The organism is Nocardia gamkensis NBRC 108242 (assembly GCF_001612985.1).
Classification (GTDB): domain Bacteria; phylum Actinomycetota; class Actinomycetes; order Mycobacteriales; family Mycobacteriaceae; genus Nocardia; species Nocardia gamkensis.
The window spans coordinates 230687-287279 of sequence record NZ_BDBM01000006.1; the positions used below are offsets into that span (position 1 = coordinate 230687).

The 56593-nt window shown below is 68.4% G+C and carries 52 protein-coding genes (2 of these 52 cut by a window edge); 27 read left to right on the plus strand and 25 right to left on the minus strand.

From position 1 onward, the window contains the following. Positions 1-266, minus strand: the 5' end (the start) of a protein-coding gene (locus tag NG1_RS07295) for a glucose 1-dehydrogenase (protein ID WP_062969245.1). The gene continues 493 nt to the left of window position 1, outside the view; only the first 266 of its 759 coding nucleotides appear in the window; it begins with the start codon at positions 264-266; its stop codon lies off the left edge, out of view. A gap of 35 nt (positions 267-301) precedes the next feature. Then, complete coding sequence (locus tag NG1_RS07300) at positions 302-1429, minus strand: LLM class flavin-dependent oxidoreductase (RefSeq protein WP_062969247.1); 1128 nt, start codon at positions 1427-1429, stop codon at positions 302-304. Between the two features lie 217 nt (positions 1430-1646). Between NG1_RS07300 and NG1_RS07305 the strand changes: the two genes are divergently transcribed. From NG1_RS07305 to NG1_RS07320, 4 genes are read left to right on the plus strand one after another with little or no spacing between them, the layout of a single operon-like run. After that, positions 1647-2402: a glucose 1-dehydrogenase gene (locus tag NG1_RS07305; RefSeq protein WP_062969248.1), complete on the plus strand. Its 756-nt coding sequence runs from the start codon at positions 1647-1649 to the stop codon at positions 2400-2402. Positions 2403-2415: 13 nt separating this feature from the next. Further along, positions 2416-4119, plus strand: coding sequence for a 3-oxosteroid 1-dehydrogenase (gene kstD, locus NG1_RS07310; protein WP_062969250.1), 1704 nt, complete (start codon positions 2416-2418; stop codon positions 4117-4119). Further along, positions 4119-4850, plus strand: coding sequence for a glucose 1-dehydrogenase (locus NG1_RS07315; RefSeq protein WP_062969252.1), 732 nt, complete (start codon positions 4119-4121; stop codon positions 4848-4850). The genes kstD and NG1_RS07315 overlap by 1 nt, the downstream gene beginning before the upstream one ends. 58 nt (positions 4851-4908) lie before the next feature. Continuing rightward, positions 4909-5727: an SDR family NAD(P)-dependent oxidoreductase gene (locus NG1_RS07320; RefSeq protein ID WP_062969259.1), complete on the plus strand. Its 819-nt coding sequence runs from the start codon at positions 4909-4911 to the stop codon at positions 5725-5727. A gap of 67 nt (positions 5728-5794) precedes the next feature. On the opposite strand, the gene NG1_RS37365 is transcribed toward NG1_RS07320, so the two are convergent. Beyond that, positions 5795-5947 (minus strand): hypothetical protein, encoded by a 153-nt coding sequence (locus tag NG1_RS37365; RefSeq protein ID WP_245659816.1) that lies wholly within the window; start codon positions 5945-5947, stop codon positions 5795-5797. Between the two features lie 81 nt (positions 5948-6028). Beyond that, entirely contained in the window at positions 6029-6232 is a 204-nt protein-coding gene (locus NG1_RS07330; RefSeq protein WP_062969262.1) for a hypothetical protein, read from the minus strand. Between the two features lie 469 nt (positions 6233-6701). Between NG1_RS07330 and NG1_RS07335 the strand changes: the two genes are divergently transcribed. The 3 genes from NG1_RS07335 to NG1_RS07340 are packed head-to-tail and all read left to right on the plus strand — an operon-like array spanning position 6702 to position 9095. After that, on the plus strand, positions 6702-8063 hold the full coding sequence (locus NG1_RS07335; RefSeq protein ID WP_062969264.1) for an NsdA family TPR-like regulatory protein: 1362 nt from the start codon (positions 6702-6704) through the stop codon (positions 8061-8063). Next, positions 8047-8664 carry a 2'-5' RNA ligase family protein gene (locus NG1_RS36425; RefSeq protein WP_157113893.1) on the plus strand — a complete coding sequence of 206 codons (618 nt, stop codon included), beginning with the start codon at positions 8047-8049 and terminating at the stop codon, positions 8662-8664. The genes NG1_RS07335 and NG1_RS36425 overlap by 17 nt, the downstream gene beginning before the upstream one ends. A gap of 35 nt (positions 8665-8699) precedes the next feature. Continuing rightward, positions 8700-9095, plus strand: coding sequence for a hypothetical protein (locus tag NG1_RS07340; RefSeq protein ID WP_245659817.1), 396 nt, complete (start codon positions 8700-8702; stop codon positions 9093-9095). Positions 9096-9146: 51 nt separating this feature from the next. Here NG1_RS07340 and NG1_RS07345 read toward each other — a convergent pair whose 3' ends face one another. After that, complete coding sequence (locus NG1_RS07345) at positions 9147-10742, minus strand: FadD3 family acyl-CoA ligase (protein ID WP_062969344.1); 1596 nt, start codon at positions 10740-10742, stop codon at positions 9147-9149. Between the two features lie 278 nt (positions 10743-11020). On the opposite strand from NG1_RS07345, the gene NG1_RS37720 reads away from it, so the two are divergent. Together NG1_RS37720 and NG1_RS07355 are read left to right on the plus strand one after the other, a co-directional pair. Next, positions 11021-13183, plus strand: a complete 2163-nt coding sequence (locus tag NG1_RS37720) for a pyruvate, phosphate dikinase (protein WP_062969268.1) — start codon at positions 11021-11023, stop codon at positions 13181-13183. Continuing rightward, complete coding sequence (locus NG1_RS07355; RefSeq protein ID WP_062969270.1) at positions 13173-13958, plus strand: tyrosine-protein phosphatase; 786 nt, start codon at positions 13173-13175, stop codon at positions 13956-13958. The genes NG1_RS37720 and NG1_RS07355 overlap by 11 nt, the downstream gene beginning before the upstream one ends. Before the next feature lie 448 nt (positions 13959-14406). Here the strand turns inward: NG1_RS07355 and NG1_RS07365 are convergent, their stop codons facing one another. Together NG1_RS07365 and NG1_RS07370 are read right to left on the minus strand one after the other, a co-directional pair. After that, a complete protein-coding gene (locus NG1_RS07365; protein WP_063910272.1) occupies positions 14407-15312 on the minus strand; it encodes a tyrosine-protein phosphatase in 906 nt (301 codons plus the stop codon). A 79-nt stretch (positions 15313-15391) separates the two neighbouring features. Continuing rightward, positions 15392-17794, minus strand: coding sequence for a PEP-utilizing enzyme (locus NG1_RS07370; RefSeq protein ID WP_168434162.1), 2403 nt, complete (start codon positions 17792-17794; stop codon positions 15392-15394). Between the two features lie 163 nt (positions 17795-17957). Between NG1_RS07370 and NG1_RS07375 the strand changes: the two genes are divergently transcribed. From NG1_RS07375 to NG1_RS07385, 3 genes are all read left to right on the plus strand, one after another. Beyond that, the gene (locus NG1_RS07375; RefSeq protein WP_062969274.1) at positions 17958-19439 is read left to right on the plus strand and encodes an FAD-dependent oxidoreductase; all 1482 of its coding nucleotides are present in this window, start codon (positions 17958-17960) and stop codon (positions 19437-19439) included. A 97-nt stretch (positions 19440-19536) separates the two neighbouring features. After that, positions 19537-20700: a 3-hydroxy-9,10-secoandrosta-1,3,5(10)-triene-9,17-dione monooxygenase oxygenase subunit gene (gene hsaA / locus NG1_RS07380; protein WP_062969275.1), complete on the plus strand. Its 1164-nt coding sequence runs from the start codon at positions 19537-19539 to the stop codon at positions 20698-20700. After that, positions 20700-21554: an alpha/beta fold hydrolase gene (locus NG1_RS07385; RefSeq protein WP_062969276.1), complete on the plus strand. Its 855-nt coding sequence runs from the start codon at positions 20700-20702 to the stop codon at positions 21552-21554. Before hsaA ends, NG1_RS07385 begins: the two co-directional genes overlap by 1 nt. Positions 21555-21573: 19 nt before the next feature. Here NG1_RS07385 and NG1_RS38755 read toward each other — a convergent pair whose 3' ends face one another. The 4 genes from NG1_RS38755 to NG1_RS07405 form a co-directional block, all read right to left on the minus strand. Further along, positions 21574-23853, minus strand: a complete 2280-nt coding sequence (locus tag NG1_RS38755) for a LuxR C-terminal-related transcriptional regulator (protein ID WP_062969277.1) — start codon at positions 23851-23853, stop codon at positions 21574-21576. A gap of 118 nt (positions 23854-23971) precedes the next feature. Further along, entirely contained in the window at positions 23972-25204 is a 1233-nt protein-coding gene (locus NG1_RS07395) for a bifunctional 3,4-dihydroxy-2-butanone-4-phosphate synthase/GTP cyclohydrolase II (protein ID WP_174315416.1), read from the minus strand. Positions 25205-25265: 61 nt separating this feature from the next. Continuing rightward, positions 25266-25841 (minus strand): PadR family transcriptional regulator, encoded by a 576-nt coding sequence (locus NG1_RS07400; RefSeq protein WP_062969279.1) that lies wholly within the window; start codon positions 25839-25841, stop codon positions 25266-25268. 37 nt (positions 25842-25878) lie between these two features. Beyond that, positions 25879-26721 carry an IclR family transcriptional regulator gene (locus NG1_RS07405; protein ID WP_062969280.1) on the minus strand — a complete coding sequence of 281 codons (843 nt, stop codon included), beginning with the start codon at positions 26719-26721 and terminating at the stop codon, positions 25879-25881. Between the two features lie 224 nt (positions 26722-26945). On the opposite strand from NG1_RS07405, the gene NG1_RS07410 reads away from it, so the two are divergent. From NG1_RS07410 to NG1_RS34940, 6 genes are all read left to right on the plus strand, one after another. Further along, positions 26946-27452, plus strand: coding sequence for a flavin reductase family protein (locus tag NG1_RS07410; protein WP_157113895.1), 507 nt, complete (start codon positions 26946-26948; stop codon positions 27450-27452). Between the two features lie 92 nt (positions 27453-27544). Next, positions 27545-28687 carry a 3-ketosteroid-9-alpha-monooxygenase, oxygenase component gene (locus NG1_RS07415; RefSeq protein ID WP_062969346.1) on the plus strand — a complete coding sequence of 381 codons (1143 nt, stop codon included), beginning with the start codon at positions 27545-27547 and terminating at the stop codon, positions 28685-28687. A 10-nt stretch (positions 28688-28697) separates the two neighbouring features. Next, entirely contained in the window at positions 28698-28925 is a 228-nt protein-coding gene (locus NG1_RS07420) for a hypothetical protein (RefSeq protein WP_062969281.1), read from the plus strand. Continuing rightward, complete coding sequence (locus tag NG1_RS07425; RefSeq protein WP_084498750.1) at positions 28922-29974, plus strand: ferredoxin--NADP reductase; 1053 nt, start codon at positions 28922-28924, stop codon at positions 29972-29974. The genes NG1_RS07420 and NG1_RS07425 overlap by 4 nt, the downstream gene beginning before the upstream one ends. A 16-nt stretch (positions 29975-29990) precedes the next feature. Continuing rightward, a complete protein-coding gene (locus tag NG1_RS07430) occupies positions 29991-30878 on the plus strand; it encodes a VOC family protein (protein ID WP_062969282.1) in 888 nt (295 codons plus the stop codon). A gap of 61 nt (positions 30879-30939) precedes the next feature. After that, positions 30940-31086, plus strand: a complete 147-nt coding sequence (locus NG1_RS34940; protein ID WP_063910274.1) for a DUF1059 domain-containing protein — start codon at positions 30940-30942, stop codon at positions 31084-31086. 27 nt (positions 31087-31113) lie between these two features. Here the strand turns inward: NG1_RS34940 and NG1_RS07435 are convergent, their stop codons facing one another. Next, complete coding sequence (locus NG1_RS07435) at positions 31114-31713, minus strand: TetR/AcrR family transcriptional regulator (protein ID WP_062969283.1); 600 nt, start codon at positions 31711-31713, stop codon at positions 31114-31116. Positions 31714-31778: 65 nt separating this feature from the next. Between NG1_RS07435 and NG1_RS07440 the strand changes: the two genes are divergently transcribed. Then, positions 31779-33077, plus strand: coding sequence for a YhgE/Pip domain-containing protein (locus NG1_RS07440; RefSeq protein ID WP_062969284.1), 1299 nt, complete (start codon positions 31779-31781; stop codon positions 33075-33077). A 14-nt stretch (positions 33078-33091) separates the two neighbouring features. Here the strand turns inward: NG1_RS07440 and NG1_RS07445 are convergent, their stop codons facing one another. Then, a complete protein-coding gene (locus tag NG1_RS07445; RefSeq protein ID WP_062969285.1) occupies positions 33092-35323 on the minus strand; it encodes a glycoside hydrolase family 3 C-terminal domain-containing protein in 2232 nt (743 codons plus the stop codon). A 241-nt stretch (positions 35324-35564) separates the two neighbouring features. Here NG1_RS07445 and NG1_RS07450 point away from each other — a divergent pair, with 241 nt between their 5' ends. After that, positions 35565-38471 carry a UPF0182 family protein gene (locus tag NG1_RS07450; protein WP_062969286.1) on the plus strand — a complete coding sequence of 969 codons (2907 nt, stop codon included), beginning with the start codon at positions 35565-35567 and terminating at the stop codon, positions 38469-38471. 19 nt (positions 38472-38490) lie between these two features. On the opposite strand, the gene NG1_RS07455 is transcribed toward NG1_RS07450, so the two are convergent. The 5 genes from NG1_RS07455 to NG1_RS07475 all read right to left on the minus strand — a co-directional run bounded on the left by NG1_RS07455 (position 38491) and on the right by NG1_RS07475 (position 42615). Continuing rightward, a complete protein-coding gene (locus NG1_RS07455) occupies positions 38491-39099 on the minus strand; it encodes a DUF2165 domain-containing protein (protein WP_084498751.1) in 609 nt (202 codons plus the stop codon). A 302-nt stretch (positions 39100-39401) separates the two neighbouring features. Beyond that, positions 39402-39917, minus strand: coding sequence for a peptide-methionine (S)-S-oxide reductase MsrA (msrA, locus tag NG1_RS07460; protein WP_040871578.1), 516 nt, complete (start codon positions 39915-39917; stop codon positions 39402-39404). Then, complete coding sequence (gene msrB, locus NG1_RS07465) at positions 39914-40369, minus strand: peptide-methionine (R)-S-oxide reductase MsrB (RefSeq protein WP_062969288.1); 456 nt, start codon at positions 40367-40369, stop codon at positions 39914-39916. The genes msrA and msrB overlap by 4 nt, the downstream gene beginning before the upstream one ends. A gap of 147 nt (positions 40370-40516) precedes the next feature. Next, on the minus strand, positions 40517-41677 hold the full coding sequence (locus NG1_RS07470; RefSeq protein WP_062969289.1) for a hypothetical protein: 1161 nt from the start codon (positions 41675-41677) through the stop codon (positions 40517-40519). 11 nt (positions 41678-41688) lie between these two features. Further along, positions 41689-42615: a metal-dependent hydrolase gene (locus NG1_RS07475; RefSeq protein WP_062969290.1), complete on the minus strand. Its 927-nt coding sequence runs from the start codon at positions 42613-42615 to the stop codon at positions 41689-41691. Between the two features lie 240 nt (positions 42616-42855). On the opposite strand from NG1_RS07475, the gene NG1_RS07480 reads away from it, so the two are divergent. Then, entirely contained in the window at positions 42856-43476 is a 621-nt protein-coding gene (locus NG1_RS07480) for a TetR/AcrR family transcriptional regulator (RefSeq protein WP_062969291.1), read from the plus strand. 73 nt (positions 43477-43549) lie between these two features. Here NG1_RS07480 and NG1_RS07485 read toward each other — a convergent pair whose 3' ends face one another. Beyond that, on the minus strand, positions 43550-43906 hold the full coding sequence (locus NG1_RS07485; protein ID WP_062969292.1) for a nitroreductase/quinone reductase family protein: 357 nt from the start codon (positions 43904-43906) through the stop codon (positions 43550-43552). Between the two features lie 286 nt (positions 43907-44192). Here NG1_RS07485 and NG1_RS07490 point away from each other — a divergent pair, with 286 nt between their 5' ends. Next, positions 44193-45416 (plus strand): cytochrome P450 family protein, encoded by a 1224-nt coding sequence (locus NG1_RS07490; RefSeq protein WP_062969293.1) that lies wholly within the window; start codon positions 44193-44195, stop codon positions 45414-45416. 3 nt (positions 45417-45419) lie between these two features. Here NG1_RS07490 and NG1_RS07495 read toward each other — a convergent pair whose 3' ends face one another. After that, the gene (locus NG1_RS07495) at positions 45420-46076 is read right to left on the minus strand and encodes a maleylpyruvate isomerase N-terminal domain-containing protein (protein ID WP_062969294.1); all 657 of its coding nucleotides are present in this window, start codon (positions 46074-46076) and stop codon (positions 45420-45422) included. 260 nt (positions 46077-46336) lie between these two features. Here NG1_RS07495 and NG1_RS07500 point away from each other — a divergent pair, with 260 nt between their 5' ends. The 4 genes from NG1_RS07500 to NG1_RS07515 all read left to right on the plus strand — a co-directional run bounded on the left by NG1_RS07500 (position 46337) and on the right by NG1_RS07515 (position 51131). Next, positions 46337-48148 carry a CocE/NonD family hydrolase gene (locus NG1_RS07500; protein WP_062969295.1) on the plus strand — a complete coding sequence of 604 codons (1812 nt, stop codon included), beginning with the start codon at positions 46337-46339 and terminating at the stop codon, positions 48146-48148. Positions 48149-48326: 178 nt separating this feature from the next. Beyond that, complete coding sequence (locus NG1_RS07505; RefSeq protein WP_062969296.1) at positions 48327-49010, plus strand: TetR/AcrR family transcriptional regulator; 684 nt, start codon at positions 48327-48329, stop codon at positions 49008-49010. 162 nt (positions 49011-49172) lie between these two features. Then, positions 49173-50471, plus strand: coding sequence for an FAD-binding domain-containing protein (locus NG1_RS07510; RefSeq protein WP_062969297.1), 1299 nt, complete (start codon positions 49173-49175; stop codon positions 50469-50471). Between the two features lie 96 nt (positions 50472-50567). Further along, positions 50568-51131: a hemerythrin domain-containing protein gene (locus tag NG1_RS07515; RefSeq protein WP_062969298.1), complete on the plus strand. Its 564-nt coding sequence runs from the start codon at positions 50568-50570 to the stop codon at positions 51129-51131. 88 nt (positions 51132-51219) lie between these two features. Here NG1_RS07515 and NG1_RS07520 read toward each other — a convergent pair whose 3' ends face one another. The 3 genes from NG1_RS07520 to NG1_RS07530 all read right to left on the minus strand — a co-directional run bounded on the left by NG1_RS07520 (position 51220) and on the right by NG1_RS07530 (position 55034). Continuing rightward, the gene (locus tag NG1_RS07520; RefSeq protein WP_062969299.1) at positions 51220-52110 is read right to left on the minus strand and encodes a manganese catalase family protein; all 891 of its coding nucleotides are present in this window, start codon (positions 52108-52110) and stop codon (positions 51220-51222) included. 189 nt (positions 52111-52299) lie between these two features. Beyond that, positions 52300-53361, minus strand: a complete 1062-nt coding sequence (locus tag NG1_RS07525; RefSeq protein WP_062969300.1) for an NAD-dependent epimerase/dehydratase family protein — start codon at positions 53359-53361, stop codon at positions 52300-52302. Then, positions 53358-55034: a glycoside hydrolase family 13 protein gene (locus NG1_RS07530; protein WP_062969301.1), complete on the minus strand. Its 1677-nt coding sequence runs from the start codon at positions 55032-55034 to the stop codon at positions 53358-53360. Before NG1_RS07530 ends, NG1_RS07525 begins: the two co-directional genes overlap by 4 nt. A gap of 134 nt (positions 55035-55168) precedes the next feature. Between NG1_RS07530 and NG1_RS07535 the strand changes: the two genes are divergently transcribed. After that, a complete protein-coding gene (locus NG1_RS07535; RefSeq protein WP_062969302.1) occupies positions 55169-55996 on the plus strand; it encodes an SDR family oxidoreductase in 828 nt (275 codons plus the stop codon). Between the two features lie 12 nt (positions 55997-56008). Here NG1_RS07535 and NG1_RS38760 read toward each other — a convergent pair whose 3' ends face one another. Then, positions 56009-56140, minus strand: a complete 132-nt coding sequence (locus tag NG1_RS38760) for a hypothetical protein (protein ID WP_281218120.1) — start codon at positions 56138-56140, stop codon at positions 56009-56011. A 14-nt stretch (positions 56141-56154) separates the two neighbouring features. Then, positions 56155-56593: the 3' end of a family 1 glycosylhydrolase gene (locus NG1_RS07540; RefSeq protein WP_062969303.1), read on the minus strand. 911 nt of this gene lie beyond the right edge of the window; 439 of the gene's 1350 nt are visible here — the last part of the coding sequence; its start codon lies beyond the right edge, outside the window — the gene reads right to left on this strand; it ends in the stop codon at positions 56155-56157.

Here is a 56593-nt window from a genome sequence, read left to right on the forward strand (position 1 = left end):
GCGGCGTTGTTCACCAGGACATCCAGCTTGCCGAACGCCGAGACCGCCTCGGCCGCGGCGGCTTCCCAGTCCTCGCCGCTGCCGACGTCGTGCCGCACGAAACGTGCGGCGGCGCCGAGCGATTCGGCCAGCCGGGTGCCTTCTTCCTCCAGAACGTCGGTGATCACCACGCGGGCGCCGCGCTGCACGAACAGCCGCGCCTCGGCGGCGCCCTGTCCCCGGGCCGCGCCGGTGATCAGGGCGACCTTTCCACTCAGGTCAACCATGTCGAACTCCTCGTTGTCGTCGGCGATCGCCGAGATCAGCTGTTGCGGAAGTGGGGGATGACCTTCTCGCCCCAGTGCCGGATGGTTTCCAGGCAGGCCTCCTGCGGCACCGTGCCCATCTGGATCAAGCAGAGGATCTCGTCCGCGCCCGCGGCCTGCAGACGCTCGACGTAGGCGATGGCGTCCTCGGGGCTGCCGTATGCGTGGTCGGCGTTGAAGACCGAGGTGGCGCCGGTCTGCACCGGAATCTTGGCCTCGTGCAGGTAGGCGACGTGGTCGTCGGCGGCCTGCTTGATCGCGGCGAGTTCGTCGGCGTTCGGGTCGACGGCCTCGTCGGGCGCCGGGCCCGCGCCGTAGTAGTGCTTGATGGATTGCGCGAAGAAGCGCTGCCCGCGGGCGCCGATCCGCTGGGCCTTCTCCCGGTCGTCGAGAACGATGGTCGGGCACAGCGCCGCGAAATGATCGTTCACCACGGTCGACACGAAACGCTCACCCGTGCGCGCGGCGATCGCCTCGTCGTAGGTGCGCCGCAGTTCCGCGATCTCCTCCACGCCCGCGAAACCCAGCACCAGCGCGCCGATTCCGTAGTCGGCGGCCATCTTCAGCGTGTCCTTCTTGGTGCAGGCCATGAACAGCGGCGGATGGGGCAACTGCTCCGGCCGGGGCAGCAGTGAATGCGGCGAGACCCGCAACAGCTCGCCGTTGTACTCGAATTCGGCTTCCGGATCCTGCCACGCCTTGCCGATCATCCGCAGCGACTCCTCGACCTCCTGGTAGGTGCGCTCGGGGTCGACACCGCACATGGAGGTCTCCACCGGCGTCGCGCCGCGGCCCGCGCCGAGGTTGAGCCGTCCGCCGGACAGCACGTCGAGCATCGCGGCGCGTTCGGCCGCGCGCACCGGGTGGTTGAAGTTGAACGGCATGCACACCACCCCGTGCCCGATCCGGATCCGCTCGGTCTTGGCGGCCACCCAGGTCAGGAAGACCTCCGGGGCGCTCATGTGCGCGTACCACTTCAGCCCGTGGTGTTCGACCGCCCACACGGTGTCGAACCCCATCTCGTCGGCGAGCACCGCCTGCTCGACACAGTCGCGCAGCACCTGGTGCTCGTGCTCGCGCGACGGATCGGCCATCTGGGCTTCGAAGATCATCGAGAACTTCATCCGGTCTCCTTATCGAGCGCCCGATCGGGCGTTTTCGGGTTTCGTCGGGGTGTCTGGTCCCGGTGCGGGACAGCCGGCAGCGGTATGCCTAATCGAAATATGTCCGCCGGAACTTCTCAGGTCAGGCCCTAGTCCCGGTGGCCGGGACGCTGCGGTGCCGCGCCTCGATGGGCGACCTAGCGTCGGTGAGCAAGCGACGGTGAGAGGACGGAATTCGGTGGGACAACTCGACGGCAAGGTGGCGCTGGTCACCGGCGGGGCACGGGGGATGGGCGCCGAGCACGTGCGGCGGTTCGTGGCCGAGGGCGCGCGGGTGGTGTTCGGTGACCTGCTCGACCACGAGGGAACGGCGCTGGCCGCGGAACTGGGTTCGGCGGTGCGATACGTGCACCACGACGTGACCAGTGAAGCGGATTGGTCCGCGGCGGTGTCCGAGGCGGTCACCCACTACGGGCGGCTCGACGCGGTGGTCAACAACGCGGGCATCCTGCGGTTCGTCCCGATCGCCGAGATGGCCTTGGCGGACTTCACCACGGTCATGAACGTCAACGTGACCGGCACCTGGCTCGGCATCAAGACCGCCGCGCCCGCGCTCGCCGAAGCCGGAGGCGGATCGGTCGTGAACGTCTCCTCGGTGGAAGGGTTCGTCGGCGCGGCCGGTCTGTCCGCCTACAGCGCGAGCAAGTTCGCCATCCGCGGCATCACCAAGTCGGCCGCTCGCGAGCTGGGGCACCTGGGTATCCGGGTCAACTCGCTGCACCCCGGTGGCATCGCCACCCCCATGACCGCGGCGGTGTCCGGCGCCTCCGGCGTCGACGGCGACGGCTTCTTCGCGAGCCTGCCGATCCCGCGCTGGGGGCAGCCCGTCGAGGTCTCCCACGTGGCGGCGTTCCTGGCCTCGGACGCGGCCAGTTACTGCACCGGAGGCGAATTCGTCGTCGACGGCGGCATGCTGACCGGTTGCGGTTACTGACGGAAGCGACGCGATGACTCAGGAATTCGAATTCGATGTGGTGGTCGTCGGCTCCGGCGCCGCGGGCATGACGGCCGCTCTGACAGCCGCCTACCGCGGACTGTCGGTGACGCTGATCGAGAAGAGCAGATCCTTCGGCGGGTCCACGGCACGGTCGGGCGGTGGTATCTGGATCCCGAACAACCCGGTGTTGCGGCGCGAAGGCGTGCCCGACAGCCCGGAACTGGCCCGCACCTATCTGAAAGCGGTGGTGGGTGATCGGGTTCCGGAGGCCAAACAGCGGGCCTTCCTCGAACGCGGCCCCGAGATGATGCGTTACCTCGGCGCTCGCAGCCGATACTGGGAGTTCGTCTACGACCGCGGCTATTCCGACTATCACCCGGAGTTCCCCGGTGGTCTGGCCCAGGGGCGCAGCATCGAACCCGCGCCGCTGGACGGACGCTTGCTCGGCGGCGATCTGCACAAGATCAATCAGCCGACCATGTCGGGCCCCAAGGGAATCGCGTTCACCGTCAGCGACTTCCACGATCTGAACATGATCGCCCGTACCTGGGCCGGGAAGCGCACCGCGATCAGGGTCGGTATGCAGGCGGTGGGGAACAAGCTACGCGGACGGCTGCCGCTGAGCCTGGGCAAGGCGCTCGCGGCCCGGCTGTGGCTGTCGCTGCGTGACGCCGGGGTGCCGGTGTGGCTGAACACGCCGCTGACCGACCTGATCACGGAGGCGGACGCGGTGGTCGGTGTGCGCGCCGAGCACGACGGCACGCCGGTGGTGATCAAGGCGCGCCGCGGTGTGGTGCTGGCGGCGGGCGGTTTCGAGCACAACCTGCGGATGCGCGAGCAGTACATGAGCGGTCCACAGTCCACCGAGTGGACGGTGGGCGCCACCGAGAACGTGGGTGAAGGCATCGTCGCTGGTCAGAAGGCCGGTGGCGCGGTGGATCTGATGGGCGACGCCTGGTGGGGCCCGTCCGTGCGCAATCCCGACGGGCCGCCGTTCTTCTGCCTGGCCGAGCGCTCCCAGCCCGGCGGCATCATGGTCAACCACGCGGGCGAACGGTTCGTCAACGAATCGGCCCCGTACGTGAACGTGGTGCACAAGATGTACGAGCAGGAAGCGTCGGGCGTCGGGCACATTCCGGCGTATTTCATCATGGATCAGCGCTTCCGCGACCGGTACCTGTTCCTGGGGAACTTCCCCAAACGTCCGCTCCCGCAGAAGTACGCGGATGCAGGGATCATCGACCAGGCCGAGACCTTGGCCGAACTGGCGGCGAAGATCGGTGTGCCGCCCGCGGCGCTGACCGCGACGGTGGAGCGTTTCAACCGCTTCGCCCGCGCCGGTCGCGACGAGGACTTCCGGCGCGGCGATTCCGCCTACGACCGCTACTACGGCGACCCGACCGTGCGGCCGAATCCGTGTCTGGCCCCGATCGAGCAGGGCCCCTTCTACGCCGTGGAGATGGTGCCGGGCGATCTGGGCACCAAGGGCGGTCTGGTCACCGACGAGCACGCTCGCGTCCTCGATTCCGACGACCGGCCGATCCCCGGCCTGTACGCGGCGGGGAACAACTCCGCCTCGGTGATGGGCAACGACTACGCGGGTGCGGGCGCGACCATCGGTCCCGCCATGGTGTTCGGCTACATCGCGGCCGGTCACCTCGCCGACAACCAGTCCGGCGCGACCGCGCGGCACGCAGTGGAAGGAGAGCGTTGATGGGACGGATCGACGGTAAGAACGTCATTGTCACCGGCGGCGCACGGGGGATGGGCGCGGCCTTCACGCGGCGGCTGGTCGCCGAGGGCGCCCACGTGGTGATCACCGATGTGCTGGTGGACGAAGGCGTGACGCTGGCCGCCGAGCTGGGCGACGCCGCGACCTTCCTGCCGCTGGATGTCACCGACGAGTCGGCGTGGAACGACGTGATCGCCTACACCGAGCAGGTTTTCGGGCCGGTCTCCGGTCTGGTCAACAACGCGGGCATCGTGCACGTCGATCCGATCGAGAAGTTGTCGGAAGCCGACTTCCGCAAGGTGATCGACGTCAACCAGGTCGGGGTGTTCCTCGGCATGAAGGCGGTGCTGGGGTCGATGCGCCGGGCAGGCGGCGGCTCCATCGTGAACATCTCCTCGATCGGCGGCATCATCGCCTTCTCCAACATCCTCGGTTACACCGCGTCCAAATGGGCCGTGCGCGGTATGACCAAGACCGCCGCGCAGGAGTTCGCCGCCGACGACATCCGGGTCAACTCGGTGCATCCCGGTGTGGTGGCCACGGAGATGACCGCCGATTCCACGCGCTCGCAGGGCATGTCGGGCAATCAGCCGATGCGCAGGGCCGGGCGGCCGGAGGAACTGGCGAACCTGGTGCTGTTCCTGATCAGTGACGAGTCGAGCTTCAGCACCGGCTCGGAATTCGTCGCCGACGGCGGCTACACGTCCCTGTGACGACGTCCGGCAGGGCAACCCGGCGGATCGACCGCCGAGCGAGACAAGGAATTCAACCGTGAAGAACTTCGAGGGCGCAACCGCCGTGATCACCGGCGCGGGCGCGGGCATCGGCCGGGCACTGGCGATCGAACTCGCCCGCCGCGGCGCCCACCTGGCACTGTCGGGCCGCAACGTGGAGAACGTCGCCGAGACCGCCGCGCTGTGCGGCAAGGAGGGCGCGCAAGCCCGCGCCTACAAGCTGGATGTGGCCGACCGGGATGCGGTCTATCGCCACGCCGACGAGGTGGCCGAGGACTTCGGCCGGATCAATCTTGTCGTCAACAACGCCGGAGTCTCGCTCACCGCGAACGTGGAAGAACTCGGCTGGGCGGACTTCGAATGGATCGTCGGCATCAACTTCTGGGGCGTCGCCCACGGCACCAAGGCGTTCCTGCCCCACGTCATCGCCTCCGGTGACGGGCACATCGCGAACGTGTCGAGCATGTTCGGCCTGGCCGCGTGTCCCAGCCAGGGTGCCTACAGCGCAACGAAATTCGCCATCCGCGCCTTCACCGACGCGCTGCGGCAGGAGATGAACATCGCCGGTCACGCGGTGGGCGTCAGCAGCGTGCACCCCGGCATGATCAAGACCGAGATCGCCTGGAAAGCGCGCGCGGGCGGTGATCGCGATCGCGACGCCCTGGCCGCCAACTTCGACCGCCTGGCCAAGACGACCCCCGAGCACGCCGCCCGGGTCATCGTCAACGGCATCCGCAAGAACAAGGCGAAGATCTTGATCGGCACGGACGCCCACGTGATCGACTGGCTGCCCAGGATTTTCGGCGCGGGCTACCAGAAGATCCTCACCGCTCAGATGAAGAACGAAGTCGCCTGACAGTGCGTCCATCGCCGCGAAATGGTGTCGGGCGGTGAGTGATGGCGCCACACTGCGACGCCATCACTCAACCGTCCTCCTCGATCAGTAGCAGATATGCCGACTCCAGGTGCACGATGCACTCGTCCGGGTGGTGGAGGCGGTGGATGTGCCGAAGCTCGCGAGCGCGCTCGCGAGTCAGATCCAGCAGGTGCACCCGACACATGAATTCGGCGAGCATGCCGTCTGCTCGGACATAAGTTCTGTGATGCGGAGGATCTGGCGATGTCAAGGACACTCCTGCTTGGACGCGGAACAGAGGTCAGTCCCACAGTTCGGCGCACGGGAGTGTCGGTAGGTCGATACTCACGTCGTCGTCGACCGTGACAACGAGCTCTGGAAAGCTCCGTGCCAGTGCGTCCGCGACGCTCTGCGCTTGTTCGGCACCGGCCTGGTAGTCGAGGATCAGAGCACCGACCTCGATGTGGATATGGCGAATTCGCCGGGACGCGCGAAGGGGTGGCATGGCGGATCACTGCGGTTTGTCGACGGAAGGGACAACGCGCCCGTCTGCGGTCAGCGCTCGCAGCCCGGCGGCCTCGCGTCGACATTTCTCCGCTCGACAAGCTACGTGAAACTGCATGTCCGTGTGCGCCTGGTCGATCGTGAAGGGCTGTGCAGGTGTCGGATGAGCGCCGGGCGTAGTCATGATGGCGAGTTGGTGGATCGCGAGAGCCGCGTAGGGCATCGGGTGAGCGCTTTCTCTGCGGAACAACATGGATCGGGCGAGGGCGCCCGGCACCAAGGGCTTTCGCCACCTACCCCGGCTCACCGGGGCCGGTGCACCGTTCACGAGGTACGGCGTCTGCTTGGTACCGGGCACCGGAATAACCGTGCCTGCCAGCAGTTGCCGCGCACGACCGCGTAATGGTCGGGTAGCGTTGGCCTAGTGTGCGCGTTTTCCCAGTTCAGGTGGCGAATCGTAAGGTGGGGGAATGGTCAGAGGGCGGGCGTGGACCGGCTTTGAAGCGGTAGCGCTGCAAGAAGCTATGCGGCGATCGGTTCGGGACTTCGCCGCATTGCTAGGACTGGAGACGACAACCGTCAACAACTGGCGGACCGGCCTCGGTTCTGTCAGGCCGCGTTCGGGTACGCAGGCCATCTTGGACACCGCCCTCGCCCTCGAGGCGACACCGGAAGACCGGGCGCGATTCGAGCAGATCGTGGCTGAGGGAGAGGCGGCGTGGCGGAAGCGACACCAATCGCAGGCCTGCCGATCGGCGCGTGAAGTTGCGGTACTTGTAGACGACGCGGAGATCAGCGTTTCGCGTACCGAGGGCGGTGCGGCGAGCGGATCATCCCGCTCTGGTCAAGGTGCCAGTGAGAAGCTGATCGCTGTGCTCGCCCGCGTCCACAGACTGAGCCGGTCGATCGACCCCGAAATTCTCCAGCAGTTGCGAAGCAGCACGCTTCAGAGCATCGCCCGCTATGAGACGATAGATCCACTCGAGCTTGTTCCTGCACTCGAGAAGCAGCGCGTCTGGCTTGCGGAACTGATAGACGAGAGCGGGCAACCAAAGCAGCGGGGTGAACTATTCGAGATTGCGTGCAAAATATCGGGATTGCTCGGCTATACCGCGGTGGGCCGCGGGGATTTCCCCCTTGCGCGTGCCTATTGCCTGGAGACCTTTCACCTCGGTAACTATGCACAGGACAACGATCTCGTGGCATGGGCGCGCGGTATGCAGAGTTTCTGCGAATACTATGCGAGACAATATGATACAGCTCTCCGCTACGCACAAGATGGCCTCACCTATGCGGGAGTAGGTCCGCAAAGCGTGCGGCTCTTGACCAATGGCGTCGCACGGGCGATGGGTAAAATCGGTGATGTCAAGGGTGTGCAGCAGGCGGTAGATCAGGCCTACGAGCGCTTGTCGCATAATAATGCCCCGGCGGGGGCAGGCTCCAGCATATCGCTCGGAAGCTATAGCCCGGCGCAGGTCGCCGGGAACGCAGCCACCGCGTATCTCTCCTTGGCAATGCCGCAGAAGGTCGAACAGTACGTGGAGCTTGCGTTGCCCGAGATGACCTGCACGGATTCTCCGTGGGGTCGTTCACTGGTGATGTTCGACCTGGCGCGATCACAAATTCTCGCCGAAGACGCCGATTTGGATTCCGCTACAGCGATCATGCTCGACGCACTGGAAAGTTGCTCCGGCAATCCGATGATGCAAGTACGTCGCCGCTGCTCGGAGTTCGTGCACGACGCTGGTGCCAGGTGGGGCGAAACGGCGCAACTGCGTGCTGTACGGGAGGCGCTGGCGAGCTTGACGAGTCTCGATGAGCGACATGGATAACGCACACGGTCGAGAGCCGAGAGGGCAGTTGGGCTTGCTCGGCTACTACTGGTTCTTGACCTTCGAGCAATCTCCCGCACTTCGCGTATTAACTGAACAATGTCAGCGGCCGTTGGACGCCACTCGCTTCCGCCGAGTTCATTCAGGTGGTCTCCATCTCACACTGGACCGCATCGCACATGATGGAGGAACTGCACCGGAGCAGCTCCAACTAGTCGAATCGGCGGCGCGTCGCGCCTGCCGGGACGAGGCGCCGTTCACTTTGACGATCAGTGAGTTGACCAATCTTGGGGGTGCGATAGGGTTCGCGGTCTCGCCTGCCGAGCGTGTACGCCTCCTCCGCGACACACTGCGCACTGCGACACGGTCCGTCCTCCCGGATGCGCCAGTGAAAGATTCCCTGTCCGTACCTCATATAACGATCGCGTATCCACTCTTCGAGGGGCTCTCGGCGGAGTCTGATGCTGTCGCGATGGAATCGAAGGCGACGATCGAAGGGGTCGCTATGAAGGTTACAGAGGCGGTGATGGTGGCTTTGGAACGCCATGAGCACTCGTACTCGTGGACTATTGCGGCGGAAGTCCCGCTGACCGGTAGGTAGAACCTGCTGGCTACCGCACATTGATGAGGAGCACTGTGAGCAACGATGACGATCGCGGCGGCAAGGTCTTCCGCGAAGCCTGGATTTCCGGCGTCACCACCCACTATCCAGGTACGCCGAAGGACAGTTACATCACGCCCTGGGAGGACACGCCGGATTGGGAGCGCGCGAGTGCGGCGGCGGTCTACGGTCAGGTGGTCGACTTCATCGAACGCACACAGAACGCGGCGGCGCGCCTGAGTCCGGAGCTGAAGGGGCAGTTTGTCGCAATCTGCTGGATCGGGCAGATCTTGGCGCGGATACCGGATCCGAAGCCTGGCTATATCGCGCCCTGGGACCAGTTGCCCGAATGGCAGCAGAAGACCGATATCGGAATTTTCGAGGCAATCGAGCGCCGAGTGGAAGCCTCCGAGTCCCCCGCCGCCTTATAGGCATATCGAACGGGCATCCCCCGGTGGGTCTGAGCGGTTGCCGCGAAGTGCTCAGGATTGGGCCTCCTGTGAGCGCAGGACGCGTTTGAGGACCTTGCCACTGGTGTTTCGAGGTAGGGCCGCTACGACCTCGATCCGACGCGGGGTCTTGTATCCGGCGATACGGGTGCGGGCCCAGGCGACTATCTCTGTGGGCTCGATCTGGGAGATGCCGTTGGGGACGACGAAGGCGCGTCCTACTTCACCGAGGCGAGCGTCGGGGACGCCGACCACTGCGGCCTCGGCTATGTCGGGGTGCGCGAGGAGGATTCGCTCGATTTCGGCGGGATAGACATTGAAGCCGCCGACGGTGAACATGTCCGCTTTGCGGTCGGTGATCCGTAGGTAGCCGTCGGCGTCCAGGGTTCCGATGTCGCCGGTGTGCAACCAGCCACCTGAATCGATGACGGACGCTGTTGCTTCGGCGTCGTCGAGGTAGCCGTGCATCACGTGGGGACCATGAACCATGATTTCGCCGGGCGCACCGACCGGCACGGGCCGGCCGGAATCGTTCACGACGCGAACCCGTGTACCCGGCAAGGCTTTACCCACGGTTTCCGAAATGAGGTGTGCGGGTGCATCGGGTGAGCAGACCGTGGCGACGCCGGTCGATTCGGTCAGACCGTATCCGGTGAAGAGCTTTTCGATTCGCAGGTCGCGGCGGATGCGCTCCACCAACCCGTCCGGCACACGCGAACCACCCGTACCCGCCAGACGCAGCGAACGCAGATCATGGGCTGTGCGCCGATCGTGGGCGAGCAGGTCGTGGAAGACGGTCGGAGGCCCCGTCAGCACGGTGATCCGCTCGCGGTCGATGGCGCTGAATACCTGCTCCGGATCGAATCGGTCCATCGGCACCATGGTGGCGCCGCGTAGGAGGCACGCGACTATCCCCGCCTTGTAGCCGAAGGTCTGGGAGAACGGGTTGACCAGTAGATATCTGTCGTCGGCGGACAAAGTGACCGTGTCCGCCCAGCGGGTGAACGTCTCGATCGTCTGCCGATGGGTGGCGGGCACGCCTTTCGGCACACCCGTGGTGCCGGACGTGAACAGGATGTCGGATATCGATTCCGGGTCCACGGACGAACTCCGCGTCTCGGCGGCGGCGAGGGGTACTTCGCCGCCGAGGGCGAGGAACCGAGGCCACGAGAGGTCATCGGGCCTGGCCTCGGAGGTGCCGTCGAGTTGCACGATGGTCCGCAGCTCCGGCAACGCGCGTCCCGACTTCCGCAGCATCCCCGCGTAGTCGTTGCCGAGGAAATCGGTCACGGTGAGCAGCATGCTGCACCGACTGCGAGCGAGGATGTCGGCGGCCTCCGGACCGCGCAACCGCGTGTTGATCGGGACGAGCGTCGCGCCCGCACCGAGGACGCCGAGCGCGGCGATCACCCATCGCGCGGTGTTGGGCGCCCAGATCGCCACCCGGTCGCCGGGCGCCACCGATCGCGACAGCACCGCCTGCGTGACGCGCCGTGCCGCCACGGCGAGTTCGGCGTAAGTGAACTGCCCTCCCTGCCCTGTCACCGCGATCCGCGCGCCGTCGCGCCGTGCCCGATCGGCCAGCACCGCGGGAATCGTCGCGAGCCCATCTGCGCGCCGTCGATCCATGCCGCGATGGTGCCGCACCCGCCGCTCCATCCGGTCCGATCGCCGTCACATATCCCGCTGACCGGGAACGTCTTCGGCGCAGTGGCCGCACCCGCCACGGACGCCGGTTTCCCACGTCTCGATCCTGCTCAGCGGGACCACGGGTACGGCCGATGATGGACGGCACGGCAGGCTCGGACAGAGCTACAGGTGAGCGCGCCGCGGTTCGCGCCCGGTCGGGTGCACGAGGTCCGAATCGCGCCGAGGCGCGGAATGCGCAGTGATCGCAAAGGAGTGACATGACCGCCGGAGCAGAGCTAGCGGAGCGAAACGACGAGGCAGCGGGCGCGGCGCCGGTCGTCGAACTCGACGGCGCCTGCGCGCTGTCGCGGGAAAGCATCGGCGGGAAAGCGTGGAGCGTCAACCGCATGCGCGCGCTGGGTCTTCCGGTGCCGCCCGCCTTCGTGATCACCATCGAGGGCTGGGCCGACTTCTCGGCGCGCGGGGTGATCGGCGAGGACATCTGGCGGGCGGTCCGGGCCGGAATCGCGACCTTGGAGCGCGGCACCGGACGGGTCTTCGGGTCCGGCACCCGGCCGCTTCTGGTGTCGGTTCGTTCGGGCGCCGCGGTGAGCATGCCGGGCATGATGGACACGGTGCTGAACCTCGGCATGAACGAGGCGGTCGCGGCAGCGCTGGCGGCGGAGACCGGGAACCCGGACTACGCGGTCGACACCCGGGAAAGGTTTCGCACCCAGTACCGCGAAACCGTGCTGGGCGACCCGGCCGGTGCGGTGCCCGAGGATCCCTGGGAGCAGCTGCGAGCGGCCATCAGCGCGGTGTTCCGGTCCTGGGATTCGCCTCGCGCGCAGACGTATCGGCGCAATCGCGGCGTATCCGGAACCCTGGGCACCGCGGTGACGGTGCAAGCCATGGTCTTCGGCAATCTCGACGAGAAATCCGGCACCGGTGTGTTGTTCAGCCGCAACCCGAACACGGGTGAGCGCGCGATGTTCGGCGAATGGCTCGTCGGCGGGCAAGGTGAGGACGTGGTGTCCGGCCGGACCACGCCGCGGCCGCTCGACGAGCTGGCCATGCTGTTGCCGCAGGTGCACAGCCGGCTCGTCGCGGCGGCCGGCCTGCTGGAACGCGATGGCCGCGATATCCAGGACATCGAATTCACCGTCGAATCCGGCGCCCTGTGGCTGTTGCAGTCCCGCCCCGCCAAGCGCTCGGCGCGCGCGGCTGTGCGGGCCGCGGTGGCCATGACAGACGAGGGCCTGATCGGAGCGGAGGAAGCGCTGGCCAGGGTCACCGCCGATCAGGTGCGTGCCGTGCTGCGCCCGGCGAGCGGCGAGTACACGGGGACGCCGCTGGCGCGCGGCGAATCAGCCTGCCCCGGATTGGCGGCAGGTGTCGTCGTGAGCGATCCGCACGAGGCGGAGCGCCGCGCGGAGGCAGGCGAGGACGTGATTCTGGTGCGCCCGACCACCAGCCCCGACGACCTGCACGGCATGATCGCCGCCCGGGCGATCGTGACCGAACTGGGCGGTGTCACCTCGCACGCCGCGCTGGTCGGCCGCGAGATCGGCAGGCCGTGTGTGGTCGGCTGCGGTCCCGGGGTCGTCGCGGCGCTGACCGGTCAGGTGGTGACCGTGGACGGCGGCGCGGGCACGGTGTGGCCGGGTCGAGTCGAAGGCAAACCCGTCGACGGGAGCACCCTCGCGGACGTCGGCCGGTTGGCCGGCTGGGCGGGCACCGACATCGACGGGTTCGCGGCGTGGTTGGACGCGCGCACGGCCGACGCCTCGGCACAGGTAACCGTGGCACTCCCGCCTGCGGTGACGGAGGTCGCCGACCTCGATCTGCTGCGGCTGATCGGGATCAAAGGCCGAGCCGCCCACGACGCGCTCGCCGCAGGCACAGGCGCGTCGGCCGAGGCCGTCGCCGCCCGGTGCGAGGAGCTCGTGACCGCGGGTTGGTGCGCCGCGACGCCGATCGGTGTGCGTCTCACCCCCGAGGGCAGACAGCACCTCGACGGTTTGCTGGCGACGGAACGACGGGCGGTGGACCGCGCCGCGATCGCCTCGGTCTACGCCGAATTCTGTGCTTTCAACGGCACGCTGAAAGAGATCGTGACCGCGTGGCAGATGAAGGATCCGGCCACCGTCAACGACCACGCCGACGCCGAGTACGACGGCGCGGTCCTGACCCGGCTGACCGAACTGCACCGCGGCGTGCAACCGCTACTGCGGCGGATCGGCGATGTCGCACCGCGGCTGGCACGGTATTCCGGCCGGTTCACGCACGCGATCGAGCGGATCGCGGCCGGCGACCACTCCTGGGTCGCCCGGCCCGTGCTGGACAGCTACCACACCGTGTGGTTCGAGCTGCACGAGGACCTGATCGGACTGTGCGGCCTGAGCCGCGCCGACGAGGCGGCGGCCGGCCGTGCCCACTGACCTCGCGGGCGAATCCACCGTGCCCGGTGACCGGTGGGTGGAATTCGCCCAGATCGACAACGTGCGCGACCTGGGCGGGCTACCCGTGCAAGGCGGCGGCACCACCCGTTTCGGGGTGGTCTACCGCTCCAGCACGCCGCAGAACCTCACCGAAGCCGATATGGCGAAACTGCTCGGCCCGATCGGTCTGCGCACGCTGATCGATCTGCGGCTGCCCGACGAAGTCGAGCGCGAGGGCTACGGACTGCTGGCCACCGCCGACCTGCGGCGGGTCTGCCTGCCGGTGCGCAAGTCGCCGCAATCCTCGCTGGCGGCAAGGGATCTGGTGCCGGACTCCAGCCGGGTCGATCTGGTGGACCTGTACGACAAGCTGCTGGCGGGCAGCGCCGACTCCATCGTCGCGGCCGTGCGGCTGGTCGTCGACGCGGGCCGTCACTCGGTGCTGTTCCATTGTGCCGCGGGCAAGGACCGCACCGGCCTGCTCGCGGCGGTGCTCCTGGACGCGGTCGGCGTGCCGCCGGAGGCCATCGCGGCGGACTACGCGCTGACCGGTGAACGCATGCACCGGGTCCGCGACCGGCTCGACGCGCTCCCGTCCTACGCGGGACTGCCCCCGGTCAGCACCGGCATTCTCGGCGTCGAGGCCGAGGTGATGCGACGTTTCCTGGCGAACCTGTCCGCCGACCACGGCGGTGCCGCCCAATGGTTGCTGACCAGCGGGTTGACCACGGTGGAGTTGGCGCGACTGCGCGAGGTGCTGATCGCGCCGGAATAGGGGCGTGGGGACGGAGAGCGGCCGTCATCGCGCCCGGCTGGAACAGCCGGGTGATATGGCGGTCCGCCGGCTCGGTGGCGACAGCGTCGCCGGAACCGAGCCGCGAACTCGCCCCGCGCTCGGCGGTCAACGCATCTTCGGCGCCGGAATCGCGAAGGAAATCAATGAAGCTGGACTTCTGGCGCTGCCCCGGGTCTTCGGCGAGCACCCGGTCGAAGGCCGCTGGGCGGGGCAAGCACAACGCGGTGAGGGACGCGACTCGTTCGGCGGGTCGAGCGGCGGGCACCCGACGACCGCATCTCGCGCGCTTCAGTGGAGGCAACCGCACTCGCATGCCATCGGCGGTTCGAGTCGCGAGCATCGGTGCGGCCGGTGACCGAGCTCGTGTCCCGGCACCACTGAGCGGGCCGGGGGACCCACGATCCACCCGACCCGCCGACGTCCGTGACTACCGCGACAGCAGCTTGGATTTCAGCGCCTCCAGCGTCGGACCGTCCACGCCGAGCCCCTCGGAGACGAACCGGTCGAACGAACCGAAGGACGCGCCGGCCTGGTCGAACGCGGCATCGAGGAAGTCGCGCTGCACGCCGAGGATCGGATCGAACAGCGCGGGATCGGTGACCAGTCCCTTGGCCACCAGTCCGTCCATCAGCGCCTTGTTACCCGCGGCGAGGTTGTCGTTCGACTCCAGATAATCCTTGTACACCTGGCCCTTCGGGACGCCGAGCGCCGTCATCAGGATCGCGGTCATCCAGCCGGTACGGTCCTTGCCCGCGGTGCAGTGGAACAGCACCGGCCCGGTGGCGTTCGCGATATCGCGGATGGCTGCGCCGAACCGGCCGCGCGCCGTGGCGTCGCTGACCAGCCAGCGGTAGTAGTCGCGCATGATGCCCGCGGCCTTGCCGTCGCCGAACATCTCTTGCTGCACGGCCGGGCCGCCCTGTACCGCCTTGCCGACCATCAGGTAGAAGTCGTTGCCCGGGTCGTACACCGGACGCGCGAGGGCGGGAATCGACGCGGGAAGCTTGTCGGGATTGGCCCCCGACTCGGCCGGACTGCGGAAATCGATCACCGCGGTGATGCCCGCGGCCACCAGCTTCTGCTGGTCGGCGGCGGTGAGCTTGTCCAGGGCTTCGGTGCGGAAGACGACGCCGGTCCGTAGTTTGCCGTTGCCCTGGGTGGGATAGTCGCCGATGTCCCTGGCATTCGGCGCCGCCGATAGCTGCATGGAACGGTCGTGCACGGTGTGCACGAGTGCGGGGCCCGCGAATGCGGTGGTGGTGGACGGGAATACGGCGATCAGTGCGGCGGCGACACCGGTCATCGCCCCGCGAACAGCACGCGAAATCGTCACTGGATCATTCCTTCCATAGGGTCGCGGCCCGGCGGCGCCGAACCGGCAAGGGGCCGGGGTGCGCGCCCCCGGCCCCGGCTCATGCGTCGGCGAGCAGGGTGACCGTGCCGGCCGACCCGTCCACGCGCACGCGCTGGCCGTCGGCGAGGGCCGCGCTGGCGGTCTTGGTGTCGACGACGCAGGGGATGCCGAATTCCCGGGCCACGATGGCGGCGTGCGAAGCGGATCCGCCGATGTCGGTGACCACCGCGGCCGCGTAGGCGAACATCGCGGTGTGCCCGGTGTCGGTGACCGACGCGACCAGGATGTCGCCCGGTTCGATGTCGTCGTCGAGGGACAGCACGCGTTTCACGGTGCCCTCCACGACGCCGGAGGACACTCCGATGCCGGTCAGGCTTTCCCCGGGCGCCAAAGCGTCCGCATCCGAGAGCGGTTCCCAATCGCCCGCGATCACGTCCGGCATCCGGATGCCCTGTAGCCAGGTGAGTTCAGCCCGCCGCCGTGCTACGCGCTCGGTCAGATCGGCAGGCGCCCAGAGAATTTCGTCGAGGGTGAGGAAGCAGGCGTCCTCGGCCCGCTGTAGCCGCCCTTCCCGGATCAGCCGGCCCGCCCGCTCGCGCACGGCGAGGCGCAGGCAGTGGGTGTACCGGACGACGGCGTCGCGGACGCGTTCGCGCGCCATCGTCGCTCCCGCCGCCATCCGCGCGGTGCGGCTCGGGGACGAGTCGACCGGTTCCCGCTTGGGCGCGGGCAGCGCGGCCGCTCGGGCCGCGGCGGTGACCAGCAGTTCGGGCCGGTCGCCGAAAGTCGGGTTGATCAGCTCGCATTCGCCCGGGCCGCGATGCCCGATCCGGTGCAGTTCCTCGTCCAGCGCGGCGGAGAACGCCGGGGAGATCGCCCGCGCCGCGGCGACATCGCCCGAATGCGCCGCGTCCTGCAACGCGGTGTCGGCCCGGCACAGCGCGGCGAGCCGTTCCACGGCGAGCATGGTCCTGGCCGACTCCAACCGCTCGAGGTCGATGGGCACGTCCGCCGATTCCTTGCCACGGGAGTGGATGGCCGTCGCCGCGCCGGTCATCATCACGCCGATGGACGCCGCCGCCCACGAGTGGTTCAGCCGGTCCCGCCACAGCAGGGCCCGAGCGTGCAGTTGCTCGTCGGTGAGCTCGCGGATCGCCGCGGCGCTCAACGTCTCCTGGTGCGCGGCGGCGTTGATACCGTCGGTGGTCTCCCGATAACGCAGCGCCGTGCGCAGCACCCGGCCCGCGGCGCGCCAGGTGGCGCGGGTACTGGCGAAACCGGTCGGGGTGGGTGGTTTGCCGTGCGGGGTCAGCGAGATCTCGGCCGGGATGTTGCCGTAGACGTCGCGACGGATGCTCCGCTCGTCCCAGCCCGGCATGTTCTCCGCGGCCAGCACCCCGATGGAGGCGTTGATGTAGATGTGGTGCCCGAGCACGGTGGTGACCCGGCTGGTCCAGTGCTCCAGCGCGATGCCCTCCAGTGCGATCATCCGGCCCATCGCCGCGTTGGCCAGCCGGATCGCGCCCGCCTGCAGATCAACGGTCAGCGGCGTGAGCGGGCCGGGCAGCGCCTCGGAGGTATTCGTCGCGGTGTGCACCGGATAGGCCGGGTCGACGCGATCGTCGAATTCGCCTTCGAGACCTTCCGGCGCCACCGACACCAGGGCGTGGCCGTCCGACGTGGCCGCGCGGGTAGGCACCAGATAGCCGGGCAGCGGGATCGCGCCGGTGCGAGCTACGAGTTCGCCGCCGTCGACCTTGCGGCCGCCCAGTCCGCGAACGATATCCGCCGCCACTTCCGATGCGGTCCACCCGCAGCGGAATCCCCACTCGTCGCGCGCTGCCGTCGAATCCACCTGCGGTACGGGCCGCGCGCGCGACTTCCGCCGCAGCCGCCGTGTTCCCGCCGCTGCACGGAGGCGGCGCGCGTCCTCGGCGGAAACCACGCCGGGCGCGGCCAGCTCCACCACGCCGGTACGTCCCGATCCCACGGCCAGTACCAGGAAGCGTTCGAAGTCGTCGGTGTGCAGCACCTGGAATCCGCCCGCCGGGCGGGAACCCAGCAGCCGCAGCAGGTTTCGCCCGCTCGCGCCCTCGACGCGCCTGCCCGCGATCGGGGCGGTGCGCACGATCAGCGCCTGTGCCCCGCTGGATCGCACCGCATCCTCGGTGACCGCATTCGATCCCGCGCCTACGGGAACCACGATTCGCGCCCCCGCCGCTCGGGCCGCTCGCGCGATCGCGGCGAGCGAACCGCCCAGGTATACCACCGCCGCACAGTCGGCGACGGCCTGCGCGCAGATCGCCGGCCCCTCCGGGTCACCGGTGATCACCTCGACCCGAGGATCGACGTACCGGTGGCGCTCGCGATCAAGCCCGACCACGTCGTGGCCCGCGGCCAGCAGCATGCGCGCCACCGCGCGACCGGTCGGATCGGAAACTCCGGTGACCAGGACCCGCATGAATTCTTCCTCCTCGCTGGCGCCCACGCAGACGTGACGCCGTTCACACACCATCGCCACCCGGTGCTCCCGTGCTGGTGCACAGTCCCGATCACCGGGACCGGAGGGTCGCTCACCAAGATGGGCCTGCGGCCACCGAGCGCGGAGCGGGAAGGTCGACTACATGAGTGATCGGAATTCGGTCGCGCCCCGCGCGGCCGCCGACGTGCGCGCCTACGACATCGAGACCGATGTGCTGGTGGTGGGCTACGGATGTGCCGGGTCCGCCGCGGCATTCGAGGCGGCGGCGGGCGGCGCGCAGGTCCTGGTGCTGGATCGGATGAGCGGTCCCGGCGGCGCATCCGCCCTCTCCGGCGGCGAGATCTATCTCGGCGGCGGCACACCGATCCAGCGGGCCTGCGGGTTCGACGACGATCCGGCGGCGATGGCCGCGTTCCTGTCGGCCGCGCTCGGGCCGGGCGCCGACCCGGACAAGATCACGCGCTACTGCGAGGACAGCGTCGCGCATTTCCACTGGCTCGCCGACCGCGGTGTGCCGTTCAACCCCACGCTGTGGGACGCGCCTGCCTGGGTGCCGCCGACGGATGACGGGCTCATGTGGCTGGGGGAGAACAGCGCGCCGTTCGCCGAACTCGCCGCGCCCGCGCCCCGTGGCCATCGCCCGGCCGCCGCCGACTTCGGCGGCAAGCTGCTCATGGACCGCCTTGCCGGGGCCGCTCGATCCGCCGGTGCCACGATGCTTTCCGACACCAGGGCGACCTGCCTGATCGTCGCGGGCGACGGCACGGTCGTCGGCGCGGTGGCCCGGCGGTACGGCGCGGAGCTGACCGTCCGTGCCCGCCGCGGCGTCGTGCTGACCACCGGCGGATTCGTCGACAACGACGCCATGCTGGCCGCGCACGCGCCGAAACTGCTGGGACACACCAAGGTCAGCGCGGGCACCGACGACGGAAGCGGGATCCGGATGGCACAGGCGCTCGGCGCGGCCGTGCGGCACATGGCCACCGGCCAGGTGGGCATCTCACTCGTTCCCGGCCTGGCCGCGCGCGGCATGGTGGTGAACGGGAACGGGCAGCGGTTCATCAACGAGGACACCTATCCCGGCCGGATCGGCCAGGCGGCGCTGTTCCGGCAGGACATGCGGACCTGGGTCGTGCTCGACGAACGGGCCTTCGAGGAAGTACCGGAACCGCAGCGGTGGGGTGTGCGGCCGACCCACGTGGCGGAGACCGCCGAGGAACTCGCCGATCTGATGGACCTACCGGCGACCGCATTGGCCGACACCATCCGCCGGTACAACAGCTTCGCCTCCCGCGGCGTGGATCCCGAATTCGGGAAAGCGCCGCGCTGGCTGCGGCCCCTCGCGCCACCGCTCGCCGCGATCGACGTGCGGGCGGGGGTGCGGCCGCCGTCGGAGTCCGGTGACCGCCGCGGGACCGGCGCATCCGTCTTCACCCTCGGCGGTCTGCACACCTCGCTCGACGGCGCCGTGCTCGACATCGACGGCGCCCCGATCCCCGGGCTGTTCGCCGCGGGCCGGGCCGCCAGCAACCTGCACGGCGAGGGCTACATCAGCGGCACTTCGCTCGGCGACGGCACCTTCTTCGGCCGCCGCGCGGGCGCCGCCGCGGCTCGCACCGACTGATCCCGCCGGTGGGTTCCGGTCATCGGGATGGATCGGGGCCGACGGCGCCGCACCGGCCTAGCGTCGAAAGACGGCACTACGAGGAGGACTACCGCATATGACCAACAAGGTGCTCGATCGGGTACGGGATCTGCTGCCCGCGATCCGAGAGCGAGCCGCCGACGCCGACCGGCAGCGCAGAGTGCCCGAGCAGAGCATTCGAGAGCTGACCGACGCGGGGGTGTTCCGCATGTTGCAGCCGTCTCGCTTCGGTGGCGACGAATCGTCCCCGGTCGCGTTCTACGAGGTGATCCGGGCTATCGCCACCGCGTGCCCGTCCACGGCGTGGGTGTCGTCGGTGCTGGGCGCGCACCCGTGGCAGCTCGCCTTGTTCCCGCTGCGGGCGCAGGAGGACGTGTGGGGCGCCGATCCGGACACGCTGGTCTCCTCGTCGTACGCGCCCACCGGCAAGCTGACGCCCGCCGCGGGCGGCTTCGAGATCAGCGGTCGCTGGAGCTTCTCCTCCGGATGCGATCACGCCCGCTGGGCTTTCCTCGGGGCGGTCGTACCGAACGAAGAAGGGGGAGCGGAGTACCTGACCGTCCTGGTGCCGCGCACCGACTACCGCATCGAGGATGTATGGCATGTGTCCGGGCTGTCCGGCACCGGCAGCAACGACATCGTCATCGAGAACGCGTTCGTGCCCGCCCACCGGACCTACCGCGCGAGTGAGCAGGCGGAGCTGCGCGGACCCGGTCAAGAGGTGAATACCGCCCCGCTCTACCGGATCTCGTTCGGCGCGGTGTTCTCCAACACCATCACCGCACCCATCATCGGCGCCGCCCAAGGCGCCTACGAAGCGCACATCGAGCGGATGCGCGAGCGGGTGCGGATCTCCTACGGCGGGCAGAAGGCCGCCGAGGACCCGTTCGCGCACGTCCGGGTCGCTCGCGCGGCCTCGGAGATCGACGCGGCCGTCCTGCAGATGGAGCGCAACATCGGCGAGCAACTGCGCTATGCCGAAGCGGGGGAGGAGATCCCCTTCGAACTGCGGGTACGCAGCCGCCGCGATCAGGTGCGCGGCACCGAACGCGCCATCGAGGCCATCGACCTGCTGTTCGACAACTCCGGCGGCCACGCCATCCGCAAACCCAATCCGATCGAGCGGCACTGGCGCGACGCGCACGCCGGAAGCGTGCACGTCATCAACGATGTCGAGCGCGCGCTGGTCCTCTACGGCCGCAACGCGTTCGGGCTGCCGGTCACGGATCGGATGATCTGATGACGTTCACCGCCGAGAACACCACGCGCTGGAGCACGACGGGCGGGTACGAACTGCGCTACCACGAGGCGGGGGCCGGTGCGCCCCTGGTGCTGCTGCACGGTTCCGGGCCGGGAGTCTCGGGCTGGGCCAACTTCGGCGCGAACCTGCCGGTGCTGGCCGAGCGTTTCCGCTGTCTGCTCGTCGACCAGCCCGGCTTCGGCGCCAGCGGCCGCCCGGCGGCGTACGAACGCAACTACCTGCGCATCTCCGCCGACGCGGTGCTCGGGCTGCTCGACGACCTCCGCCTGGACCGCGTCCACCTGCTGGGTAATTCGATGGGCGGCGCCGTCGCGACGTTGCTGGCGCTGGAGCATCCCGACCGGATCGATCGGCTGGTGCTGATGGCGCCCGGCGGCGTCGGGGTGAACGTTCTGGGACCGGAACCGTCCGAAGGCATCACGCGGTTGCTGGAGTTCAGCGCCGACCCCACTCGCGAGCGCCTGGTGCCCTGGCTGCGCAGCATGGTGTCGAATCCGGGGGCCCTGACCGAGGACCTGATCGAAGCCCGGCTGGCTGCAGCCTCGGATCCGGCCGCCATCGCCGCGCTGCGCGACGCCTACGCGACGTTCGCCGATCCCGCTCTCGCCGAACCTGTTCCGCTGTGGGCCCGGCTGCGCGGACTGCGCCCGCAGACACTGATCCTGTGGGGGCGCGACGATCGAGTGACACCGGTGGAGGCGTCGCTGCTGCCCGCGCGGCAGATCCCCGACGCCGATCTGCGCGTTTTCGCCCGCTGCGGTCATTGGGTGCAGATCGAGCGCAAATCGGCGTTCGAACGCGCCGTCGTCGATTTCCTTACCGCCGGGCTCTGATCGCCGCCGCCCACGTCGGTCACAGCCCGTGATCGCGGACCCATCCCGCGACCTGGGTTCGCGAGGTGAAGCCGAGCTTGGTGAGGATGTGCTCGACGTGGGTCTCGGCGGTGCGCACCGAGATCACCAGGTCCGCGGCGATGCGTTTGTTGCTGTGCCCGGCCGCGACCAGCCGGGCGACGTCCTTCTCCCGCCGGGTGAGGACGTCGGCCGCCTCGGAGCCGACGGGAGCGGACTGCGGCGGACGCGCCGTGGCGGGCGTGCGGCCCAGCGCGTAGTCGATCGCCTCGCCCAGCGACAGCGCCGCACCGCTGTCGAAGATCTCCTGGAACCTGCGCTCGCCCAGCGCTTCTCGGACGCGACCACGCATCTTGTCACCGAGCACGCCGGTGATGGCGTGCGCGAGGCGCACCGTGCTGCGCGCGAGGATCTCCGCGGCGCCGAGCAGGCGCGCGGCTCGCTCGAAGTCGGATCGGGCCACCGCCGTCCACGCCAGCCCCTCGAATCCGGAGGCGAGCCAGACGCACCGCTCGAACAGGCTGAACATTTCGACGGACCGGGCGAGATAATCGGTCGCGGCGGCCTGATCGCCGCGTCGCCAATGGTCCAAGCCCATCGACCACTGTGCCAGCCCGCCGAGCAGAGACGGTCCCCGCTCGGTGGCGACCGCGAGCAGCCGCTCGGCGAAAACGGTCGAGCGCGCGTCGGCGAGCACCAGCGCGCACACGAACGCGAAGGCGAGACTGTCCATCTCCATGGCGTGATGGCCGCATTCGGCCGCCAGATGCGTCGCGGTTTCGGCCAATTCGAGCGCGCGGGCGGTATCTCCGTCGTTGAAGGCCAGCAGTGCCGAATCGAGCATCGCCTCGGCGAGGATATCGGGGGCGTTGAGTTTGCGTGCCAGGGTCACGCATTCGTCCACCAATTGGCGAGCGGACCCGCGGTCGGACAGCAGCGCCGCCAGCGAGGCGGCCGCGGACAGCCCGCGTGCGCGAAGCTCGGTCGGTTCGCTCGACTTCGCCAGCGCATCGGTCAGCCAGCGATACCCTTCGGTCAGGAAGCGGTTGTGCTCCCAGAACGGCCGCAGCACCGCGGCCATCTCCAGTGCCGATTCCGGTGTGTCGACGAGGCCGGATTGCAGAGCCGCGCGCAGATTCGCGTGCTCGCGGTTCAGTGCGCGGAACCACGTGACGTCGTCGGAACTCCAATACGCGCTCCGGCCGCGCAACGCCAGCCGCCGGTAGTGGTCGCGGTGACGCGCGCGCACCGCGGGCTCGTCGCCCCGTTCGGCCAGCCGGTCGTGGGCGAACTGCCGGATCGGCTCCAGCATCGAGTACCGGCCGACATCGCCGTCGTAGCGCAGGCTCAGCACCGATTTGTCGACCAGGCCGGTCAGCGCGTCGAACAGTGTCCGCGCCCCGGCAGCGGGCAGGCACACGGCCTCGGCGGCGTCGATGTCGAAGCCGCCCGCGAAGACCGACAGCTGCTCCCACAACCGCTGTTCGGCGGGCGTGCACAGGTCATAACTCCAGCGGATCGCACCCTCGATGGTCTGCTGTCGCTCCGGCGCGAGGCGCGGTCCCGCGCTGAGCAGGCCCATGGTGTCGTCGAGCCGGGCGAGGATCTGCTCCGGAGTGAACATCCGAAACCGCAACGCGGCCAGTTCCAGCGCGAGCGGAATGCCATCCAGCCTGCGGCAGATCGCGGCCAGCGCACCCCGGTTCGCGGAGGTGGCCACGAAGCCGGGGTTGGCGGCGCCCGCCCGTTCGGCGAGCAGCCGCATCGCATCGCTGTCCGCGCTCTCCCCCTCTGCGAGCGGCAAGGGCGCCACGGGCATGACCTGTTCGCCCTGCACCCCCAGCACCTCCCGGCTGGTCGCCAGCACCCGTACCTCCGGGGTGGTGGCCACGATCCTGCCGACCAGCCGCGCGCACGCGTCGATCAGGTGCTCGCAGTTGTCGAGAATCAGCAGCAACCGTTTGTCCGCGAGGAACTCGGTCAGCCGCCGCAAGGGCGCCGCCGTGTCGTCGCGCAGCGCCAACGCCTCCGCGACGGTCACCGTCACCAGGTCGGGGTCGTGCACATCGGCCAGCTCGACCGACCACACTCCGTCCGGGAACGCGCGCGCGACCACCGCGCCGACCTGGCGGGACAACCGGGTCTTGCCGACACCGCCCGGGCCGAGCAGCGTCAGCACCCGCGTCGTGGGCAGCAGCCGCTTCGCGGCGGCGAGTTCCTCCCGGCGCCCGACGAAGCTGGTGACCTCGGCAGGGAGGTTGCCGATGGGACGCCGCGCCATGGGTGTCAACCCTAGGTACCGCGCGTGGCGCGCAGGTGCATTCTGGACAAAATCGACTCCGGTGGATGTGCCGGCCCGGCCCGCGGGCACGGGGGCGGTGGAACCGAACCGCTCCGGTTCATCGGATGGCGACAGCGGCGTCGTCGACCTCGGTCAACTGGTGGCGCATCCGGTCACGCTTGGCGCGCAGATAGTGCACGTTGTGCTCGGTCGTACCGGCCTGCAGGGGAATTCGCCGTTCGACGGCGATGCCGTGGGCGGTCAGACCCGCCTGTTTGGCCGGATTGTTGCTGAGCAGCCGCACCGACCGCACGCCCAGGTCGGCGAGGATCTGCGCCGCGGCGCCGTAGTGGCGGGCGTCGACGGGCAGCCCGAGCCGCAGGTTCGCGTCGACCGTGTCGGCGCCGCCGTCTTGGAGCTGGTAGGCGCGCAGTTTGTTGAGCAGTCCGACGCCGCGTCCCTCGTGCCCGCGCAGGTACACCACCACCCCGCGGCCTTCGGTGGCCACGGCCCGCATGGCGGCATCGAGCTGCTCGCCGCAGTCGCAGCGCAGCGAGCCGAACGCGTCACCGGTGAGGCATTCCGAATGCACCCGGGTCAGCACGTCGCGCTCGCCCGGTGTGCCGAGCACCAGCGCGAGATGTTCGGCGTGGTTCGTCTCATCGCGATAGCCGACCAGCCGGAACTCGCCGAAACGGGTCGGCAGCCGCGTTTCGACCACGCGCTGCGCGCCCGGCTCGAGCCCGCGGCGGTGGTCGACCAGGTCGGCGATGGAGATGATCGGGATTCCGTGCGCCCGGGCCATCGTCAGCAGCTCGGGGAGCCGGGCCATCGACCCGTCGTCGCGCACCACCTCGGCGATGACCGCGGCGGGGCGTAGTCCCGCCATCCGTACCAGATCGACGGCGGCCTCGGTATGCCCTCGCCGGCCGAGAACGCCGCGCGGGTGCGCCCGCAAGGGGAATACGTGCCCGGGACGGGTGAGATCCCGGGGTGTGGCGGCGGGATCGGCCAGCAGGCGCATGGTGTGGGCGCGGTCGGCGGCCGAGATGCCGGTGTCGATCCCCGTCGCCGCGTCCACCGAGACCGTGTAGGCGGTGCCCTTCGGATCCTGGTTGACCGCCGTCATCGGCGGCAGCTCCAGCCGGTCCAGATCGCCGCCCATCATCGGCACGCACAGCACGCCGCTGGTGTGCCGCACCAGGAAACCGATATTCTCCGCGGTCGCCTGCTCGGCGGCCAGCACCAGATCGCCTTCGTTCTCGCGGTCCTCGTCGTCCACCACCAGCGCCATGCCGCCGCTCGCGATCGCCGCCACCGCGGCAGGCACCGAATCCAGTTCACCGGGCATCATCCGCCACCTCCATATGCCTGATAGAAATATGACGGGGCCGCAGCAGCCAGGCTGCGTCTCACTCAGTGAGGCGATCGATATCCGCCAGCAACTCTCGCGCGAAATCACGCTCGGCCTCGTAGTGCCGCACGCACCAGCGCAGCACCAGTTCCGGATAGGCCCAGTCCGGATTCGCCTCCGCGCCCTCCGCGTCGGCCTCGGCGCGTTTACGCATCTTCTCGGCGTACGTGATGTGCTCGGTGAGGATTTCGCGCATCCGTTCGGGCTCGGCGAGGTTGCCCAGCCACGCTCGCAGCATCACGCTGTGCTTGAGCACCGGCGCCTCGACCGGCGCGTGGTTGACCCAGTTCGCGGCGGCGGCACGGCCTTCCGGCGTGATGGCGTACATCCGCTTGCCGCGCACGCCGTCCTCGTGCACCACCGTGCGGGAACTGGCGTAGCCGTGCTTCTCCAGACGCTTGAGTTCGGCGTAGATCTGGCTGAACGACGGGCTCCAGTAGAAGAACTGAAGACTCCAGTCGGCCCATTTCTTCAAGTCGTAGCCGGAGAGTTCATCGGCGTGCGAGAGCATTCCGAGCACGGCCCACGCGGTGGTGGGCAGGTCGGGCACCGCGGGTCTGCCGCCATCGGTCATGGTCGGACTGTACCGCTCAGGCATATTCCGACTCGGGCTATCGCCAGCGCGCCCGGCGGGGGAACAACGTCCGGCCTGCCTCGTGGGAGATCTCGAGCAGCACCCGTGCCAGCTTGTCGAAACTCATCGCCTCGGCCCGCCCGGACAGCGACAGTGCCGCGGGCGCCGTGCCGCGGCCACGCAACGGCGCCGCGACGCAAGCGATTCCGTCCATCGATTCCTCCCGGTCCAGCGCCACGCCCTGGCGCAGCCGGATCTGGGCCAAGGCGCGATGCAGCGCACCGGGCTCGGTGATGGTGTGCGCGGTCAGGCGCGGCAGCTGGGTATGGAACGCCGCTTCGGCGATGCTCGGTTCCAGTGCCGCCAGCATCGCCTTGCCGAGCGCGGTGCAGTGCGCGGGCATGCGGCCGCCGAGGCGGGTGGGCAGCAGTGCGGCCAAGCGGCCACCGGCCTTGTCCAGGTAGACGACTTCGCGTCCGTCGAGCACCGCCAGATGGCCGACCATGCCGGTGCGCTGACACAGCTCGTGCAGCAGCGGGCTGACGGCGTCGCGGATCTCGTTGTGATCGGCGGTGAGTCCGCCCAGTTCCAGGGTGCGCATGCCGAGCCGGTACCCGCCGGAGGTGTGGGCCAGCCAGCGCAGCCGGATCATCTGATCGAGGATCCGATGGACTGTCGAGCGCGGCAGGCCGGTGCGCTCCACCAGGCCCAGCAGCGTCAGCGTGGGGGTCGCGGCGTCGAACGCGTCCAGGATGAGGGTCATCCGCTCGATCATCGATACCGGCACGTCGGCGGAGCCGGGGTCGGCCCCGTCGGGCCGGCCCCGGTGCGGGAGCCGGGCGGTGTGCGGCTCGGCATCGGGTAGCAGGGTGACGGTCATTCGAACCTCCGTCGGTCGCATTCGGTCTACGTCGACCAGGCACGACGTGCCCGATCGTTTGTGTCTCCCATCACACTGACGGGTTCGCGACCGGGAGGAATCGGGAGAACTACGTAGCTTCCACGGATCTCCGTCTCGGTGACCGGACCCCGATCTTGACCCCCCTCCTGCGGTAGCTGCTGCCATAGCTATCAGGTATATGCCTGATCGAAATAGGAGGCCCGATGGAACCGGTGCTCGAGATGGACGGATCGCCACTGGACGTGCGCGACTTCAAAGCCGTGCTGGGTCGCTTCTGCACCGGCGTCACGGTGATCACCGCGCGGTCGGCGGCCGGGCCTGCCGGATTCACCTGCCAGTCGTTCTCGGCACTGTCGCTGGAGCCGCCCGCGGTCTGTTTTTGCCCGGCGCGCACGTCTACGTCGTGGCCGCGCATCCGCGAGGTCGGGCGGTTCTGCGTGAACATCCTGGCCCACGACCAGCAGGAGATCTGCAGGCAGCTCGCGCGCAGCGGCACGGACAAGTTCGCGGGAGTCGACTGGGAGCCGTCGCCGAACGGCTCGCCGCGGCTGGCCGGCGCCGTGGCCTGGCTCGATTGCGAGCTCGAGCAGGAGGTCGACGGCGGTGACCACACGATCGTCATCGCACGCGTCACGGCGCTGTCGGAGCATCGCGAGGCGCCGCCGCTGCTGTTCTACCGCTCCGCGTTCGGACGGTTCGATCCGGCCTGAGCGCCTCCCGGCCAGTGGGACTGCGCATTTCCGCCCCGCATGCCGAACCGAAATATCGAGGTGACAAACGTGCGTGAATTGTGGAGGAACCGATGACTACCGACACCGAGGTTCGAGTGATCGACGCGGGCGCTCCGCCCGCCCGGTACGCGCGCGGCTGGCACTGCCTGGGGCTGGCGCAGGACTTCCGGGACGGGAAACCGCATACCGTCGAGATCTTCGGCACCGAACTGGTGGTCTTCGCCGGCGCGGGCGGAGAGCTCCACGTCCTGGACGCCTACTGCAGGCACATGGGCGGGAACCTGGGTGACGGCCGGATCAAGGGGGACTCGATCGCCTGCCCGTTCCACGACTGGCGCTGGGGCGGCAACGGCCGTTGCACCGGCATCCCCTACGGTCGCCGGGTGCCACCCCGCGCGCGGACCCGGTCGTGGCCGACGCTGGAGCAGAACAAGCAGCTGTTCGTCTGGAACGACCCGGAGGGCAATCCGCCGCCGGAACACGTCGCCATCCCGCGCATCGAGGGCGCGTTCAGCGACGAGTGGACCGACTGGACCTGGAACACCATGACGATCGACGGCGCGAACTGCCGCGAGGTCATCGACAACGTGGTGGACATGGCGCACTTCTTCTACGTGCACTTCGGGTTCCCGACCTACTTCAAGAACGTCTTCGAAGGTCACATCGCCAGTCAGTACATGACCTCGGTGTCACGCGAGGACATGATGGGGGAGACCGCGAAGGCATTGGGCGGCAAGAACGTCCTGCACTCCGACGCCTCCTACTACGGCCCTTCCTACATGATCGATCACCTGCGCAGCGAAAGCGCGGGCCTGACGGTCGAGGGCATCCTGATCAACTGTCACTACCCGGTGTCTCCCACCGAGTTCGTGCTGCAATACGGCGCCATCGTGAAGAAGCCGCACGGCGTGTCGCCGGAGCAGGCCGAGGACATCGCGGCGAAGTTCGCCGGTGGTCTGGGCCGCGGCTTCGAACAGGACGCCGCGATCTGGCAGCGCAAGACCCGTATCGACAATCCGCTGCTGTGCGAGGAGGACGGACCCGTCTACCAGTTGCGCCGCTGGTATGAGCAGTTCTACACCGACGTGGCCGAGATCGACCCGAAGATGACCGACCGCTTCGAGTTCGAGGTCGACACCACTCGTGCGGTCACGGCGTGGGAGGCGGAGGTCGCCGAGAATCTCGCCGAGCAGCGCGCCGGCGCCGAGGCCTGAACGGACTGCGATGGAACCGGTTACCTGCCGTACCTGCGCGACGTGCGTGCTGGTCGAGAAATTCAGCCCGCAGCACACCAGCGTGCAGTGGACCGCGAGCGCGGTGGCGGCCTGCGCCGAGTTCACCGGGGCCGACAGCGCGCGAGTGCGGACCTGCGCCGCGCTGCGCGACAGCGTCGAAGCGGCGGTCGCGGGCGGCCGCATCGAAGTCGGCACCCGTGACGGGGACGTGCCGTGAGCGCGGCGAACGCCGTGGACGACCGCCCCGGAGCGGTTCTGCCCCTGCGCGTGGCGCAGGTGATCCGGGAAACCGACGATGCGGTATCGCTGGAGCTGGATGTCGTCATGGAGCGGCCGTCGATCGCATACCGCCCGGGTCAGTTCCTGACGCTGCGGATACCGAGCGAGCTGACCGGCTCGGTGAGCCGCTGCTACTCCTTGTCGAGCGCACCGCACGAGCAGGGTCCGCTGAAGGTCACGGTCAAGCGAACTCCCGACGGATACGCATCGAACTGGTTGTGCGACAACGCGACAGCGGGCATGGTTCTCGACGCGCTGCCGCCCGCGGGCGTCTTCACCCCCGCGTCGTTCGACGACGACCTGCTGTTGTTCGCGGCGGGCAGTGGCATCACCCCGGTGCTGTCGATTCTGAAATCGGTACTGGCGGCCGGGTCCGGGCACTGCACGCTGATCTACGCCAACCGCGACGAGCGCTCGGTGATCTTCGCCGCCGAGCTCGCCGACCTCTCCGCCCGGCATCCCGGCCGCCTGGTCGTGGTGCACTGGTTGGAGAGGGTGCAAGGGCTACCGAGCCGCGCGCAGCTCGCGGCGCTGGCCGGGCCGTGGTCGGATCGCGAGGCGTTCGTCTGCGGTCCCGGTCCGTTCATGGACGCCGTCTCCGCCGCACTGATCGGGCTGGGGGCGCGACGCGAGCGCGTGCACGTGGAGAAGTTCGTGTCGCTCAACGGCAATCCGTTCGACAGCGGCACGCCTGAAGTCCTCGACTCCGGCGATTGCGCCACCGTGGCGGTCGATCTCGACGGCGAGACGCGCGAACTTCCGTGGCCGCGGCAGCACGTGCTACTCGACGTCCTGCTGGCCAACGGACTGGAAGCGCCCTACTCCTGCCGCGAGGGCGCTTGCAGCGCGTGCACGTGCCGGATCGTTTCGGGGCGGGTGGAGATGCGGCACAACGAAGTTCTCGACGCGGCCGATCTGGCCGAGGGGTACGTGCTGGCCTGCCAGGCGGTCCCGATCACCGACACGGTGCAAGTCACCTATTCCTGAGGAGTACGACGAATCAATGGCTGATATCGCCTCGCTCGGCTATGTCCGGATCGCCGTCGCCGATGTGGCGGCCTGGCGGGCCTTCGCGTTCGACGTTCTGGGTTTCGCGCAGGGCACCGGCCCGAATCCGGACAGTCTGTACCTGCGGATGGACGAGCATGCCTACCGCTTCGAACTCGTTCCCGCGCAACAGGACCGCGTGCTAGCCGTCGGCTGGGAGGTGCGCGACTACCGCGCCCTGGCCCGGGTACGGCACACGCTGGAGCGGGCGGGCGTGGCCGTCGCACCGCTCGGCCGGGATCAGGTCGAGGCCCTGCGGGTGGAAGAGGCCTTCACCTTCACCGATCCCGCCGGGTTCACCGTCGAGGTCTTCCACGGCCCGGTGCTCGACCACAGCCCGGTCGTGACCGCGCACGGCAACCGCTTCGTGACGGCCGGATCGGGGCTCGGCCATGTCGTGCTGCCGGTGCCCGACCTCGAGGAGGCGAACCGCTTCTACTGTGAGGTGCTCGGATTCCTGCCGCGCGGATCGTTCCGGGTGCCCACCCCGCCCGAGGTGGGCCCGATTCGCGTGCGATTCCTCGGCGTCAACCGGCGTCACCACAGCCTCGCCCTGATCCCCGGCACCCGCTCCGACGGTCCGGGCCTGGTGCACATCATGGTCGAGGTCGACGAGCTCGACGCCGTCGGCCGCGCGCTGGACCGGGTCATGCGGGCAGGCTATCCGTTGTCGTCGACCCTGGGCCGCCACACCAATGACAAGATGATCTCCTTCTACGTCCGCACACCCGGTGGCTGGGATCTCGAATACGGCACCGAGGGCGTGCTGGTCGACGAATCCACCTACACCGCCGAGGAGATCACCGCGGACAGCTACTGGGGCCACGAGTGGTCTCGTGGCTGACCCGGCGGGGCGGTCACGCGGCGAGGACCTAGACTGGCGATTCGAGGAGGAAGGAACGCTGATGAAGCGAAATCTGAACTGCCCCTGCGGAGAATCGATCGTCGGAACCGACGAGGACGATCTCGTGGCGAAGACGCAAGCGCACCTGGTGGAGAAGCACCCCGGACACGACTACTCACGCGACGAGATCCTGTTCATCGCGTACTGACCGAGAGCTCCGGGCGTGCCCGGAGCATCACGGCCTCGGACGCAGACCTTCGATCATGTGCGTCGTGGTCTCGTCCAGCAGTTCGTCGGCGGCTTCCACGGCGATCACGCCCGAGCCGACGAAGGTGGCCAGGCCCTGCAGTGCGGCGACCGCGGACAGCGCGATGCGCCGCGGGTCGCCGGCGATCACCTCACCCCGCTGCTGCGCTTCGGCGATGAGCGCGACCGGCGTCGCGAACGCCGCGTCCACGGCCCGGGACATCACATCGCCCGCGGCAGGGCTGTGCCTGCGGGCGAACATGAGCGCCACGAGCGCGGAATTCTCGGTGGCGAACCGGAGATAGGTCCGGGCCAGGGCGCGGAAGCGCCCCTCGATCGCACTCCCGGCCGCGGTCTGTTCCAAGGCGGCGGCCAGACGCTGGAAGCCCGACACCGCGATGGCATCGAGCAATGCCTGCTTGTCCTTGAAATGCCGGGTCGGAGCGGCATGACTGACTCCGACGTCACGGGCCAGCCCGCGCAGCGAAAGGCCGTCGACGCCGGACTCGCGCAGCGTCGCCTCGGCCCGCTGCAGCAGTTCGGCGCGCAGGTCGCCGTGGTGGTAGGACCGGCTTCGAGTGATCGGCATGGTGTTTGCAGGATAACAAAATGTAGGCATTGCCTACTTTGTAGGCGGTGACTACATTTACTCGCATGACGGTTCGGACCTTCACCGCCCCGATCGCAGTGCTGACGGTGTTCGCGGCGCTGCTCGCCACCATGTACCTCGGCTACGCGGGCAATACCGAGAAGAACTTGCACGACTTCCCGATCGCCCTGGTGAACCAGGACGTGGGGGACACGCTGGACGGCAAACCCGCCAACATCGGCGCCCAGGTCACCGACGCGCTGGTCGCCGGGATCCCGGCCGAGAAGATCGACCTGCGTGTCCTGGGCATCGCCCAGGCGCGCGAACAGTTGCGGGACGGCGAGGTGTACGGCGCCATCGTCATCCCGTCCGACTTCACCAAGCGTCTGGCCATTCTCGGCGCGGCCGCCGTGGTCCCCGGAGAGATCGAGCGGCCGGTGATCACGGTCCATACCAATCCGCGCATCGGTCCGTATACCACCGGCATCATGCAGCGCGTCGCCGATCGCGCGTTGAACCAGGTGGACGAGACCGTCGGCAAGAACCTGACCGGCCAGGTGAACGCCGCCCTCGCGGCGGGTCCGGGAGCGCCGGTCGAACTCACCGGCGCGGCCAGGTTGATGCTCGCCGACCCGGTGCAGATCGTCACCGCGCCGTACCGCCCCATGGACGACGGTGCGGGCCAAGGCCTCGTCGCCTTCTTCTACACCTTGATCCTGCTGCTGGCGGGCTTCACCGGCGCCATGATCATCCACACGCTCGTCGACTCGGTACTCGGTTTCACGCCAACCGAGTACGGTCCGTGGTTCGTCCACCAGCCGGCCACCGGGCTCTCCCGATTCCGGACACTGCTGGTGAAATGGGCGGTCGTCCTCACCGCGGCGCCGATCCTGTCCGGGATATTCCTCGCCGTGGCCGCCGCGTTGGGTGTTCCGCTGGGCAGCCCCCTGCTGTTGTGGCTCTACGGAATACTCGCCATCGTCGCCGTCGGCGTGACCGCGCTGGCCGTCCTGGCCACCTTCGGCACCGCCGGACTGCTGGTCAACCTGATCTTGTTCGTCGTCCTGGGCCTGCCGTCGTCGGCCGCCACGGTCCCGCTGGAGGCGACGCCGGCCTATATCGCGAAGCTGGCCGCCTTCGAGCCGATGCACCAGATCTACCTGGCCGTGCGCGCCATAATGTTCTTCGACGCCCACGCCGGAGCCGGTTTGGGCCACGGGTTGTGGATGACGCTGCTCGGCCTCGGAATCGGACTGGTCCTCGGTGTCACCGCCACGTACGCCTACGACCGCCGTGGACTGCACCGCGCGACAGCGCCTCTCGGCAGTGCCCCTGCCGTGGGCGCGCCCGCCGTCGCCGGATGAACGGGTCCGGGCGATCAGTCGCCGGTGGCAGCCAGGAGCGCGTCGAGCTTCTGCGGGTCGACGCCGAAGCCGGTGAGGCGATTCAGCGGAATGGAGGCGATCATCCGCATCATGTCCACCCCGAGTGCCGAGGCGTCGCCCATGCTCTCGGACATGCCGCCGAACACGTCGGCCAGCGCGGCCGCCGCCCTCGGATCGGCCAAGGCCTCCCCGAGGGTCGACTCCGCCGTGATCGGGATCCGCAGTTCGTCTCCGGCGACGTCGACCAGCCCGCTGACGCGCAGGTCCCGGCTGGAAGCGCCTGCCCAGACCCGGTAGGCGCCGCCCTCCACGATCCAGCGGTCGACGCGAGTCTCCCAATAGGCCAGATCGTCGCGGCGTAGCAGCATCGAGATCTCCTCGCGCGCACCCGGTTCCAGTTCGGCGGTCACCGCGACACCCTTCAGCTCGCGGGCCGGACGCGTGACGGAGGAGCCGGGCAGCGCGGTGTACACCTGCACCACCTCGCGGCCTCTGCGGGAACCGGTGTTGGTGACGCCGACGCGCACCGTGATGCCCGCTTCGCTCGCGGTGAGTGTCAGATCGGAGTAATCGAACGTGGTGTAGGACAGGCCGTGCCCGAACGGGTAGCACACGTCCATCTCCCGGCTGTCGTACCAGCGGTAGCCCACATACAGGCCTTCGCCGTAGCGCACGTGCGAGTTCTCGCCCGGGAAATTCAGATAGGCCGGGGTGTCCTGCAAGCGGACCGGCACCGTCTCGGCGAGTCGCCCCGACGGATTCACCACACCGAACAGCACGTCGGCGAGTGCGCCGCCCCCGGCCTGGCCGAGCAGCCCGCCGTCCAGGATGGCGGGCGCCGACGCGGCCACCGGGCCCAGCCGCACCACGCCGCCGTGCGCGAGCACCACCACCGTGTCCGGTCGTACCCGCACCACCGCGTCCAGCAGATCCAGCTGCTCGGCGGGCAGCTCGAGATGCTCACGATCGAAGCCCTCGGATTCCTGCGTGGCCGCCAAGCCCAGGAACAGCACCGCGACGTCCGCGTTCGCCGCGGCGGCGACGGCTTCCGCGCGCAACGCGTCGTTGTCCGCGTCCGTGTCGTCCGTGGCGAAACCCCGGCAGTAGGAGACCGTTGCGGAGCCCGCGAGCGCGCGGATCTCGTCCAGCGGCACATCGAGCCGGGTCGGGTTGACGTGTGAGCTGCCGCCTCCCTGATATCGAGGTTGCGTCGCGAATTCGCCGATCACCGCCAGCGAGCGCCCCGGTGTCAGTGGCAGCAGGCCACGGTCGTTCCGCAACAGGACGACGCAGCGTGCGGCGACCTCGCGGGCCAGGCGATGGTGGTCATCGGTGGTGTCGACGTTGTGGGCCCTAGCGCGACCGGCCGCCACCCGCGCCGCCAGCGTCGCCACGTTCCGCGCGGCACGATCGACGTCCGCCGGGTCGAGGGTGCCCGCGGCCATCGCCGCCATCACCTGGGCGTCGGAGACGCCGCTGCCGCCCGGCATCTCCAGATCCAGTCCGGCCGTCACGGCGGCCGGCCGGTCGGCCACCGCGCCCCAGTCGGAGACCACCGCACCGTCGAATCCCCATTCACCGCGCAAAACGTCGGTGAGCAGTCGGCGATTCTGCGCGGCGGGCACACCGTTGATCCGGTTGTAGGAGCACATCACCGTCCATGGCCGGGCCGTGCGCACGATGTGGGCGAACCCGCGCAGGTAGATCTCGCGCAGCGGGCGCGGGTCGACATCGGAACTCGACCGCATCCGGTCGTGCTCGGCGTTGTTGGCGGCGAAATGCTTGAGGGAGGCGCCGACTCCGGTGCTCTGCAGCCCCGTGACCCACGCCGCGCCGAGCAGGCCGGTGAGCAGCGGATCCTCCGAGTAGTACTCGAAATTGCGGCCGCCGCGCGGATCCCGCTTGATGTTGACGCCCGGCCCGAGCAGCACGTCCACGCCCAAGGCGCGGGCCTCCCGGCCCAGAGCCGCGCCCACCCGGCGCACCAGTTCGGTGTCCCAGCTCTGCGCGAGCCCAACCGCGGGCGGGAAACAGGTGGCGGGCAGGCTCTCGGCCAGCCCGAGGTGATCGGTCGCCCCCGCCTGCCTGCGCACACCGTGCGGGCCGTCGGTCATGGTCACCGAGGCGACGGGACCGATCGCCTTGGTGGTCCAGAAGTCCGCGCCGCTGCCGAGCGCGGCGCGCTGCTCCGGCGTCAGATCGGCGAGGCCGGGCTTGCTCGTCATCGAGGCTCCTCGGGTCGGCAGCAAAGAGCAGCTTTTCGCTGCCATCCTGGCACGTCGCGACAAACGCAATGGCTGTACGACCCGGACGTGGACATGGCCGACCACGTGGCGTACCTGTGGGAGCTGATCGAGCGCCCGGCCGACCGGCCCGAACAGTTTTCCCCACCCCGGTAGTATCGGACTCAGCGGTTTCGCGTCGGCCGTACCGTCATCGGCCGGGCGGCAGCCACGGGAGTGGGAAATGAGCGCACGCGACGGCCCCAGCCTGCGGCGGTGGCATCGCAGCACCCGGGTGCTGGTGATCGCCGCCACGGTGTTCGTCGTGTCGTTGTTGATCGTGCCCCGGTTGATCAGGGGCTATGTCAGCTGGCTGTGGTTCGGTGAAGTCGGCTTCCGTGGCGTCTGGCTTACCGTGCTGCTCACGCGGTTGTCGCTGTTCTTCGTCGTCGCGCTCCTCATCGGCGGCGTCCTGTTCGTGGCGATGTGGCTCGCGTTCCGGTTCCGCCCGCTGTTCCTGCTGGAGTCCGGGGAAGAGGACAGCCTCCGGCCGTTCCGGGCGATGGTGATCCGGCGTCCGCGGCGGTTCGGTCTGGGTGTCGCTGTCACGGTGGGACTCATCTGCGGCCTCGCCGCGCAGTCGAGCTGGATGACCGTCCAGCTGTTCGTCCACGGCGGGTCGTTCGGTGTGTCGGACCCGCAATTCGGGCACGATGTGGGGTTCTTCGTCTTCGAGCTGCCTTTCTACCGATTCGTCGTCAACTGGTTGTTCGTCGCCGTCCTGCTGGCCTTCGTCGCCGGGCTCGCGACGCACTACCTGCTCGGGGGGCTGCGTCTGTCCGGGAAGGCGGGCGGCCTGACCCACGCGGCCCGCGTCCAGCTCGCGGTACTCGCGGGCAGCTTCATCGTGTTGAAGGCGGTCGCCTATTGGCTCGACCGGTATTCGCTGCTCTCCAGTAGCAGCAAGGAACCCACCTTCGCGGGCCCGGGCTACACCGACATCAACGCGGTGCTGCCCGCTCGCCTGATTCTCTTCGCGATCGCGCTCATCTGCGCGGCGGCGGTCTTCGCCGCGATCGTGGTGCGGGATCTGCGGATCCCGGCGATGGCCGCCGCGCTGCTGCTGTTGTCGTCGATCTTGGTCGGAGCCGTCTGGCCGTTAGCCGTCGAGCAGTTCTCCGTCCGCCCGAACGCCGCCGACATGGAGCGCGTCTACATCGAACGCAATATCGCGGCTACCCGGCAGGCCTACGGGATCGGCGGCGACCGAGTCGAGTACCAGCCGTATTCCGGCGTCGGAACCAAGCCGCCGTCGGAGGTTCCCTCGGACGTCACGACGCTCGCCGACGTGCGTCTCCTGGACCCGAACGTGCTGTCCCGGACGTTCACCCAGCAGCAACAGCTGAAGAACTTCTACAGCTTCCCACCGCATCTGGACCTGGACCGTTACCGCATCGGTGGACAACTGCGCGACTACGTGGTCGCGGCGCGGGAGCTGACGCCGAGCGCGCTGAGCGGTAACCAGCGCCATTGGGTCAACCGCCACACCGTCTACACGCACGGCAACGGGTTCGTCGCCGCACCGGCCAACCGGGTCAACGCGGCGGTCCGCGAGGCCGCGGGCGATGCCGCCAGCAGCAACAGCGGATATCCGATCTACGCGGTCGGCGACATCGCCTCCCAAGCCGCCGGGCATCAGGTGATCCGAGTGGACCAGCCCCGCGTCTACTTCGGCGAAGTGATCGCCCACGCGAGTCCGGACTATGCCATCGTGGGCGGCGGCACACAGCCACGCGAGTACGACACCGACACCACCACGTACACCTACACCGGCGCCGGTGGCGTCCCGATCGGGAACTGGCTCGATCGCCTCGCCTTCGCCGCGACCTACACCGAGCGCAACATCGTCTTCTCCAAAGCGATCGGTCCCGGGTCGAAGATCATCTTCAATCGCGATCCGCGCCACCGCGTCGAACTCGTCGCACCGTGGCTGACCACCGACAACAATCCCTATCCCGCGGTGGTGGACGGCCGTATCGTCTGGATCGTCGACGCTTACACCTCGATCGACGGCTACCCCTACGCCAAACGCAGCTCGCTCGAAGCGCTCGAACCGGGTGACGATACCGACCGGGGATCGCCTCGGCAGGTCTCCTACGTGCGCAACTCCATCAAGGCCACCGTCGACGCCTACGACGGCACAGTGCGGCTCTACCAGATCGACCGGCAAGACCCGGTCCTGGCGGCCTGGATGAAGGTCTTCCCCGGCACGGTCGAACCCGAGGAATCGATCACCCCGCAACTGCGCGCCCACTTCCGGTATCCGGAGGACTTGTTCACGATCCAGCGCGAGATGCTCGCCAAATATCACGTCGACGAACCGCGGGAGTTCTTCACCACCAACGCTTTCTGGTCGGTGCCCAGTGATCCCACCGTGGAAACCAACCCGCACCAACCGCCGTTCTACGTCCTGCTCGGTGGCCGAGGCGGCGCGGAGCCGTCGTTCCGGCTGGCCAGCGCGATGGTCGGCTACAACAGGGAATTCCTCTCCGCCTATGTCTCCGCCCGCTCCGATCCCGAGAACTACGGCAAGATCACCGTCCTGCAACTGCCCACCGACACCCTCACCCAGGGGCCGCAGCAGATCCAGAACTCGATGATCTCCGACACCAGGGTGGCATCCGAGCGCACCCTGCTCGAGCGCTCGAACCGGATCCAATACGGCAATCTGCTCACCTTGCCGATCGCCGACGGCGGCGTGCTCTATGCCGAGCCACTGTTCACCGAACGGATCTCGACGGCGCCGAACGCCTCGACCTTCCCGCAGCTGGCGCGGGTTCTGGTCAGTTATCGCGAGCCCGGCACCGGCGGCGTCCTCGTGGGGTACGCGCCGACTCTCGCCGAGGCGCTCGACCAGGTGTTCGGGCCCGGCACCGGCCGGCTCGCCACGCCACCCGGCGGCGGCCCCGGCGCTCCACTGCCACCGGGCCAGCAGCCGGTGGCGCCGCCGTCGGGGCAACCGCAGGCGCAAGGGCCGCCGCCGGTGGATCAAGCGAAGATCGCCGACCTGAACAGGCAGATCGATGAGATCCGCGCAGCCCTCGAACGCCTGCAGAAGCAGCTGAGCGAACTCGACCGCAACGGTCGCTGACGCGGGCGTCGGTGACCGCTTATCGCGGCAGAACCTGGTCCGATCGCGTTGCCGCCGAGACGCTTTCGGGTCCGGGGCTAAGAGCATCACTACGCTGAGCGTCGGGCAGGTGAACGAGGATCAGGCCGATGCCCGCGATGAGGAAGTTCTGCAGCGCGGCCGAGGAGGCGTTCACATCGTCGTTGGCCCACATGCGGAACCATTCGCCGCCGACGGTCAGGAACCCACCCAGGAACAGCAGCACCGCCATGGTCCAGCCCAGGCTGGACAGCCGCACGGCCGCATCGACACCGGCTCGGAGCCGGCGCGGCCGTCCGGTCAGCACCCGGACCCACGCGGCTCCCGCGGCCAGCAGCACGAAGGCGATCAGGAACTCCCAGATCACGACCAGAATGTAGGCGACGAGCGCGACGTTGCCGTTGGTGATCGCGCGCCAGTCCGTTCCCGGATTGTGGATCGTCGCCTTCATCGACAGCACGGCGGCGACCCCGTTGCGATTGGTGTCGGTGTCCACGCAGTTGGTGAACGCGACGAACAGGTAGTAGAAGCCGGTGATCGTGGCCAGTGCCGCCACCGCCATCCGGCGGCTACCCACCACATCGAGAAACCTTGCGCCGCTGTGCGTCATCTGCCTACCTCGGGTCGACTGGCATGAAGGTCCGGACATCCAGGCGCCGACGATCATATCGGCGTACGCATGCGTCTTCTCCCCACGGCGGGGGAGTCGGAGCCGTTCGAAAACCCTCTATCGCAAGTCTTTCCGTCCGCCGGATGGGACGACGATCTCACGTGCCCGCCTCCGCCCCGGCGGTGCCGCGGCACGGGTCCGAACGCGGCGACTGCGCCACCCAGGAGGATGGCGCAGTCGCTTACTTTCGGCTCGGACGTCTCGGCGGTTACCGGGGCGCGGCGCCGCCGAGTCCGCGCGTTCTACTGTGCGGTGGTCTGCCGCTTCGGCAGCTTCCAGCCCGGGCGGGGGAAGTGGCAGGTGTACCCGTCCGGGTAGCGCAACAGGTAGTCCTGATGCTCCGGCTCGGCCTCCCAGAACTCGCTCGCCGGGGTGACCTCGGTGACCACCTTGCCGGGCCACAGCCCGGAGGCATCCACGTCGGCGATGGTGTCCAGGGCGACGCGCTTCTGGTCCTCATCGAGATAGAAGATCGCCGACCGATAGCTGGTCCCGATGTCGTTACCCTGGCGGTCCTTCGTCGAGGGATCGTGGATCTGGAAGAAGAACTCCAGCAGTTCCCGATAGTCCGTCCTGGCCGGGTCGTAGACGATCTCCACGGCCTCCGCATGGCCCGGGTGGTTCCGGTACGTCGGATGGTCGTTGCGCCCACCGGTGTAGCCGACGCGTGTCGACACCACCCCCGGCTGCTTGCGGATCAAGTCCTCCATGCCCCAGAAGCATCCACCGGCCAGGATGGCCTTCCGCGTGTCGCTCACGCCTCCTCCTTCGCGAAGAGAGTCCTGTACTGCCCGTAGCCTTCCGCCTCGAGGTCGTCGAGGCGGATGAACCGCAGCGCTTTCGAGTTGATGCAGTACCGCAAGCCGCCCGCCTCGCGGGGACCGTCGGTGAACACATGCCCGAGATGACTGTCTCCGTGCGCCGAACGCACTTCGGTGCGGACCATCAGATGACTGAAGTCCCGCTTCTGCACCACGTTCCCGGCGTCGATCGGCTTGGTGAAACTCGGCCATCCCGATCCGCTGTCGAACTTGTCGACCGAGGCGAACAACGGCTCACCGGAGATCACATCCACATAGATGCCCGGCTCGTGGTTGTCCCAGTACTCGCCCGTGAACGCCCGCTCGGTCCCGTTCTCCTGAGTGACGTGGTACTGCTCAGGCGACAGGGCGGCGACCGCCGCGGGATTCCGGTTGTACTCCCGTGCCACATGACCTCCTCATATCGGCCCCACGTACAACCCGGGCGCGGGCCCGGAAAATCCCGGACGAGCCGGGCGTCACACCACGGCCGGGCCGACCGCGGCAGAGCCGCCTCACCTCGGCGCTACCGGCGGCTCCGGCTCCTCGCCGCCCCGCTACGCCGTGGGACTCGCGGCTGTTTCCTCAGCGGTGGCAACCGCGCTTTCGTCGGTCTTCCGCCGTGGCACCGTGAACACGGCGATCACGCAGAGAATCGCGACCACGAAGCAGGCGAGTGTGTACCAGAGATTTCCGATCGGGTCTCCCTCGCTCGTCCTGCCGTCGACGGCGCCGAAGAAATCGGGCAACGCCGTCACCCAGAGCAACGCCATCACGCCCAGGTACACCACGCTGTAGATACGGACGAAGTCGTTCGAATAGGCCGTGCTGTCCGCGCCGTCGCGCCGCAGCCGGAGCCATCGGCGGGTGAGAATCAGGACGGCGACGACGGTGACGACGACCAGTTCGGCGGCGTAGAGCACTCCGCGCACGGTGGTACTCCCCATGCCGAATACCGTTGCGGGTATCGGCAACACGCCCGTGCCCAACGATGCCAGCACACCGATGACGACCGTACGCCAGACCAATTGCGGCCCGGAGAACGTCTGCCCCTGATCGACGTGGCGGCCGACGAACCATTGGACACAGAACGCCAGCGACATCGGCCACAGGGCGGCGAAGACGACCACACTCGGCAGCGGCACCGAATCGAACATCGGCTGATTGATCGGATTGTCGATCGACCATTCCCACCAGCGCAGCTGCGGGCCGAGATGGTCGAAGATCTCATAGAACGCATGGTGGACGAAGCCCACGCAAGCGGAGCCGATGAGCACCCCGTGCTGCCGGAAGACTCCGAGTATCCGGACGATCTCGAAGGCCAGGGTGGCCATGAACGGGTAGATCGCGACGATGTAGAGCGGTAATCGGCCCCAGAGGAATTCCACGGTGAACAAGTTGTGCGCGAACATCGTGTCGACGTGTTCGTCGATGCCGAAGGCCGCCGGGAAGTACAGCGGGGGTTCGATGATGAACAGGTACGCGGTCGCGCCGAACCAGAGCACCAGATTGGTGGGATCTCCGTGGCGGCGCAACCGCACGATCGCGTAGATCAGCGCGAGTACCGCGCCCAGGACGATCGTGACCTCGAGAACGGGCAGCGTCCAGTTCTCCAACGCGAAGGGGTTCCGCACCTCGACCGGTCCGCCCGCCTCCTCGCACGAGAAGCCGAGCGCCTTGGCGAGCAGGTCGAAGGTGGGTGCGCAATGATCAGCCATCGGTCCGGCTCCTAGGGGGCGACCGTGCTGGCGGTGTACCAGTGCGAGACGTCGTAACCGTCCTCGTAGCGCCGGAACCACACGTCGGCGAGCGCGGGCAGCTTCTCGTGGTCAGGGTTGTGCTTGGGCAGCTGACTGCGCACGACGCCCGCCAACGCGACGAGTTGCTCACGGAGCGGGAGATGGTCGAACGCCCGCGGCATCGGACCGTGGTCCTCCGACCGGAGGAACGGCAACAACGTGCGTAGTCTCTGCTTGCGACGGTAGGACGCGAACATCGACAACGCGTCGACCTTCCGCTCCTCCAGCGGGACGTGCCGGTTGAAGCCCGCGCAGGCCACCCTGATCACCTTCAGCACGTGACGGAAGATCGACGGCGCCATGCGCATCCGATACACGTCGCTGCCGACGACGGAGTCGAAGATGATCAGCGCCGAACTGCGATGTTCGACTTCTTCGACGAAATGCCAGATGAACAGGGACGCGACCCGGTCGTCTCCCGGCCGGAAGAGGGTGGCGTCGTTGTCGAGCATCAGTTTGAACACCGGGGTGAAGGTCGCCTCCAGATCGGCGGTGTACGCGAGCCGGTATTCGACCGACGTGTTCACGGTGAGGCGGTCGAATTCCGCGATCACTTCGTTGAGCGTCTCTTGCAACCCCGGGTAGCGCCGGATCAGGGCGTTGGCATGTTGGCGGTGCGCGGTGGAGTGCTGGCCTTCCTGCCGCACGAACGCGTCGGCTTCCTCGGCGACCTCGGGATCCGTGATCAGGGGCATGGCCTCCCGAATCATGTTGACGATCATCTTCTCGAAGCCGATCGCCAGGAAGGACACCGCATTGGCCATCGAGGAGAAGGCCGGGTTCTCCTCGTTCCACAAGAAGGGCACGTCGTAGTCCGCGAACGCGAAGCGCATCTTCCGGACTTGAAGATCGGTCACTGGGCTGTACCTCGTCTTTCGGGATCGAACAGGTCCGGCGGCGTGTTCCGGTGCCGCCGAGCCGCGTTGGACGTGATCATACACATAACGGCATTTGTGTATGATCAGAATCGATGCTCGAATCGCGGGCGGATCGAGGGCACCGCCTTGTGATACCGTCGAGCCCTCGGTCAGGGGTGTCGGCAGGCTCTCTGATCAGGGGGTTCGCAAGCGACAGGCGTCGAGTCGAGGAAGCGGGCAGTGGCAGGAAGGCGCGGGTGGGGCGGGAGCCCGCCGAAAGACGACGAGGAGGCGTCTCGTCGCATAGTCGCCGCCGCCGTCGACTTGATCGGCCGGACGGGGTCGGAGATCAGCATCGCCGACGTCGCGGAGTCGCTGGGCGTCATCCGTCAGACGGTCTACCGATACTTTCCCAGTGCCGATGCGCTGATGACGGCCGCGGCGATCGCGTCGGTCGACGGTTTCCTCGATCGGCTGGCACGACACGTCAGCGGTATCGAGGACGCGGTGGAAGCGATGACCGAGGGAGTGGTGTACACCCTGGCCGAGGTGCGTCGCACACCTCATCTCGGCATCCTGCTGTCGAGTACCTACTCGAACGTCCACCCCGAAAGCCTGACGTCCGAAGAGGCGCAGGCCTTCGGAATGACGATGATCAAACGCTTCGACGTCGATTGGGAGCGGTACGGCTACGACGACGAGTCGCTGCACGAGCTCGTCGAATACGTCCTGCGGACGATGCAGTCGTTCTTCATCTCCCCCGGCAATCCACCCCGCGGCGAGGAGGAGTTGCGGCGGTATCTACGACGCTGGATGGGCGCCGCGATCATCGCCCAGCTGAAGCCGTCCGCAAGCGTCTAGCGCCGCCGGATGGCACCCCACGGGCGCGGCCGAGTCGCACGCGCTTCCGATGCCGGCGGGGGAGACGCGGCGATCAGGTCGCGTCGTTCAGCCGCACCTTCACGAGCACCCGCCCGCGTTCGTCGCGCTGCGCTACCGCGTGCCCGTGCCGCTGAGCGCCGTCGAGCCGCAGGGTGATCGGGCCGCCATCGTCCAGGAAGTTGCGCCACCAAGATTTCTTGTCCGGCATGGCGACCCCGATGACGAGTTCGTCTCCCTTGCGCCGGTAGTTGACCGGCGTGCTGAACGTCCGCCCTGATCGCCGCCCCACGTAGGTGATCACCACGAATCCCTTGCCCAGCAGCCGCCCGAGCAGCGGCACATCGAGGAGGGAAGCCACCCCGGCGTTCAGCGCTCCCACGGTGCGTCCCAGCGCCGTCTTCGGTTCCACAATTTCCTCCCGGCCGGTCCCGCGGACAAATCCGAACACGCCACTCTAACCGCCACACCGGGTCTCGGCCGTGCCCGCGGGGGCTGCCGTTCGGTCGACGTGCCCTCGCCCCTGCCGATCGGCACTCGCTGTTCGACAGGTCCGAAATTTCGTTTTCCGACGCTCGAGTTCTGGTTGGAGGCAGGATCCGTCCGTTGCCCGGCTGCGCGGCCGAACGCGCCGTGATACTCGTGCACGACCGTCGCTACGACGGCTGAAGGGTTCACGCGCAGAAGGGAATTCCCCCATGACAACCAGCCTGCCCGCATTCCCCGCCCCGAACGAGGATCTGCTGGACACTTGCATCCGGCTCCGGGAGATCGCGCCGGTGGTCGAGGTGGAGTTTCCCGGCGGCGTGCCCGCCTACCTGGCGCTGACGCACGACGCGGTGCGCGAGATCCTCGCCGGGGACAACAAGACGTTCGCGCGGGATCCCAAGCACTGGCCGGCCCTGTACGACGGTTCCATTCCGGAGGACTGGCCCCTGCGCGCCATCGTGCAGGGCGATCACCTGTCCACCAAGGACGGTGACGACCATCGGCGGCTTCGCGGCCTGATCAGCAAGGCATTCACCCCCGGCCGGGTGAAGGCGCTGGAGCCGCGGGTCCAAGAGATCATCGACCGGTTGCTGGACGAGGTGGTGGCCGCCGGTGACGGCGTCGACCTGGTGCCCACCTTCACCGAAGCGCTGCCGATGGCGGTGATCTGCGAACTGTTCGGCGTGCCCGAGCACGAGCGGGATCGACTGCGGCGCTGGACGGCGACTCTGCTGGCGCACACCACTCCGCCCGAAGAGGCGTTCGCGACGCAGAACGCGCTCATGCTGTACCTGTACGAATTGGCTGATCGCAAGCAGCAACAGCCGGGCGACGACCTGACCACGGGCCTGGTGCAAGCCCGCGACGAGGGCGACAAGCTGACCGCCGAGGAACTGGTCGCCGTCCTGTGGATCATGCTGGTCGCCGGCCATGAAACCACCGTGCACATGCTCGGATACGCCGTCCTGGCGCTGTCGCGACACCCCGATCAGCTCGCGCTGGCCAAGGCCGAGAATCGCTGGGCCGACGTGGTCGAAGAGACTGTGCGATACCGGCATTCGGTGATGATGACCAGCTGGCGGTTCACGTTGACCGACGTCACGGTGGGCGGCGTGGCCATTCCCAAGGGCAAGGCGGTCGGCGTCGCCTACCAGGCCTGTGGGATCGATCCCGCCGAATACGGCGAGACCGCGAACGAATTCGACATCACCCGCGAGCAGCGGGGCGGACATCTCGGGTTCGGCCACGGGCCGCGTTACTGCATCGGCGCGGGCCTGGCCCGTCTGGAGGGCAGGCTCGCGCTCGCCTCGCTCTACCGGAGGCTGCCGGACCTCGAGCTCGCCATCGATCCCGCCGACATCCCGTACTCGCCGTCCTTCTTCACCATCGGTCCGCTGTCCGTGCCGGTCAAACTGGGTGGCGCAGCGCGGTAGCGCTCACCCGAGGACGAAAGGGAGCCGCGCGGCCAGCCCGTCCAGTTCGGCCTTCTCCGTCTCGGTCGGCGCCCGTCGACCGGTGCCGATCAGCAGCGCGTCGGTGTCGGAGAACGAGAGGGGGAACGCGGCCCCGGCGATCTTCTCCAGCATCTCGCGTGACCGGCCGAGACCCTCCGCGGGCGGCTCGGTCGCGCCGGGGAGGTGCGCGAGCAGGTCGAGGTGGTGCAAGGTGCTCTCCAGGACGTACGCGCACAGGTAGTCGCCCGCGGTGAGGACCTCATCGCGGGTGCCGACCCGCAGGTCGGGGTCGGCGAGGCGGGCCGCGCGCCCGGCGGCCGCGCCGACATCCTCGAAGTGAATTTTCAGCAACCGCGGCTCCCGGTACGCGGCGGCAAGCCGCACGATCAGCGCGTCGAGCGGGTCGTCGCCGGTCGGCGCCGTATCGGCCACCTCCCAGTAGGTCACAGCGTCGCGCGTCGGCTCGGCTTCGGCGGGGGTCACGAGGGTGATCAGGATGTCCTGGGCGTCGATGATCAGATGGCACACCAGGTCTCGCACGAGCCAGCCGGTGCAGCCGGACGGCTGGGCGAAATCCGCGTCCGAAAGGTCGGCGACCGCCGTGCGCAACGCTGTCCATGAGCGTGAGAAGTCATCCACGGCCCGGAAGCTAGCAGTGTGCGGCCCGGCCCGCGACGGATTCGGCGCTCCGGGTTCGCCGAGTGACCGAGACCGGTAGCCCACGGTAGCGGGGCGAAGCAGGCATGTTGCGGCCGGGTAGTCGAATCTTGCAACGTTTCCGCAGGTCATCGGCCTGTTGCGAAGGAGGAACGCATCGGCGATTCCTGGGACAACTGATGACTTGCCGTGCCACGCTGCTGCGGTCAGCAAATTCATAGCAAACTGGCACGGAAGGATCGATGACGTCTATGTCGCAAGGAGATCCGATCGTCGGGACCACGTCCGAACAGCTCTCGCGGATCGCCGTCGAGGGAGCTTGGGACGCTCGGGGGCAGGTGCGCCCGGAAGCAGTGCAGTTCGCATCGAACCTGGTGACCGCGGTGCGGAACCGCAGTGGCGAGGGACTGGTGCCCGACGATGTGGCGGACCTGGTGAGCCGGGCGCTGAACGTTGCCGTGCCGTCGTTTCCGCGCATCGAGGCGTCGGGGGGAATCGGGCTCTCGGCGCACATGCTGCGGCAGACCACCACCCGGCCGTGCCCGCTGGTGGTCGTTCCCGCCGGATGGACGCCGTTCGGGTGGCCGCTGTTCGAGTACGCCTACCTCGTGCTGGCGTCCAAGGGTTATCACGTGCTGGCGTACACCCCACGCGGCATCGGCTTGTCGGCCCTGCCGGGGACGAACATCCCGTGGTTCGGCACGTCCGAAGGCACGGTCGACGTGGCCGGTCCGCAGGACCGGGTGGACGGCTCCACGGTGCTGACTTACGCGATCGATGAGCTCGCCCCCAGCCGCGTCGCCTTCATGGGCGAGTCGTACGGCTCGGGCATCAGCCAGATCGTGGCCGCGCATGATTCCCGAGTGAACGTCGTCGTCGCCCTGAGTACCTGGGGCAACCTCGCCACGAGCTTGTACGACAACGGCACCCGCCACCTCAGGGCGGTCGAAGCGCTGATCGGGTTGACCGGCGGAGCCAAAGAGGACAAGTTCGACGAAGAGGCGCTGGAGATCCTGGCGAAATTCGCCGAGGGCGAGGACATGGACCCGGTGGTCGATTGGGGCACCGAACGCGCTCCGGAAAGTTACGTCGGTTCCCTCGAGGTTCCGACCTTCTTCTCGAACACCTGGCACGAGGGCCTTTTCCCGGTCAACCAGGTTCTCGAGACCTTCGAGAAGATCCCCGGCCGGAAACGGTTGAACATGTGGATCGGTGACCACGCCGCGCCGGAAGGTCCCGGCTTGATCGCTCCGCCCGCGGCCGGTGCCGGGCCGAACGTGCCGCTGCTCGAGGCGTACGCCTGGCTCGATCACTACCTCAAGGACGAGCAGAACGGTGTCGACGAGTGGCCGGAGATCAGCAATCAGGTCATGTTCACCTACCTGACCACACCGGCCTCCGGGAACGATCAGAACGTCATCATCGAGCCGGCGCGCCGCGAGGAGAAGGCGTCGTGGGCCGACGTCACGACCGACGGCGAATCGCTGGCCCTGACCGATGAGCGCGAGGGCGGGGACGGCGCGCTGAGCCCCGACGTCGCTTCCGGATGGGAACGCAGTTTCATCGTGGGCGAGCAGCCGGAGGTCGTCGCCATGGACAAGCTCATGGTGACCGGCCAGGAGGAGTGGGCGGGCAACCCGAAGATCTACCGGACCGCCGAGATCGACCGCACCCACGCCCTGGTCTGGTCGACGGGGCCGCTACTGGCGGCGCGCGATGGTGTAGCGCGGCAGATTCGCGGGATCCCCCGGCTGCAGGTGACCGTGGACAGCACCGACGAATCGGCCACCGTGGTGGCCTACCTGCTCGATGTCCACGAGGACGGCTCGGCGACGATCGTCACGCACGAGCCGAAGACCATCGAGTCGGACCTGCCCACCACGGTCTCGTGGGAGTTGCAGGCAGCCGCCTACGACGTGCCGGACGGTCACCGGTTGATGCTGGTCATCGACGGCTTGGATCCCTTGTATTCCAGCGCCAACAGTGTGGGCGCACGGATCACCATCAGTTCCCCGGATAGCGCTCCCTCCTGCCTGGAGTTGCCGCTCGGCTGACCGCTGCGCGTGGCCCGGGGCAGCCGTCGTCCCGGGCCACGTCCGAGGTGACGGCCGGGGGCGGCCCGTGCCATCGGCGATCAAGCACAGCACTGTCGGGAGCCGGAGCCGGACGCGACCCGGCATCGGTCGCCGCGGCCCGGGCGCGTGGCCGCGGCCGGCTCGGTAGTCTGCAGAGGTGTCCGCCGCGCCTGCCGACGCCGACGCACCGATCGTTCCGGTGCGAGACGGAGTGTTCTTCACGCTTCCGGCGGCATTGCCGCGCGGTCGGCACAATCTGGGGCGCGAGCAGGTGATGGCGGCCCAGCGGGAACGGCTGCTGGCCGCGGTGACCGAGTTGCTGGCCGCTCGCGGTTATGCCGGATTCGGGCCCACCGACGTCGCGAAGCGGGCCGGCGTCTCGCTGGCGGCCTTCTACGACGCGTTCGCCAACAAGGACGAATGTGTCTTCGCGGGATACGACCGCTTCATCCAGGTGCTGCTGACCCAGCTGACCGGCGCTGAGGTCAGGGGCCGAGACCGCCGGTCCATCGTCGCCGACGCGCTCGGTCGGTACCTTCGCTCCCTGCAGAACGACCTGGTCGTCGCTCGCGCCTACCAGGTGGAGATCGACGCGCTCGGGCCTGCGGTGCGGCGGCGCAGACGGCGCTCGATCCGGTTGTTCGCCGAGTTCATTCGCGGTCTGGTGGGGGCCGCGACCGGCAATCGGCAACCACTGCTGTCCGTCGCGGCTTACATGGGCGTGGTCTACGCCGTTCGCCAACTCACCGCCGACGCGCTCGACGAGTCGGACGCACCTGATCTGCCCGCGCTCAGCGCCGACCTGGAACCCTGGCTCACCGATCTCTTCCGCGAACGCTGAGGCGATCACGTCGCCGGCTTGACACGACAGTCACCTTCCCTCAGCATTGGCGTAAAGAATTTTACTCCGATACCTGCCCGCATCCGCGTGGCACCGCAGCCGAATGTCCGATACCGCCGTCGTCGATCGCGACGGATGCCTGTCGTCGAAAATGACCATCGAATGGCCGTAACAATCGCACTTTTCACGCGTGACCTGCGCGTGCACGACAATCCAGCCCTACTGGCCGCGGTGCGCGAGGGTGCCGGGGTGGTTCCGCTCTTCGTCGTCGACGACCGGATCATCGGCAGTGCCCACCCGGCCGGGAACCAGCTGCGCTTCCTCTCCGCCGCGCTGGCCGAACTGGATGCCGAACTACGCTGCGCCGGAGGACAACTGGTGATCCGGCACGGTGACTACGTCGACGCGGTGGATCGGGTGGCGGCACAGGTGCACGCCGACAGCGTCCACATCGCCGACGACGCCACCTGGTACGGCCGGTGCCGGGCACGAGCGCTGCGCGAACGGCTGGCGCGACGCAGCTGCCTGCTGCACACCCATTCCGCCACCCTCACCGCCGTCGATCCGTTCGATTGCGCCTCGCGCGGGCCGAACGACCCGGTTCCGGACTTCGCTACCTACTTTCGCCGGTGGCTGGAGGTTCCCAAGCGGCGTCCGCTGGACACGCCCACCGAGTTGATCGTCCCGCGCGTCGACAGCGATCCGGTACCGAAGTTCGACGAACTCGGCGACGCCGCTGTCTCACCGCAACTGGCCGTCGGCGGCGAGATCACGGGTCGCGCGCTGTGGCGGGGCTGCACCGCCGACCGGAGACAACCACGCGACCCCTCCAGCGGCGACCTCACCCGGGAGGGATGTTCCCGCCTGACGCCCTACCTGCATTTCGGTTGCCTGTCCGCGGCCGAGATGGTGTATCGCACCGACATGGCGACGGCGGACGGACGCGCCTTCGTCCGTCTGCTCGCCCGGCGCGATTTCCGGCTCCAGTTCCTCGCCGCCCGCGCAGGCATCGCGCGGTCCGGTGACCGCCCACGTGATCGGCAGGCGCACGATCCGGTCGCGGCCCGTGCCTGGTGCGACGGCCGTACCGGATACCCGATCGTCGACGCGGGCATGCGGCAGTTGGCCGCGCAGGGATGGATGCCGGAACGCGCCCGGGCGATCGCCGCCAGTTTCCTCACCACGACGCTTCGGGTGGACTGGCGAGTCGGCGCCGATCATTTCCGGCGGTGGCTGCTCGATGCCGACGCGGCGAGCGACCGCTGCACCTGGCAGCAGGCGGGGCGTCTGTACCGGGGAGCCCTCGGCACGGCCGAACGCTACGACCCGCAGGGCAACTATGTGCGGCGCTGGATACCGGAACTGGCTTCGCTGCCGGGTTCGGAGATCCATCGCCCGTGGCACCATAGCGTGCCGACCTCGGTCTATCCCGCTCCCATCACGGGCACCACCAGCAACTGACCGGCCGGTCCGGCGGTTTCGCGTGCGCGCTGCCGGGTACCGCCGCGACGGACGTAGTTCGTCAGCCCGACTCGAGAGCACGAGGGGAGATCAACTATGGCAACCACGATCGACTCCACCACCGACGCGATCGATTTCCTCATCCATCAGCACGGCCGGATCAAGCAACTGTTCATCGAGACCGCCGACACCTCCGACCCCGTGGAGCGGGAGAGCAAGTTCTTCGAATTGCGGCGCCTGCTCGCCGTGCACGAGACCGCCGAAGAGGAGATCATCCACCCGCGCGCCCGGCGGGAGATCGGTGATGGCGCGTCCATCGTCGACGCACGGCTGGACGAGGAGAACAAGGCGAAAAAACAGCTCGCCGAGATGGAATCGCTCGATATCAGCTCGATGGAATTCCAGGTGCGGCTGGCGAAGCTGCGTGAAGCGGTGCTGGCGCATGCCGACCACGAAGAACGGGAGGAATTCACTCGGCTGCGCGAGGAACTCGACGACGAAGCCCTGCGGCGATTGCGTAAGACGGTCGAACTCGCCGAGACGATGGCGCCGACCCGGCCGCATCCCGGCGTGGAATCGGCCACCGCGAACGTGCTGGTCGGTCCGTTCGCCGCGATGATGGACCGAGCCAAAGACATGATCAGCAGGCCGAGGCACTGATCCCGACGTGAATGCCCGCGGCGCGCGGCCCCGAGGTGCCGCGCGCCGCGTCGTCGGACGCCCGACTGCCCGTCGGGCACATCGCAGGTCAGTCCGGGATGTGCAGTTCGTGGGTGAACGGTTTGGTGCCTTGGACCGCGGGCTCGCCTTCCGGGTTGTTCTCGGCGCCGTGATTCACTCGCTCGTCGGAGTCGAGCCATTCGGTGACCGGATTATCGATGTAGCGCCATTCCGTGCCCGCGGGCCACGGTCCCTGTCCTTCGTTCCAGGGGCCGCGGGCGCTCGCGGCGCCGTTGGACATGTTGAACGCGACATTCTGGAACCGGTCGTCGCCGGGCAGTGCTCCCGGCGGGAAGTTGACCGGCAATTCGTTCAGCGCCGCGGTGAACTGCTGGAAGTGCGCGATCTCGCGGGTCATCAAGAAGGAAAGCGTGTCCTGCACACCGGGATCGTCGGTGAATTGCTTGAGATACTCGTAGACGATCTTGGCGCGAGACTCCGCCGCGAGATTGCTGCGCAGGTCGACCGACGGTTCCCCGTTGGCGTCGACGTACGAACCCGACCACGGCACGCCCGCGGCGTTCGTGACCACGGGCCCGCCGCCGCTCAGCGCGAAGTACAACGGATTGGCCGCAGCCTGATGGATCACCTGGTCACGTCCGTCGGACGTGGACACCATCGGCATCCAGTCGCACCGCTCGTTGGCTTGCTTCAGATCGTCGTTGAGGCCGTCGAGCAGCATGGTGATCATGGCGCCGACGATCTCGAGGTGACTGAGTTCCTCGGTGGCGATGTCCATGAACAGGTCGTAGGTTTTCGGATGCTTACCGCGCAGCAGGAACGCCTGATTGAAATACTGCATGGCGGCCTTCAATTCGCCGTTGGCGCCGCCGAACTGCTCTTGCAGCAGAGTCGCGAAACGCGGATCGGGCCGGTCCACGCGAACTTCGAATTGCAAATCCTTGTTGTGTGTGAACATCGCTCTCCTTACCAGTACGGTCGGCTGTTCGAAATGGCTTCCAGTGCCTGATCCAGCGCAGGACGAGCAAGAGATGAGTTACGTGTTCGCTGGCGACGATACGGGGTCCGGTACCCGGGCGTTCGCAACGACACGAGCGGCGGAAAGGGGATAACACTCCGTCGCTTTCGGTCACGGGCGGTGACGCGGCTAGCGGCCGCGTGGCCGCTGACTTTGATGAGACGGGCGTCCGATCCGCATTCGCCGGGACGGCGCGAGCGGTGCGCTGTGACCGGTCTGCCCGGCACGCATCGCGGATACCAGTTCCGCGCAGATCTCGTGCGCGCCGAAGCGAGGCGCCCAGCCGAGTTCCCGTCGCGCCGCCGAGGAGTCGATCAGGCAGGCGCGGTCGGCGAGGGTCAGCCACGCCGGGTGCAGGGGCAGGAGGCCGGTGCGCCATCCCGTCCAGGCGGCGGCGTCGAGTACCCGCCGGGGCGCAGGCAGGCGGAAACCTCCGAATGCCGCCGCGAGCGCGTCCGCGCCCAGGCACGGTTCGGCGGCGAGGTTGAACGCTCCCGCCGCCCGATGGTGCGCGATGCGCCGGATCGCCGAAGCCACGTCCGAGCTGTGCGCCAGTTGCAGCCGGAAATCGCGCCACAGCGGCACGGGCAAGAGGCGTCGGCCGAGCAGCCACCGCGGCAGCCACGGCGGCAGAATCCAGTCCGCCAATTCGGCGGCGGATTCGGCCTGAGCGATGCCGCACGGGCGAATTCGCGCTGTGCGGATTTCGGGGTGGCCGGCCTCGAAGCGGTCCAGCTTCGTCTCCAACTCCGCCTTGGACACGCTGTAGGCACTGCCGGGCACCCCCGACAGCCGCCATCCTTCCGATACCCGCCGCCAGCGTTCGGCCGGGGTATAGGCGGCGCACGAGGACGCGGCGATGAGCTGCGGCACTGCCGCCTCCGCCACGGCGAGCAGCACGTTGTCGGTGCCGATCGAGTTGGTCCGCCGCATCGGCGGATCACCACGACGCGGATGGATCGCCCATGCCAGGTGAACGAGGACATCGGCACCGGCGCAGGCGGCACGCAGGGTCTCGACCGAGCCGGCGAGCCCGATATCGCAGGACACCCACCGCACCGGCGAATACGGTTCGCGTGCGCGGTCGGGGACGCGGCGAGCGATTCCGACGATCTCGCAACCATCGGCCCGCAACGCGCGCAGCAACGCCGTCCCCACATTGCCGCTGGCGCCGGTGACGACCACCTTCATACGCGGCGCCGCTCGAACCCGTTCCGGACCACCGCCGGGGCGTCTCGGTGGTCGGTGACCTCGAGCCATGCCGCGCTGTCGGTGGGCAGGGCATCCGACGTCCGAGGTTCGCTGGACAGCAAGACCCGCTCGTGCCGGGGCAGCGCGATCGGCGCGCTCGAAATGTTCACCACGCAGACCAGGCCGGGGGAGCGATGGAGGGCCAGCACCCCCGGAGCGCTGGGCAACCACGACCAAGCCCCTGCCCCGAGCGCGGGATGGTCACGGCGCAGACGCAGCGCCCTGTGGTAGAGGTCCAGTGTCGAATCCTGTTCCCGCATCTGGAGTTCGGCTGTCGACGACACCCAGCGCTGTGGCTGTGGCAGCCAGGGTGGGGTGCCGTCCGGACCGAACCCGAAGGGGGGCCGGAACCCGCTCCACGGCAGTGGGACGCGGCACCCGTCGCGGCCGCGCACCGTGTGGCCCGAGCGCTCCCAGGTCGGGTCCTCGAGCACCTCCACGGGAAGATCCTCGACCTCCTCCAAGCCGAGTTCCTCCCCCTGATAGAGATACGCGCTGCCGGGGAGCGCGAGCATCAGGAGCAACGCCGCCCTGGCGCGCCGCCGCCCCCGCGCCACGTCGACAGGGCCGTGCGGTTCGTGCTGCGAACCGCCACCGCGGGTGGACGCCCGCCCGTAGCGCGTCACATGCCTGGTGATGTCGTGGTTGGACAGCACCCAGGTCGGTGGGGCCCCGACCGCCTCCAGCGCTTCGGTCGTGCAATCGACCACGGCGCGCAGCGCGGCGGCATTCCAGGAGCACCGCAGGAAGTCGAAGTTGAACGCCGTGTGCAGTTCGTCCGGACGCACGTAGCAGGCGAGGCGCTCGGGTTTGGCCACCCACGCTTCGGCGACGAAGACGCGATCCGGCCCGTAGGAATCCGCGATCTCGCGCCAGCCGCGGTAGATTTCGTGCACTTCCGGCCGGTCCCAGTGCGGGTGGCCGGTCCGATCCGGCGGTTCCATCATGTCCTCGTGATCGGTCTCGATATCCGGCAGATCGGCGTGTTTGACCAGCCCGTGGGCCACGTCGACGCGGAAGCCGTCCACGCCTCGATCCAGCCAGAAACGCAGGATCGACTCGAACTCGGCACGGACATCCGGATGCGCCCAATCCAGATCCGGCTGGTGGACGTCGAACAGGTGCAGATACCACTGCCCGTCCGTCACCCGAGTCCACGCCGGGCCGCCGAACACGCTTCGCCAATTGTTGGGCGGACCGCCGGAGGGCGCGCCGTCCCGGAACAGGTAGCGGGCTCGCTCCGGCGAACCCGGCCCGGCCGCCAGCGCCTCCTCGAACCAGGGGTGCCGATCCGAGGTGTGATTGGGGACCAGATCCACGATGACGCGCAGGCGGTGCGCGTGCGCTTCTTCGACCAACGCTTGCGCGTCCGCCAGCGTGCCGAAGCGCGGATCGATGTCGCGGTAGTCCGCGACGTCATAGCCTCCGTCCGCCATCGGCGACGGGTACCAGGGAGTTATCCATATCGCGTCCACCCCGAGGTCGCGGAGATAAGGCAGCCGAGACCGGATACCGGCGATATCGCCGACGCCGTCGCCGTTACCGTCGCAGAAGCTTCGGATGTAGATCTCGTAGATCACGGCGTCGCGCCACCAAGGGGCCTCCGCAGCCATCGTCACGCTCTCCTCTCGGTTCGCTGCAGGTCGGGTACCCGGAATCGAAAGTCGTAACGGCGCGTGTTCCGAGGGCGGGCAGGGGTGGCCGCGACCGCGGGTGTGGCCGGTGCCCGGCCGGGTAGTCGCGGAGCATGGCTACTACAGCTCCACTTCCGGAAGATCGGGCAGGCGCTCCGCGGCGAGCCGTGGTGACCGGGGGAGACTCCGGGATCGGTGCGGCGATCGCGGTCGCGCTCGCCGTGGGCGGGACCGATGTCGGTCTGACCTTCCACAGCGACCGGCGCGGCGCGGAGGACACCGCGGCGCAAGTGCGCGAACAGGGGAGGACCGCCGCCGTGCGCCGCCTCGACCTGGCGAACCTGCCGTCCGCCGCGTCGGTCGTCGACGAACTCGCCGACGAACTCGGCGGCCTCGATGTGCTGGTGAACTGCGCAGGTACCGGGTCGGCTCAGAAGGTGATGGAGATGGACTTCGACACCTGGCGGCACGTGCTGTCGGTCGACCTCGACGGCGCGTTCCTGTGCGCCCAGCGCGCCGCCGAGCACATGATCGCCGCGGGCAGCGGTGGCCGGATCATCAATATCACCAGCGTGCACGAGCACGCGCCGCGCGTCGGCGCCGCGCCGTATTGCGCGGCCAAAGCGGGTCTGGGAGCGCTGACGAAAGTCCTGGCGCAGGAACTCGCTGAATACGACATCACCGTGAATTCGGTCGCGCCGGGCGAGATCTCGACACCGATGACCGGTCAGGAAGACGTCGATCCGCGTGAGCAGTCCCGCCCCGGCGTACCACTGGGGCGAACCGGTCACGCCAAAGAGGTCGCCGCGGTGGTGGCGTTTCTGGCCGGACCGGAGGCAAGCTATGTCACCGGCGCGTCCTATGTCGTGGACGGCGGCATGCTCTTGATGGGCCCGCAGGCGAGCAGCCTGCTGAGCGACGAGAAATGGCGCACACCCTGACCGCTGATCCGGCTATTCCTCGCCGCTGCCGGGCAGCGCGCTGAGTTCGAGAAGGCTGCCGACCAGGGTGCGGGCGTCGGGGAAGCCCAGCACCCGGGCGGCGATGTGCAGGCCGTCGAGGGTGTACTGATGCGGGTCGGCCATCGGTACCGGACTTGCTACCGCTCCGCTACTGGGGAAAGGCAGCTGGCCGGTGGATCGACGAACACGCAGATGGCCGGGCCGCGGGTGGGTCGGTAGTCGCCGGGGACTCCGCCCCCGGCGATCACCTGCGTGTAGGTGCCGACGGCGTCGGTGGGGCGGCGGGTGAGGCCGGGGTCGTTGCGCACGTCCACGGTGTAGAGCCCGAATCGTGGTGTGTAGCTGCCCCATTCGTAGTTGTCGGTGAGGCTCCAGTAGTTGTATCCCATGATGTTCATGCCGTCGGCCGCGGCGCGCTGGATCCAGTAGACGGTGTCGCGGAGGTGATCGCTGCGGGTGTAACCGTCGGCGCGGGGGCGGCCGTTCTCGGTGGGCATCCCGTTCTCGACGATGTAGAGCGGTTTACCCGGCAACCGGCGCGAATAGTATTGCAGCGCATAGTAGATGCCCTCCGTG

Excerpts from the sequence above, each read along its gene's own strand:
- NG1_RS07300 (WP_062969247.1), bottom strand. The coding sequence starts at position 1,429 with ATGAAGTTCTCGATGATCTTCGAAGCCCAGATGGCCGATCCGTCGCGC.
- kstD (WP_062969250.1), top strand. The coding sequence starts at position 2,416 with ATGACTCAGGAATTCGAATTCGATGTGGTGGTCGTCGGCTCCGGCGCC.
- NG1_RS07315 (WP_062969252.1), top strand. The coding sequence starts at position 4,119 with ATGGGACGGATCGACGGTAAGAACGTCATTGTCACCGGCGGCGCACGG.
- NG1_RS37365 (WP_245659816.1), bottom strand. The coding sequence starts at position 5,947 with ATGCTCGCCGAATTCATGTGTCGGGTGCACCTGCTGGATCTGACTCGC.
- NG1_RS07330 (WP_062969262.1), bottom strand. The coding sequence starts at position 6,232 with ATGCCACCCCTTCGCGCGTCCCGGCGAATTCGCCATATCCACATCGAG.
- NG1_RS07335 (WP_062969264.1), top strand. The coding sequence starts at position 6,702 with ATGGTCAGAGGGCGGGCGTGGACCGGCTTTGAAGCGGTAGCGCTGCAA.
- NG1_RS36425 (WP_157113893.1), top strand. The coding sequence starts at position 8,047 with ATGAGCGACATGGATAACGCACACGGTCGAGAGCCGAGAGGGCAGTTG.
- NG1_RS07345 (WP_062969344.1), bottom strand. The coding sequence starts at position 10,742 with ATGGATCGACGGCGCGCAGATGGGCTCGCGACGATTCCCGCGGTGCTG.
- NG1_RS37720 (WP_062969268.1), top strand. The coding sequence starts at position 11,021 with ATGACCGCCGGAGCAGAGCTAGCGGAGCGAAACGACGAGGCAGCGGGC.
- NG1_RS07370 (WP_168434162.1), bottom strand. The coding sequence starts at position 17,794 with ATGCGGGTCCTGGTCACCGGAGTTTCCGATCCGACCGGTCGCGCGGTG.
- NG1_RS07375 (WP_062969274.1), top strand. The coding sequence starts at position 17,958 with ATGAGTGATCGGAATTCGGTCGCGCCCCGCGCGGCCGCCGACGTGCGC.
- hsaA (WP_062969275.1), top strand. The coding sequence starts at position 19,537 with ATGACCAACAAGGTGCTCGATCGGGTACGGGATCTGCTGCCCGCGATC.
- NG1_RS07385 (WP_062969276.1), top strand. The coding sequence starts at position 20,700 with ATGACGTTCACCGCCGAGAACACCACGCGCTGGAGCACGACGGGCGGG.
- NG1_RS38755 (WP_062969277.1), bottom strand. The coding sequence starts at position 23,853 with ATGGCGCGGCGTCCCATCGGCAACCTCCCTGCCGAGGTCACCAGCTTC.
- NG1_RS07395 (WP_174315416.1), bottom strand. The coding sequence starts at position 25,204 with ATGCCCGGTGAACTGGATTCGGTGCCTGCCGCGGTGGCGGCGATCGCG.
- NG1_RS07400 (WP_062969279.1), bottom strand. The coding sequence starts at position 25,841 with ATGACCGATGGCGGCAGACCCGCGGTGCCCGACCTGCCCACCACCGCG.
- NG1_RS07405 (WP_062969280.1), bottom strand. The coding sequence starts at position 26,721 with ATGACCGTCACCCTGCTACCCGATGCCGAGCCGCACACCGCCCGGCTC.
- NG1_RS07410 (WP_157113895.1), top strand. The coding sequence starts at position 26,946 with ATGGAACCGGTGCTCGAGATGGACGGATCGCCACTGGACGTGCGCGAC.
- NG1_RS07415 (WP_062969346.1), top strand. The coding sequence starts at position 27,545 with ATGACTACCGACACCGAGGTTCGAGTGATCGACGCGGGCGCTCCGCCC.
- NG1_RS07420 (WP_062969281.1), top strand. The coding sequence starts at position 28,698 with ATGGAACCGGTTACCTGCCGTACCTGCGCGACGTGCGTGCTGGTCGAG.
- NG1_RS07430 (WP_062969282.1), top strand. The coding sequence starts at position 29,991 with ATGGCTGATATCGCCTCGCTCGGCTATGTCCGGATCGCCGTCGCCGAT.
- NG1_RS34940 (WP_063910274.1), top strand. The coding sequence starts at position 30,940 with ATGAAGCGAAATCTGAACTGCCCCTGCGGAGAATCGATCGTCGGAACC.
- NG1_RS07435 (WP_062969283.1), bottom strand. The coding sequence starts at position 31,713 with ATGCCGATCACTCGAAGCCGGTCCTACCACCACGGCGACCTGCGCGCC.
- NG1_RS07440 (WP_062969284.1), top strand. The coding sequence starts at position 31,779 with ATGACGGTTCGGACCTTCACCGCCCCGATCGCAGTGCTGACGGTGTTC.
- NG1_RS07445 (WP_062969285.1), bottom strand. The coding sequence starts at position 35,323 with ATGACGAGCAAGCCCGGCCTCGCCGATCTGACGCCGGAGCAGCGCGCC.
- NG1_RS07450 (WP_062969286.1), top strand. The coding sequence starts at position 35,565 with ATGAGCGCACGCGACGGCCCCAGCCTGCGGCGGTGGCATCGCAGCACC.
- NG1_RS07455 (WP_084498751.1), bottom strand. The coding sequence starts at position 39,099 with ATGACGCACAGCGGCGCAAGGTTTCTCGATGTGGTGGGTAGCCGCCGG.
- NG1_RS07470 (WP_062969289.1), bottom strand. The coding sequence starts at position 41,677 with ATGGCTGATCATTGCGCACCCACCTTCGACCTGCTCGCCAAGGCGCTC.
- NG1_RS07490 (WP_062969293.1), top strand. The coding sequence starts at position 44,193 with ATGACAACCAGCCTGCCCGCATTCCCCGCCCCGAACGAGGATCTGCTG.
- NG1_RS07500 (WP_062969295.1), top strand. The coding sequence starts at position 46,337 with ATGACGTCTATGTCGCAAGGAGATCCGATCGTCGGGACCACGTCCGAA.
- NG1_RS07510 (WP_062969297.1), top strand. The coding sequence starts at position 49,173 with ATGGCCGTAACAATCGCACTTTTCACGCGTGACCTGCGCGTGCACGAC.
- NG1_RS07515 (WP_062969298.1), top strand. The coding sequence starts at position 50,568 with ATGGCAACCACGATCGACTCCACCACCGACGCGATCGATTTCCTCATC.
- NG1_RS07520 (WP_062969299.1), bottom strand. The coding sequence starts at position 52,110 with ATGTTCACACACAACAAGGATTTGCAATTCGAAGTTCGCGTGGACCGG.
- NG1_RS07525 (WP_062969300.1), bottom strand. The coding sequence starts at position 53,361 with ATGAAGGTGGTCGTCACCGGCGCCAGCGGCAATGTGGGGACGGCGTTG.
- NG1_RS07530 (WP_062969301.1), bottom strand. The coding sequence starts at position 55,034 with ATGGCTGCGGAGGCCCCTTGGTGGCGCGACGCCGTGATCTACGAGATC.
- NG1_RS07535 (WP_062969302.1), top strand. The coding sequence starts at position 55,169 with ATGGCTACTACAGCTCCACTTCCGGAAGATCGGGCAGGCGCTCCGCGG.
- NG1_RS38760 (WP_281218120.1), bottom strand. The coding sequence starts at position 56,140 with ATGGCCGACCCGCATCAGTACACCCTCGACGGCCTGCACATCGCCGCC.